55 protein-coding genes (2 of these 55 running past the window's edge) are annotated in these 56,224 nt (G+C 55.3%); 32 read left to right on the forward strand and 23 right to left on the reverse strand.

Translation table 11 applies throughout. From position 1 onward, the window contains the following. On the forward strand, positions 1–1,616 hold the 3' portion of the coding sequence (uvrA, locus tag ACRZ91_RS02520) for an excinuclease ABC subunit UvrA (RefSeq protein WP_480902371.1). Its footprint begins 1,243 nt before the window's first position; only the last 1,616 of its 2,859 coding nucleotides appear in the window; its start codon lies off the left edge, out of view; it ends in the stop codon at positions 1,614–1,616. A gap of 6 nt (positions 1,617–1,622) precedes the next feature. On the opposite strand, the gene ACRZ91_RS02525 is transcribed toward uvrA, so the two are convergent. From ACRZ91_RS02525 to ACRZ91_RS02540, 4 genes are all read right to left on the reverse strand, one after another. Further along, positions 1,623–2,015 (reverse strand): hypothetical protein, encoded by a 393-nt coding sequence (locus tag ACRZ91_RS02525; protein WP_480902373.1) that lies wholly within the window; start codon positions 2,013–2,015, stop codon positions 1,623–1,625. A gap of 108 nt (positions 2,016–2,123) precedes the next feature. Further along, entirely contained in the window at positions 2,124–2,996 is an 873-nt protein-coding gene (mmsB, locus tag ACRZ91_RS02530) for a 3-hydroxyisobutyrate dehydrogenase (RefSeq protein ID WP_480902375.1), read from the reverse strand. A gap of 3 nt (positions 2,997–2,999) precedes the next feature. Next, positions 3,000–4,040 (reverse strand): enoyl-CoA hydratase/isomerase family protein, encoded by a 1,041-nt coding sequence (locus tag ACRZ91_RS02535; protein WP_480902377.1) that lies wholly within the window; start codon positions 4,038–4,040, stop codon positions 3,000–3,002. 7 nt (positions 4,041–4,047) lie between these two features. Next, the gene (locus ACRZ91_RS02540; protein WP_480902379.1) at positions 4,048–5,190 is read right to left on the reverse strand and encodes an acyl-CoA dehydrogenase family protein; all 1,143 of its coding nucleotides are present in this window, start codon (positions 5,188–5,190) and stop codon (positions 4,048–4,050) included. A 160-nt stretch (positions 5,191–5,350) separates the two neighbouring features. Between ACRZ91_RS02540 and ACRZ91_RS02545 the strand changes: the two genes are divergently transcribed. Next, positions 5,351–6,211, forward strand: a complete 861-nt coding sequence (locus ACRZ91_RS02545) for a hypothetical protein (protein WP_480902381.1) — start codon at positions 5,351–5,353, stop codon at positions 6,209–6,211. A 2-nt stretch (positions 6,212–6,213) separates the two neighbouring features. Here the strand turns inward: ACRZ91_RS02545 and ACRZ91_RS02550 are convergent, their stop codons facing one another. Beyond that, entirely contained in the window at positions 6,214–7,329 is a 1,116-nt protein-coding gene (locus ACRZ91_RS02550; RefSeq protein WP_480651138.1) for a carboxylate-amine ligase, read from the reverse strand. A gap of 134 nt (positions 7,330–7,463) precedes the next feature. On the opposite strand from ACRZ91_RS02550, the gene ACRZ91_RS02555 reads away from it, so the two are divergent. Next, positions 7,464–8,315: a class I SAM-dependent methyltransferase gene (locus tag ACRZ91_RS02555; RefSeq protein ID WP_480902383.1), complete on the forward strand. Its 852-nt coding sequence runs from the start codon at positions 7,464–7,466 to the stop codon at positions 8,313–8,315. 71 nt (positions 8,316–8,386) lie between these two features. Beyond that, complete coding sequence (locus ACRZ91_RS02560) at positions 8,387–8,863, forward strand: fasciclin domain-containing protein (protein WP_010439833.1); 477 nt, start codon at positions 8,387–8,389, stop codon at positions 8,861–8,863. A gap of 78 nt (positions 8,864–8,941) precedes the next feature. Here the strand turns inward: ACRZ91_RS02560 and ACRZ91_RS02565 are convergent, their stop codons facing one another. Both ACRZ91_RS02565 and ACRZ91_RS02570 read right to left on the reverse strand, forming a co-directional pair. After that, positions 8,942–9,541, reverse strand: coding sequence for a L,D-transpeptidase (locus tag ACRZ91_RS02565; protein WP_170539434.1), 600 nt, complete (start codon positions 9,539–9,541; stop codon positions 8,942–8,944). A gap of 188 nt (positions 9,542–9,729) precedes the next feature. Continuing rightward, a complete protein-coding gene (locus tag ACRZ91_RS02570; protein ID WP_039535334.1) occupies positions 9,730–11,229 on the reverse strand; it encodes a CoA-acylating methylmalonate-semialdehyde dehydrogenase in 1,500 nt (499 codons plus the stop codon). Between the two features lie 104 nt (positions 11,230–11,333). Here ACRZ91_RS02570 and ACRZ91_RS02575 point away from each other — a divergent pair, with 104 nt between their 5' ends. The 3 genes from ACRZ91_RS02575 (at position 11,334) to coaD (ending at position 13,308) form a co-directional block, all read left to right on the forward strand. Continuing rightward, positions 11,334–12,236 carry a LysR family transcriptional regulator gene (locus ACRZ91_RS02575; RefSeq protein ID WP_010439839.1) on the forward strand — a complete coding sequence of 301 codons (903 nt, stop codon included), beginning with the start codon at positions 11,334–11,336 and terminating at the stop codon, positions 12,234–12,236. A gap of 60 nt (positions 12,237–12,296) precedes the next feature. Next, positions 12,297–12,734: a CBS domain-containing protein gene (locus ACRZ91_RS02580; RefSeq protein WP_010439840.1), complete on the forward strand. Its 438-nt coding sequence runs from the start codon at positions 12,297–12,299 to the stop codon at positions 12,732–12,734. Between the two features lie 82 nt (positions 12,735–12,816). Further along, a complete protein-coding gene (coaD, locus tag ACRZ91_RS02585) occupies positions 12,817–13,308 on the forward strand; it encodes a pantetheine-phosphate adenylyltransferase (RefSeq protein WP_480902387.1) in 492 nt (163 codons plus the stop codon). Here the strand turns inward: coaD and gap (ACRZ91_RS02590) are convergent. The 3 genes from gap (ACRZ91_RS02590) to gap (ACRZ91_RS02600) form a co-directional block, all read right to left on the reverse strand. Next, the gene (gene gap, locus ACRZ91_RS02590; RefSeq protein ID WP_480902389.1) at positions 13,300–14,304 is read right to left on the reverse strand and encodes a type I glyceraldehyde-3-phosphate dehydrogenase; all 1,005 of its coding nucleotides are present in this window, start codon (positions 14,302–14,304) and stop codon (positions 13,300–13,302) included. The genes coaD and gap (ACRZ91_RS02590) overlap by 9 nt on opposite strands. An 81-nt stretch (positions 14,305–14,385) precedes the next feature. Further along, complete coding sequence (locus ACRZ91_RS02595) at positions 14,386–14,529, reverse strand: hypothetical protein (RefSeq protein WP_010439846.1); 144 nt, start codon at positions 14,527–14,529, stop codon at positions 14,386–14,388. Positions 14,530–14,602: 73 nt separating this feature from the next. After that, positions 14,603–15,604, reverse strand: a complete 1,002-nt coding sequence (gene gap / locus ACRZ91_RS02600; protein WP_480902393.1) for a type I glyceraldehyde-3-phosphate dehydrogenase — start codon at positions 15,602–15,604, stop codon at positions 14,603–14,605. A 180-nt stretch (positions 15,605–15,784) separates the two neighbouring features. On the opposite strand from gap (ACRZ91_RS02600), the gene ACRZ91_RS02605 reads away from it, so the two are divergent. After that, on the forward strand, positions 15,785–16,756 hold the full coding sequence (locus tag ACRZ91_RS02605) for a DUF808 domain-containing protein (RefSeq protein ID WP_170770707.1): 972 nt from the start codon (positions 15,785–15,787) through the stop codon (positions 16,754–16,756). A 17-nt stretch (positions 16,757–16,773) separates the two neighbouring features. Next, a complete protein-coding gene (locus ACRZ91_RS02610) occupies positions 16,774–17,184 on the forward strand; it encodes a hypothetical protein (RefSeq protein ID WP_480902396.1) in 411 nt (136 codons plus the stop codon). A gap of 54 nt (positions 17,185–17,238) precedes the next feature. On the opposite strand, the gene tkt is transcribed toward ACRZ91_RS02610, so the two are convergent. After that, positions 17,239–19,263: a transketolase gene (tkt, locus tag ACRZ91_RS02615; RefSeq protein WP_480902398.1), complete on the reverse strand. Its 2,025-nt coding sequence runs from the start codon at positions 19,261–19,263 to the stop codon at positions 17,239–17,241. Positions 19,264–19,498: 235 nt separating this feature from the next. Between tkt and ACRZ91_RS02620 the strand changes: the two genes are divergently transcribed. From ACRZ91_RS02620 to ACRZ91_RS02630, 3 genes are read left to right on the forward strand one after another with little or no spacing between them, the layout of a single operon-like run. Continuing rightward, a complete protein-coding gene (locus ACRZ91_RS02620; RefSeq protein ID WP_480902400.1) occupies positions 19,499–20,332 on the forward strand; it encodes a hypothetical protein in 834 nt (277 codons plus the stop codon). Beyond that, positions 20,332–20,724 (forward strand): cell division protein ZapA, encoded by a 393-nt coding sequence (locus tag ACRZ91_RS02625; protein WP_170469928.1) that lies wholly within the window; start codon positions 20,332–20,334, stop codon positions 20,722–20,724. Before ACRZ91_RS02620 ends, ACRZ91_RS02625 begins: the two co-directional genes overlap by 1 nt. Then, positions 20,724–21,074, forward strand: coding sequence for an MliC family protein (locus ACRZ91_RS02630; protein WP_480902402.1), 351 nt, complete (start codon positions 20,724–20,726; stop codon positions 21,072–21,074). Before ACRZ91_RS02625 ends, ACRZ91_RS02630 begins: the two co-directional genes overlap by 1 nt. Before the next feature lies 1 nt (position 21,075). Here the strand turns inward: ACRZ91_RS02630 and grxD are convergent, their stop codons facing one another. The 5 genes from grxD to ACRZ91_RS02655 all read right to left on the reverse strand — a co-directional run bounded on the left by grxD (position 21,076) and on the right by ACRZ91_RS02655 (position 27,831). Beyond that, the gene (gene grxD / locus ACRZ91_RS02635; RefSeq protein ID WP_170539459.1) at positions 21,076–21,438 is read right to left on the reverse strand and encodes a Grx4 family monothiol glutaredoxin; all 363 of its coding nucleotides are present in this window, start codon (positions 21,436–21,438) and stop codon (positions 21,076–21,078) included. A 249-nt stretch (positions 21,439–21,687) separates the two neighbouring features. Continuing rightward, a complete protein-coding gene (locus tag ACRZ91_RS02640) occupies positions 21,688–21,924 on the reverse strand; it encodes a BolA family protein (RefSeq protein WP_010439863.1) in 237 nt (78 codons plus the stop codon). 142 nt (positions 21,925–22,066) lie between these two features. Further along, positions 22,067–24,226: a phosphoribosylformylglycinamidine synthase subunit PurL gene (purL, locus tag ACRZ91_RS02645; protein WP_170469940.1), complete on the reverse strand. Its 2,160-nt coding sequence runs from the start codon at positions 24,224–24,226 to the stop codon at positions 22,067–22,069. A 190-nt stretch (positions 24,227–24,416) separates the two neighbouring features. Continuing rightward, positions 24,417–26,654, reverse strand: coding sequence for a mechanosensitive ion channel domain-containing protein (locus ACRZ91_RS02650; protein WP_480902405.1), 2,238 nt, complete (start codon positions 26,652–26,654; stop codon positions 24,417–24,419). A gap of 268 nt (positions 26,655–26,922) precedes the next feature. Then, the gene (locus ACRZ91_RS02655; RefSeq protein WP_170469946.1) at positions 26,923–27,831 is read right to left on the reverse strand and encodes a LysR family transcriptional regulator; all 909 of its coding nucleotides are present in this window, start codon (positions 27,829–27,831) and stop codon (positions 26,923–26,925) included. Positions 27,832–28,000: 169 nt separating this feature from the next. On the opposite strand from ACRZ91_RS02655, the gene ACRZ91_RS02660 reads away from it, so the two are divergent. The 10 genes from ACRZ91_RS02660 to ACRZ91_RS02705 all read left to right on the forward strand — a co-directional run bounded on the left by ACRZ91_RS02660 (position 28,001) and on the right by ACRZ91_RS02705 (position 39,417). Continuing rightward, positions 28,001–31,420 carry an indolepyruvate ferredoxin oxidoreductase family protein gene (locus ACRZ91_RS02660; RefSeq protein ID WP_480902409.1) on the forward strand — a complete coding sequence of 1,140 codons (3,420 nt, stop codon included), beginning with the start codon at positions 28,001–28,003 and terminating at the stop codon, positions 31,418–31,420. 78 nt (positions 31,421–31,498) lie between these two features. Continuing rightward, complete coding sequence (locus tag ACRZ91_RS02665; protein WP_480902411.1) at positions 31,499–32,377, forward strand: lysophospholipid acyltransferase family protein; 879 nt, start codon at positions 31,499–31,501, stop codon at positions 32,375–32,377. 8 nt (positions 32,378–32,385) lie between these two features. Further along, the gene (locus ACRZ91_RS02670; RefSeq protein ID WP_480902413.1) at positions 32,386–33,195 is read left to right on the forward strand and encodes a glutamate racemase; all 810 of its coding nucleotides are present in this window, start codon (positions 32,386–32,388) and stop codon (positions 33,193–33,195) included. Between the two features lie 94 nt (positions 33,196–33,289). After that, a complete protein-coding gene (gene argC, locus ACRZ91_RS02675; protein WP_170778733.1) occupies positions 33,290–34,318 on the forward strand; it encodes an N-acetyl-gamma-glutamyl-phosphate reductase in 1,029 nt (342 codons plus the stop codon). Between the two features lie 7 nt (positions 34,319–34,325). After that, positions 34,326–34,772 carry a cytochrome c maturation protein CcmE gene (gene ccmE, locus ACRZ91_RS02680; protein ID WP_480902415.1) on the forward strand — a complete coding sequence of 149 codons (447 nt, stop codon included), beginning with the start codon at positions 34,326–34,328 and terminating at the stop codon, positions 34,770–34,772. Positions 34,773–34,895: 123 nt separating this feature from the next. After that, complete coding sequence (locus ACRZ91_RS02685; protein WP_480902417.1) at positions 34,896–35,507, forward strand: holin-associated N-acetylmuramidase; 612 nt, start codon at positions 34,896–34,898, stop codon at positions 35,505–35,507. Beyond that, positions 35,498–36,076 carry a holin family protein gene (locus ACRZ91_RS02690; RefSeq protein WP_480902420.1) on the forward strand — a complete coding sequence of 193 codons (579 nt, stop codon included), beginning with the start codon at positions 35,498–35,500 and terminating at the stop codon, positions 36,074–36,076. The genes ACRZ91_RS02685 and ACRZ91_RS02690 overlap by 10 nt, the downstream gene beginning before the upstream one ends. A 74-nt stretch (positions 36,077–36,150) precedes the next feature. After that, entirely contained in the window at positions 36,151–38,115 is a 1,965-nt protein-coding gene (locus ACRZ91_RS02695) for a heme lyase CcmF/NrfE family subunit (RefSeq protein WP_170540399.1), read from the forward strand. Continuing rightward, complete coding sequence (locus tag ACRZ91_RS02700) at positions 38,112–38,567, forward strand: cytochrome c-type biogenesis protein (RefSeq protein WP_170539483.1); 456 nt, start codon at positions 38,112–38,114, stop codon at positions 38,565–38,567. Before ACRZ91_RS02695 ends, ACRZ91_RS02700 begins: the two co-directional genes overlap by 4 nt. Before the next feature lie 73 nt (positions 38,568–38,640). Next, a complete protein-coding gene (locus tag ACRZ91_RS02705; protein WP_170469967.1) occupies positions 38,641–39,417 on the forward strand; it encodes an enoyl-CoA hydratase-related protein in 777 nt (258 codons plus the stop codon). Positions 39,418–39,425: 8 nt separating this feature from the next. On the opposite strand, the gene bmt is transcribed toward ACRZ91_RS02705, so the two are convergent. Together bmt and ACRZ91_RS02715 are read right to left on the reverse strand one after the other, a co-directional pair. Continuing rightward, positions 39,426–40,439, reverse strand: coding sequence for a betaine--homocysteine S-methyltransferase (bmt, locus tag ACRZ91_RS02710; RefSeq protein ID WP_170539486.1), 1,014 nt, complete (start codon positions 40,437–40,439; stop codon positions 39,426–39,428). Positions 40,440–40,561: 122 nt separating this feature from the next. After that, a complete protein-coding gene (locus ACRZ91_RS02715) occupies positions 40,562–40,882 on the reverse strand; it encodes a DUF1476 domain-containing protein (RefSeq protein WP_170469973.1) in 321 nt (106 codons plus the stop codon). A gap of 187 nt (positions 40,883–41,069) precedes the next feature. On the opposite strand from ACRZ91_RS02715, the gene purC reads away from it, so the two are divergent. The 6 genes from purC (at position 41,070) to ACRZ91_RS02745 (ending at position 49,315) form a co-directional block, all read left to right on the forward strand. Continuing rightward, positions 41,070–41,825 (forward strand): phosphoribosylaminoimidazolesuccinocarboxamide synthase, encoded by a 756-nt coding sequence (purC, locus tag ACRZ91_RS02720; protein ID WP_010439911.1) that lies wholly within the window; start codon positions 41,070–41,072, stop codon positions 41,823–41,825. A 100-nt stretch (positions 41,826–41,925) separates the two neighbouring features. Further along, positions 41,926–42,156 carry a phosphoribosylformylglycinamidine synthase subunit PurS gene (purS, locus tag ACRZ91_RS02725; protein WP_010439914.1) on the forward strand — a complete coding sequence of 77 codons (231 nt, stop codon included), beginning with the start codon at positions 41,926–41,928 and terminating at the stop codon, positions 42,154–42,156. 26 nt (positions 42,157–42,182) lie between these two features. Further along, complete coding sequence (gene purQ, locus ACRZ91_RS02730) at positions 42,183–42,851, forward strand: phosphoribosylformylglycinamidine synthase subunit PurQ (RefSeq protein WP_170770741.1); 669 nt, start codon at positions 42,183–42,185, stop codon at positions 42,849–42,851. Positions 42,852–42,947: 96 nt separating this feature from the next. Further along, positions 42,948–44,666, forward strand: coding sequence for a sensor histidine kinase (locus tag ACRZ91_RS02735; protein ID WP_085977573.1), 1,719 nt, complete (start codon positions 42,948–42,950; stop codon positions 44,664–44,666). Between the two features lie 11 nt (positions 44,667–44,677). Then, positions 44,678–46,012, forward strand: coding sequence for a sigma-54-dependent transcriptional regulator (locus ACRZ91_RS02740; protein ID WP_010439922.1), 1,335 nt, complete (start codon positions 44,678–44,680; stop codon positions 46,010–46,012). 510 nt (positions 46,013–46,522) lie between these two features. Beyond that, the gene (locus tag ACRZ91_RS02745) at positions 46,523–49,315 is read left to right on the forward strand and encodes an Rne/Rng family ribonuclease (protein ID WP_480902425.1); all 2,793 of its coding nucleotides are present in this window, start codon (positions 46,523–46,525) and stop codon (positions 49,313–49,315) included. 55 nt (positions 49,316–49,370) lie between these two features. Here ACRZ91_RS02745 and ACRZ91_RS02750 read toward each other — a convergent pair whose 3' ends face one another. Further along, a complete protein-coding gene (locus ACRZ91_RS02750) occupies positions 49,371–49,604 on the reverse strand; it encodes a sulfurtransferase TusA family protein (RefSeq protein WP_170469979.1) in 234 nt (77 codons plus the stop codon). A gap of 105 nt (positions 49,605–49,709) precedes the next feature. On the opposite strand from ACRZ91_RS02750, the gene ACRZ91_RS02755 reads away from it, so the two are divergent. From ACRZ91_RS02755 to ACRZ91_RS02770, 4 genes are all read left to right on the forward strand, one after another. After that, positions 49,710–50,462, forward strand: coding sequence for a cytochrome c biogenesis CcdA family protein (locus tag ACRZ91_RS02755; protein ID WP_010439928.1), 753 nt, complete (start codon positions 49,710–49,712; stop codon positions 50,460–50,462). An 87-nt stretch (positions 50,463–50,549) separates the two neighbouring features. After that, entirely contained in the window at positions 50,550–51,761 is a 1,212-nt protein-coding gene (locus ACRZ91_RS02760; protein WP_480902427.1) for a hypothetical protein, read from the forward strand. Continuing rightward, entirely contained in the window at positions 51,758–53,107 is a 1,350-nt protein-coding gene (locus ACRZ91_RS02765) for a cytochrome P450 (protein WP_480902430.1), read from the forward strand. Before ACRZ91_RS02760 ends, ACRZ91_RS02765 begins: the two co-directional genes overlap by 4 nt. Before the next feature lie 72 nt (positions 53,108–53,179). Then, positions 53,180–54,061, forward strand: a complete 882-nt coding sequence (locus ACRZ91_RS02770; protein ID WP_170770755.1) for a fructose bisphosphate aldolase — start codon at positions 53,180–53,182, stop codon at positions 54,059–54,061. Positions 54,062–54,073: 12 nt separating this feature from the next. Here ACRZ91_RS02770 and ACRZ91_RS02775 read toward each other — a convergent pair whose 3' ends face one another. The 4 genes in view from ACRZ91_RS02775 to fumC are tightly spaced (at most 59 nt apart) and all read right to left on the reverse strand, a layout consistent with a single transcriptional unit that may run on beyond the window. Next, on the reverse strand, positions 54,074–54,676 hold the full coding sequence (locus ACRZ91_RS02775; RefSeq protein ID WP_480902433.1) for a DNA-3-methyladenine glycosylase I: 603 nt from the start codon (positions 54,674–54,676) through the stop codon (positions 54,074–54,076). Between the two features lie 59 nt (positions 54,677–54,735). Then, a complete protein-coding gene (locus ACRZ91_RS02780) occupies positions 54,736–54,957 on the reverse strand; it encodes a ribbon-helix-helix domain-containing protein (RefSeq protein WP_010439936.1) in 222 nt (73 codons plus the stop codon). Then, positions 54,954–55,130 (reverse strand): DUF4169 family protein, encoded by a 177-nt coding sequence (locus ACRZ91_RS02785; RefSeq protein WP_480902436.1) that lies wholly within the window; start codon positions 55,128–55,130, stop codon positions 54,954–54,956. Before ACRZ91_RS02785 ends, ACRZ91_RS02780 begins: the two co-directional genes overlap by 4 nt. Beyond that, positions 55,130–56,224, reverse strand: the 3' portion of a protein-coding gene (gene fumC / locus ACRZ91_RS02790) for a class II fumarate hydratase (RefSeq protein ID WP_480902438.1). 300 nt of this gene lie beyond the right edge of the window; the window shows 1,095 of its 1,395 coding nt (coding positions 301–1,395); its start codon lies off the right edge, out of view; its stop codon occupies positions 55,130–55,132. The genes ACRZ91_RS02785 and fumC overlap by 1 nt, the downstream gene beginning before the upstream one ends.

A 56,224-nucleotide genomic window follows, 5' to 3' on the forward strand; every position in this document is an offset into this window, starting at 1 on the left:
GATATCGTCTGCGCGCAGAAGCGCTGGCTGTAAAAATAGCAGGGCTGCATGTGGGGCAGGTGGTCCAGATGTCGATCCGAGAGGCATTGGCCTGGATTGAGGATGCGCCGAACCATCTGACTGCACAAAAGAACGAAATCGCTCGGGCCATTCTGAAGGAAATCCGCGAACGGCTCGGCTTTTTGAATAATGTGGGTTTGGAATATCTTACACTGTCACGTTCAAGTGGCACTTTGTCCGGTGGCGAGAGCCAGCGCATTCGTTTGGCCAGCCAAATCGGATCGGGCCTGACCGGGGTATTGTATGTACTTGATGAACCTTCGATCGGTCTGCATCAACGCGACAATGACCGGCTGTTGGGGACACTCAAGAACCTGCGCGATCAGGGAAACACCGTTATCGTCGTAGAGCACGACGAAGAGGCCATTCGCGAGGCTGACTATGTCTTCGATATTGGACCCGGGGCTGGTGTTCACGGTGGGCAGGTCGTCAGCCATGGCACGCCCGAACACATAGCTGGTGATGCGGCTTCGATTACCGGTCAGTACCTGTCTGGGACGCGTGAAATTGCGGTACCTGCAGAGAGGCGAAAAGGTAAGAAGCAGAAGGTGAGCGTGGTCAAGGCCACCGGAAACAACCTGAAAAATGTCACGGCAGACTTTCCGCTGGGCAAGTTCGTCTGTGTTACTGGGGTCTCAGGAGGCGGTAAATCCACCCTGACGATTGAGACTTTATTCAAAACCGCCTCGATGCGGCTGAATGGTGCGCGTCAGACACCGGCGCCTTGCGAGACGATTAAAGGTCTAGAGCATTTGGATAAGGTGATTGATATCGATCAGCGTCCGATAGGGCGGACTCCACGTTCAAATCCAGCGACTTACACCGGGGCCTTCACCCCGATCCGCGACTGGTTTGCGGGCCTGCCCGAGGCCAAGGCGCGTGGCTACAAACCCGGTCGCTTCAGCTTCAATGTTAAAGGTGGACGCTGCGAGGCCTGTCAGGGTGACGGTGTGATCAAGATCGAGATGCACTTCCTGCCCGATGTCTATGTGACTTGTGAAACCTGTAAGGGCGCGCGCTATAATCGTGAGACGCTTGAGATCAAATTCAAGGGTAAGTCCATCGCGGATGTGCTTGATATGACTGTCGAAGATGCGCAGGAGTTCTTTAAGGCCGTGCCTTCGATCAGAGACAAGATGGATGCCCTTGCGCGCGTCGGGCTGGGCTATATTAAGGTCGGTCAGCAAGCAACAACGCTGTCTGGTGGTGAAGCGCAGCGCGTGAAGCTGTCGAAAGAGCTCAGCAAACGTTCGACCGGGCGAACACTATATATCCTTGATGAGCCGACAACCGGTCTTCACTTCGAAGATGTTCGTAAGCTCCTAGAAGTGCTGCACGAACTGGTGGATCAGGGAAATACGGTTGTGGTGATCGAACACAATCTGGATGTGGTGAAAACCGCCGACTGGATTATCGACATCGGTCCAGAAGGAGGCGACGGAGGCGGCCAGATCGTGGCAGAGGGCACACCTGAAGATGTCGCGGAATGCGAAAGCAGTCATACCGGACGCTACCTAAAACCGATGCTCAATACTGAACGTGTGGCCGCTGAATAGCGAACTCTAGTAGAGGATATCGGCAACTGCGCCGATGAGGTTCAACACTTTGCGCGTGTCCGGGTCGATTGAATAGACATAGTCACCGGCACGCACATAGTTGCCACCGCGCCGCAATCCATAGCGATAAGGGTCGTCAATCCAGATGTAATCGTCAAGCCGATCACCCTTTCGGTAGAGCTTTTTGGCCTGCCCGGGTGGCACGCAAGGCACAGCCTTTTTCGCAAGCCCCGGAGGGCAATGGCCAGCATTGCTACGCACCACACCAAATTGCGGAGCGACTCGTTCGACTTGCAACTTGGACTTGTTCTTACCTTTACCATTGCCATTCCCGGCCAACGCTACGGCTGGGCTCAGCGCAATCAGGGCGACCATTGAAAGGCCGGTCAGAATTTTCATCGAGGCGCACTCCGGCGTGGGTGTTTGTATTTGCTTGTACAATACCCAATCACGTAGGAGCGCGCCTCCTTGTATTCCAGCCCTGTGCGGTTTTCCGCTGCCAGAGTGTTAGCTTCGGCTGCGCGTCTCGAACCGTGGCAACATGGCGCTGAAATCGCGACCTAAGCCATTTTCGTGTTCGACAAACTGTTCATAAATCTTCGTTGCGATTTCTCCCATGGGAGTATCGGCATCAGCGCTTTCTGCAGCCTGTTGGCTGAGGCGTAGATCTTTCAGCATCAGCTCGGCGGCAAAGCCAGGGATATAATCATTGTCAGAAGGGCTTTCGGGGCCAACACCCGGCGCAGGGCAATATGCATTCATCGTCCAACTGTAGCCAGAAGAAGTACTAACCACATCAAACATTTTTTGGCGGTCCAACCCTAGCTTGTCAGCCAGTGCAAATGCCTCGCAGGTGGCAATCATGGTGACGCCGAGGATCATGTTGTTGCAGATTTTGGCGGCTTGACCAGCGCCCGCCTCGCCGCAATGAACCGCTTTCTGGCCCATGATTTCAAACAACGGGGCGGCTTTGGCAAAAGACGCGTCAGAACCACCAGCCATAAAGGTCAGCGTGCCGGCTGCGGCGCCGCCAATTCCACCTGAAACCGGTGCATCCACCGAGAGCAGACCGGCGTCTGTGGCTTGCTGGGCTACGACGCGGGCGCTGTCGACATCTACGGTCGAACAGTCGATCAGAACCGCACCGTTCTGCATCGCAGGAATAACCTCATTGGCCACGGTGCGCAGTATCTGGCCATTGGGAAGCATGGTGATGACCGCCTCTGCGCCAGAAACGGCTTGGCCCCCTGACGCGGCCATCGTCACACCATCGATCGATATGTCTGCCATGTCATGGCCGACCACTTCATGACCGGCCGCTGCCAAATTGGCTGCCATTGGGGCGCCCATGTTGCCCAGTCCAATGAATGCGATTTTCATCCCTTACTCCTCTGAAAAGGTCAGCGCCTTCTCACCTAATGGTTGCAACATATTCGAGACTGCTGCCGCAGGTACGTTCATATCTGCAAATTGCCAGTTTGGATTGCGATCCTTGTCTATAATCTGTGCACGAATGCCTTCCAGAAAATCTCCGTGTTCCATCGCGCGATAGGTAAAGCGATACTCCATCTCCAATGCCTTGCGCAGGGTCAAATTCGGTCCGCGCAACCGATGCAGCATTTCGATGCAACAGGCCATCGAAATCGGAGCATTTCGTTTGAGGCCATTGAGAACTTTCGACGAGAATTCCTGGCCGTCGCTACGCAGGATGTTCAGGATATCGGTCAGGCTTTCTCCGCCGAAAAACGCGTCGATCTGTGGTTGGAGCTCGGCCAGTTTGCCTTTCGGGAGAGTTTCAGTGTGCTCTTCAACAAATTCTGCACGACCGGAAGCTTCCAGCATTTCGATAAGGCCCGCCCAGCGGTCTTGCGGAATGAAATGATCCGCGAAGCCAGCAAAGATTGCGTCATCGGGGCCCATTCGGTAGCCGGTTAATCCCAAATACTCGCCTAGACGCCCTGGCGCCAGCGCCAACATCAGTGTTCCGCCCACATCAGGGACCAGACCGATCGAACACTCCGGCATTGCAATTTGCGAGCTTTCACCAACAACGCGATGACTGCCATGGCAGCCGATGCCAACACCGCCGCCCATGGTGAAGCCTTGCAGAAAGCTGATCACAGGTTTGGGGTATTCAAAGATTATGGCATTCATCCGATATTCGTCGCGCCAGAAGGTACGGCCGTAATCGTAATCGCCATTGGTGCCAGTTGCGTATAGCTCTGCAATATCGCCACCGGCACAAAAAGCCTTTTCACCCTCGGCGTCAAAAATGATCAAATCGACTGCATCATCCTCACGCCAACTCCGGAGAGCGGTGTCGATGGCCATGCACATCTCATAGCTAAGTGCATTCAGGGCCTTTGGGCGAGTTAACGTGATGCGCCCGGCGCGCCCTACAGTACGTATGTCGATGTCAGCCATTGGACCCTCAGCCGTTCGCCAGCATTTGCCGTGCAACGATGACGCGCATAATCTCGTTGGTGCCTTCAAGTATCTGGTGCACGCGCAGATCGCGCACAAGCTTTTCGATGCCATAGTCGGCCAGATAACCGTAGCCGCCATGCAATTGCAGGCACTGGTCAACCACCTTCGATCCGGTCTCGGTGACGAACTTCTTGGCCATGGCGCAGAATTTGGTGGCATCAGGCGCACCTTGATCCAGTTTCCACGCAGCTTGCCGTAGGAAGGTGCGGGCGGCCTGCAATTCGATCTCCATATCGGCGAGGCGGAACTGCAGCGCTTGGAACTGATCGATGGATTGGCCGAATGCTTTGCGCTCGGACATGTATTGCAGCGTCAAATCCAATCCATTCTGCGCTGCACCTAATGAGCATGAAGCGATGTTCAGGCGTCCGCCATCCAACCCCATCATGGCGTATTTGAATCCGTCGCCTTCTGCACCGACCAAGTTTCCCGCGGGGATCTTACAGTCATCAAACTGGACCTGCGCGGTGGGTTGGCTTTTCCAGCCCATTTTCTGCTCCAGAGCGCCAAAGCTAAGGCCGGGGGTCCCGTCTTCGACATAGACTGTCGAAATTCCCTTGGGACCATCCTCACCCGTGCGGACCATGCAGACATAGGCATCCGAATAACCGCCGCCCGAGATGAAAGCCTTAGAGCCGTTCAGGGTGTATCCCTCGTTCGTGCGTTCCGCCCGGGTTTTCAAAGCGGCTGCGTCTGAGCCGGAACCAGGTTCCGTCAGGCAATAGCTGAGCACCGTCTCAAGGCTGAGAATGTCAGGCATGATGCGCGATTTCAGATCATCACTGGCAAAGCTGTCCAGCATTTTGGCGCACATGTTGTGGATCGACAGGAAAGCCGCGACCGAGGGGCATGCCATCGACAGGGCTTCGAACACCAGCGTCGCATCAAGGCGGCTCAGGCCTGATCCGCCACCTTCTTCCGAGACGTAGAGGGCGCCAAATCCAAGTTCGCCGATCTTGGGCCAAAGATCTTTCGGGATCGTGCCGTCAGCTTCCCATTGGCGCGCGAATGGGGCGATATGTTCCTGGCCAAAGGCATAGGCCATATCAAAAATGGCCGTCTGTTCTTCGGTCAACGCGAAATCCATGGCGGTGGTCCCTGTATACTGCAGAATTGAACAAGCGTTTTATTCTTCAATCCTTACAGAAATTTTTCAACGGCGGCAAACGCTGCGGACGGGTTTGGGAGAATTACTTGCCTGCGCTATACTGAGGAAATTCAAAAGATCGATTTTATGGAGTATTCTGATGCCGTCTCACAAAATGGCCGTGATCGCCATTCACGGAATGGGAAGCCAATACAGACCCCAAGGGCAACCTGCATCGACAACCCCAACATTTTCGAAAGGACTGAAGCGGCGCGTCGCGAACCGGATCGGAGCCGATATGAGCCATGTGATCTGGCATGAGGTTGTTTGGGCTCAAATCCTGCAGGGGCGGCAGAAAGATTATCTGCGCAGGATCAACCGTAGTTTGGGCTATGACAAGCTGCGCGAGTTTGTTGTGTGTAACTTGTCCGATGCTGCCTCGTATCGCCCGACGCCGGATGACGGTGACAAAATCTATGATGCGATCCACAAGAAAATCGAGAATGTGATGGGTGTGGTCAAACATCAGGTAGGCCATGACGGCCCCGTCCTGATACTGGCCCATTCACTGGGTGGGCACATAATGTCCAACTATATCTACGACATGCAGAGGCATCTGCGGCAGGGTGGATCACCGGTTCATCCGACACATGTAGAAAACATGAAAACAGTCGCGGGGATCGTGACCTTCGGATGCAATATTCCGATCTTCTTGTTCGCGTATCCCGAGAATGAGATATTCCCGATTATGGCTCCTAATCGCGAGCTTCCACCCGCGCTCCGGTTTACGACATGGTGGCACAACTACTATGATCGTCACGATGTTCTTGGGTTTCCGTTGGGCAAAAGCGCGCCGAGCTATGCGCAGCTGGCACAAAGCAGAGCCTTGAAAGACAAACCAATCAATGCGGGCAAAATATTTACGTCTTGGAACCCGTTCTCGCACAACGGATATTGGACAGACCGGGACCTGTACGAGCCGGTGGCTGAACGGATTAAGGATATACTGGCCGCAGTCTGAAACTACAAATCAGCGTGAAACTCTTCGATCAGATGGCTAACCACGGCTTTCCCCGGATCATCTCCGCGCGCGACAGCCTCGGCATGGACGCGACGTTGGCGGGTTGAAGAAGTGCCTGTCTCGGCAATGTGCCTTAGACGTGCAATCTCGGTCATCGTGCCGAGCGCTTCCGTATCTTCAGCCAGCATACCCATGAGTTCACCCATCAGTTCGGCCATCGGCTTGATCGAGCGATCCCCGAAATCAATCAGCCCTTCGCCAACGCCATAGCGTTGCGCTCGCCAGCGATTTTCGCCGATCAGGAACTTGTCATATTGCCGCCAACGTAGATTGCGCGCTTTCAGACGGCATAACATCCGGGTCAAGGCTTGCGCCAAAGCCGCCAAAGACAATGTGTGTTCCAGCCGGGGCTGGACATCCATGATCCGGGTTTCGAGCGTTGGAAAACGATGCGAAGGGCGCAGGTCCCACCAGATTTTTGAGGTATCTTCGATCACCCCGAGTTCGACCAAAACTCCGGTTGTACGTTCATATTCGCCCCAACTACTGAATACCGGAGGTAAACCGGTTCTGGGCAAGTTATCGAATACGGTCAACCGATAGGAGGATAGGCCCGTATCCTCGCCGTTCCAGTAAGGTGACGAAGTAGACAAAGCCAGGAGATGCGGCAGAAAGTAAGACAGCTGTGGCATCAGATCGGCGCGCAGGGCCTGGTTTTCGATCCCCACATGCACGTGCATCCCGCAGATCAGCATTCGGCGTGCAACGCCGCCAAGAGCGTGCTGCAATGCGTCATAGCGCTCTCTTCTTGTATGATGCTGATCTTTCCAGTTTGCGAATGGATGGCAGGAAACCGCGATTGGTGCCATATTGTATTCAGCCGCGCGCTTTGAGACACAGGACCGCAACCGCTTTAGGTCTTCTCGGGCGGATTTGATGGTGGCGTGCGGGCGGGTTCCGACTTCAATCTGGCATTGCAGAAATTCGGGGCTGACCTGACCTTCGAAATCACTTTGACAAGCTTCGATCAACGCGGTCGGGGCATGCGCAAGCTGCATGCTGTCGCGATCAACCAGCAGATACTCTTCCTCGATGCCTAACGTGAATTCCTGCTGCATGGCGGTCCTCGTCGTTCAATTCCAATCAGTGAATACGGAATTTTCTCTTTTGCCAAGGGTTTGGCTCAAGGGTTCTTGCAGAGGTGCCGCGAGCAAAGGTAAGGAAAGGCGCAACGTAGAATGGAGCCATCCTCGTGAAACCCAGAAAATTTCCACAGATCAACGCTGCTCTGGACGAGTTAGGAGTGAAGCTGATCGACAAGGTCACGGAACAGGATGAACGGGCGCGGCTTGAAGCCTTTGAGCGGGCAGGGGGGCTGACCCGCCCTGCATATGCCCTTTCACCGGGGATGGAAGAGTTCGATATCACACAGTTGGTGGACGCGTACACGCGACACGCCGACGATCTTGCGGCGCTAAAAGATCCTGCGCGCAATCAGACAGGTTATGTAACCAACAATGGGTATTATGATAGCCCGGATGCGGATGCGCTTTATCTGATGATCCGCCGCTTTCAGCCAAAACGCCTGATCGAGGTCGGCTGCGGAAACTCAACCCGCGTGACGCGCCAAGCGATAATCGACGGAGGCTTGGATACGACCATCACCGCAATTGATCCGTATCCGCGTGCCGATATCGCTCATGTCGTCGATCAGTTCGAACAAAAGCGACTGGAAGAGGTCGATCCCGCAATATTCGAACAGCTTGAAGCCGGAGACGTTCTTTTCATCGATTCAAGCCACGTGGTTCGGATAAGCAATGACGTGGCTCATTTATTCTGTCGGATCATTCCGGCGCTGAAACCGGGCGTTGTCATCCACGTCCACGATGTTTTTCTGCCTTACGAATATCCTAAGCGGTTCTTCTATGATTGTCCGGGTTGGGGCGAGCAATACATGCTGCACGCCTTGCTGCAATCTGGCTTCTATTCAATGCTTTGGCCCGGATATTATTTGCAACAGGAACGCCCCGACGCGGTGGAGGCATTACCGTTTCTGAAAGACGGTCGCGCGCAGAGCATATGGGTGCAGCTCAAAGAAAAATGATCAACATGTGATCCGGTTTGCGAAAAGGCCCGTAATCCTCTGCATAACAAGCTGGAGAGGAGTTAACAGCCATGTTCCGTCGCACATTCATGGGCGCTGCCGCCGCATTTGCACTTGCACTACCCGTCAAAGCACAGGCCGCAGATATCGTCGATACGGCAGTCGCCGCCGGGTCGTTCAACACTCTGGTTGCTGCCGTTCAGGCCGCTGGTTTGGTTGATACGTTGAAAGGCGATGGTCCATTCACTGTGTTTGCACCCACAGACGAGGCTTTTGCCGCTCTGCCCGAAGGCACGGTTGAAACTCTTCTTCTACCAGAAAACAAAGACCAGTTGGTAGCGATCCTGACCTATCATGTTGTGCCAGCCAAAGTGATGTCTGGTGACATCGCTGGGAAACGAGCAAAGGTTCTGACCGTACAAGGCGATCGTCTAAGCGTGAACGCAAAGAATGGTGTGAAAGTTAACGGAGCCGAAGTTGTGCAGGCTGATATCGAAGCCAGTAACGGCGTCATTCACGTTGTAGATGAAGTGATTATCCCCGAATAAACCTACCACTTCCACAATCGTAAAAAGCCCCGTTCCTGAAGGACGGGGCTTTTTGAATTCCTGATAGAAATTTGCCGTTTAAACCAAACGTACCTGAGTGCCGACCTTCACCAGAGGATACAGCTCTTCCACATGTTGGTTATAAAGACCGATACAGCCGGACGAGCTTTGGCGTCCGATCTTGCGGGTATCGTGGGTGCCATGAACCAAATAGGCAGGCCAGCCAAGATACATAGCGCGGGTCCCCAACGGGTTCCCGGGTTCGCCACCCTCCATGCGAACCGGCAACGACGGATCGCGTTCGCGCATTGATGCAGTTGGAGTCCAGCTTGGGTTTTCCGACTTGCGCGTGACTTTGGTATATCCGCGCTTGGTGAGCTCTTCGCTCATCGGGACAGAGCTGGGATAGAGTTTATAGGTCCCATCGGGTCCCCAGTAATGCACAGCCCGGCTGGTGATATCGGCCAGCAACGCACCGACGCCCAGTTCGTCAAAGTGATCCTGCCAATTCTGCTGCGAGAATGACGACACATTGCGACGGACGGGTAATTGTGTGCTGATCGCTTCTTCATCCTGCGGGAAAGCATCGATGCTTTGGGCGCGTAGGATGGCTGGTGTCGCAATCAGAGATGCGGCGGCCAACAGGGCATGGCGACGGGTCAAGCGATTTTGTGACATGGTTGCCTCCGGAAAGATACGAACTGCTCGATTAGTTGAATCGCCGATAAAATATTGGTGATTGCCAGATTTTTCCAGAGGTGGGTCTCTGAATTTCTTGTGAAGTGTCTGAACCAGCGAGAACAGGCCCAAAACGAAAGAAGCCCGGCCTGGGTTAGGCCGGGCTTCCCGATTAATGAACTAACAGATCAGTCCATGGCTTTGAAGTTGAACTCGCCGCCTTCCTTGATACCCGACGGCCAGCGCGATGTGACGGTCTTGGTGCGCGAGTAGAACTTGAAGCTGTCCGGGCCGTGCTGGTTTAGGTCACCGAACATGGACTTCTTCCAGCCACCGAAAGTGTGATACGCAAGAGGAACCGGGATCGGCACGTTGATGCCGACCATGCCGATATTGATCCGGCTGGCGAAATCACGTGCGGTGTCGCCGTCGCGGGTGAAGATCGCGGTGCCGTTGCCGTATTCATGATCCATCGCCAGTTTCAGCGCTTCTTCATAAGAACCCGCGCGGACGGTCGACAGGACCGGGCCAAAGATCTCTTGCTTATAGATGTCCATGTCGGGCGTTACGTTGTCGAACAGGTGCGGGCCGACAAAGAAACCGTCCTCATAACCCTGCAGGCTGAAGTCACGGTTGTCGACAACCAGCTTCGCGCCTTGCTCAACACCCGAGTTGATCAGACCAAGAATTCGCTCTTTCGCGGCAGCAGTAACAACCGGACCCATGTCAACATCGTCGCCGGCTGTGTAGGGGCCGACTTTCAGCTTTTCGACACGCGGGATCAGTTTTTCGATCAGTGCGTCTGCGGTTTCTTCGCCAACCGGTACAGCGACCGAGATTGCCATGCAGCGTTCGCCAGCTGCGCCGAAGCCAGCACCGACCAGCGCATCAGCGGCCTGATCCAGATCGGCGTCAGGCATAACGATCATGTGGTTCTTGGCGCCACCGAAGCACTGCGCGCGTTTGCCGTTGGCGGTTGCACGAGCATAGATGTACTGCGCGATCGGGGTTGAACCCACGAACGACACGCCCTGAATGATCTCACTGTCGAGCAGGGTATCCACGGCCTCTTTGTCGCCGTTTACAACCTGGAACACGCCTTTGGGCAGACCAGCTTCGACAAACAGTTCAGCCAGCATCAATGGAACAGATGGGTCACGCTCAGACGGTTTCAGAACAACTGCGTTGCCGCAGGCCAGAGCAGGGCCGACATGCCACAGCGGCATCATCGCAGGGAAGTTGAACGGCATGATCGAGGCGACCACACCCAGCGGCTGACGCATCGAATACATATCGATGCCCGGGCCCGCGCTGTCGGTGAATTCACCTTTCAGCATCTGGGGCGCGCCGATGCAATATTCGATCACTTCCAGACCACGCTGCAAGTCACCCTTCGCATCGGGAATGGTCTTGCCATGTTCACGGCTGAGCGCCTCGGCCAGTTTGTCCATGTCGCGGTTCATCAAGCCAACCATCGCCATCATGACGCGCGCGCGTTTCTGCGGGTTGGTCGCGCCCCAAGCGACCTGAGCTGCGGCGGCGTCCTCAATCGCTGCGGTGGTCTCGGCAACACTTGCCATCGGGCATTGATACTGCACTTCGCCCGTTGCCGGGTTGAACACATCGTCAAAGCGGCCAGATGTACCGGCGACATGTTCGCCGTTGATGAAATGGGTCAGGTTCTGCATGGCAAATTCCTCCGGATTAGGTTGCGCGCAGAATAGACTTGCGAAAATCACCTGAACAGAGGCAATATTCCAAATCAGTTTTGCAAAAATGCAAAGGGTAGGGCATGACGCCGAATTGGGATGATTTGCGGGTTTTCCTGGCAGTTGCTCGCGACGAAAGCCTTTCAGGGGCTGGGCGGGTTCTTAAGATAGACCCCGCGACTGTCGGTCGCAGAATCGCGCGATTGGAAGCGGCTTTGGACGCTGTGTTGTTCACGAAATCACAGCAGGGCTATGTGTTGACGACTGCGGGACAGCGTCTCATGGAGCATGGGCTACAGGCAGAAGAGGCTATGCGCGCGGCGACAGGTGTCATGTCGGGTTCCGCCAAGTCGCTGAGTGGTCAGATCAGAATTGGTGCGCCGGATGGAAGTGCCAATTACCTTTTGCCGCAGGTCTGCGCCAAGATCAGCGATGCGAATCCTGACCTCGATATTCAGATTTTGGCGTTACCGCGCATTATCAACCTATCCCGGCGAGAGGCCGATATGGCGGTCACTGTCAGTGCGCCCACTGCCGGGCAATTGCTGGTTCAAAAGATATCCGATTATCGGCTGCACATGGTCGCCACGAAAGATTACCTGAATCGCCACGCTGAAATTAGATCCATTGAGGATCTGAAAGGGCACAGGATGATCGGCTATATCCCGGACATGATCTTCGATCGGGAACTTGACTACCTCAACGATATTGGTGTTGAGCGTGTCGCGCTTGCATCAAACTCGGTCTCAGTTCAGTTGCGGCAGGTGTCGCTGGGCACCGGGGTTTGTGTTGCGCATGATTTTACATTGCCGTTCCACCGGGGATTGCAAAAAATACTGACGGATCAGGTAAGTCTGACCCGGGGGTTCTATCTGGTCCGCCATCAGGGTGACCAGCGCAATGAGCGGTTGAATCGGTTTGCCGAAGCACTAACACGTGGCCTGCGGGACGAAGTAGCGCGGCTGGAAGCCGAAGCTTCACCTTGACACCTTCAGACATTCCGGCAACGCTTAGAAAACAGTACGTTATTCCGGAGGTTTTTGCAGATGCTCGTTCAGGCCATTCTCAAGTCCAAAGCTGGCAGCGGCGTAGTGACGGTCGAACCATCGGCGTCGGTCTCGCAGGCCGCCGCAATTCTGGCAGAGAATCGGATCGGTACTGTGATCGTTTCCGAAGATGGCGGACAGACGGCTTCGGGCATCCTGTCCGAACGTGATATCGTGCGCGAGCTGGCGGCCAGTGGTAGCGGGTGTCTGGACAAGCCGGTCAGTACCTACATGACCAAGAAGCTTGTAACAGCCAGCCAGCAGGACTCGGTCGAATCCATCCTTTCACAAATGACGGAAGGTCGATTTCGCCATATGCCTGTTCTGGAAGAGGGCAAACTGGTCGGAATCGTAACGCTGGGCGATGCGGTCAAGGCGCAACTGGCTGAACTTGCTATGGAAAAAGACGCGCTTGAAGGCATGATCATGGGCCACTGAACGCGGAGGCTGTTTCAGCCTCTTGCACCTGCGGCAAAGTTATGTTTGCTTGCGCAGAAATTTTGTTGCGCTGGAGAGCCCTATGCGGGTTGGATTATATCCCGGTACCTTTGACCCAATCACATTGGGCCATATCGACATCATTCGCCGTGCCGCTGCATTGGTGGATAAGCTTGTGATTGGTGTCGCTATCAACCGCGACAAGGGCCCTCTGTTTTCTTTGGAAGAACGAGTCGCGATGATCGAAGCCGAGTGTGCGCTTCTCACCGAACAGACCGGAACCGAAATCGTAGCGCACCCATTTGAAAACCTGCTGATCGATTGTGCACGAGATGCCGGGGCGCAAATCATTGTGCGCGGTCTGCGCGCGGTCGCGGATTTCGAGTATGAATTCCAGATGGTTGGCATGAACCGCGCGCTGGACGACTCAATTGAAACGGTCTTCCTAATGGCCGAGGCTCGGCATCAGGCCATTGCCTCGAAACTGGTTAAAGAAATTGCCAGGTTGAATGGGGACGTGTCGAAATTCGTCACGCCCCGCGTCAATGAAGCTCTGCGTGAGCGTTTAGGCTAGGGCACCCATCGCGGCGGCCGTGTCCAGCATTCGGTTCGAGAAGCCCCACTCATTGTCGTACCAAGCGAGTACGCGCACCAGCGTGCCGTCGGTTACTTTGGTTTCAGCCAGCGAAATAGTTGAGCTGTGTGAGTCGTGGTTGAAATCGATCGATACCAGCGGGCGATTCTCGGCTGCCAAAACGCCGGGGACTTTCGCGGCGGCTTCTACGAAGAGGGCATTGACCTCCTCTTCGGTTGTTGGGCGTGATACTTCGGCGACCAGGTCAACAACTGAGACATTGGGCGTAGGCACGCGAATGGCTTGCCCGGTCAACTTTCCGGCCAGTTGTGGCAAAACCAGACCCACTGCAGACGCCGCGCCGGTTGTCGTGGGAATCATCGACAGTGCTGCTGCGCGCGACAGGTAGGGGTCTTTCCCAGCTGTGTCATGAACCGGTTGGCTCGCCGTGTAGGCATGAACGGTTGTCATATTGCCGTGCTTGATGCCAAGCCCTGCGTCCAGTGCTGCGGCCACGGGCGACAGGCAGTTGGTGGTGCACGAGGCGTTCGAGACAACGATATCGTCAGCGGTCAGCTCATGATCGTTTACGCCAAAGACGACGGTCTTCACACCGCCATCGCCGCGGGCAGGGGCAGAAATCAATACTTTCTTTGATCCGTTTTTCAGGTGCCGCTCGGCTGCTTCACGGGTCCTGAAAACTCCAGTGCATTCCAGAACAACATCCACATCTGACCAATCCAGTGCTTCGGGATCACGCTCACTGGTCAAGCGGATTGGTCCGGCACCGACGTCCAGGCCGGAATCGCTGAGCGTTACCTGGTTGGGATAACGGCCATGCACACTGTCGAATTCAAACAGATGAGCGTTCATTTCCGGCTTTGCCAGATCGTTAATAGCGACGATTTCAACATCGGTGCGTCCGGATTCCATGACGGCTCGCAATACGCCTCGTCCGATCCGTCCAAATCCGTTTATTGCCAGCTTGAGTGTCATAATGCGCTCCGTCAGAATTTGGTCGATTGATGGTTAGCGCTAACAAAGCTAGATTGGCGCGAAAGTCAAGCAAAACCTCTGTCATCGCCAGAAGGCGAGCCAATCCAGGAAATCGTAGAGCTTCTTACCTAGGAACAGCAGGTGTTCGGTGCCGAATAGTGCAACGTCCAGCATCAGACCGCCTAGAATTAGGATTCCAAGCCAAATAGCGATTTGATTTGTCATTTCTGCGCCCTGAACGAAAATGCCCGCTCAGATAACCTGAGCGGGCATCAAGGTACAAGCGATGTGCGAAGGGTCAGTTAAGGTGGCCCATCGCAACGGCAACATCCGCCATACGCACCGAGAAGCCCCATTCGTTGTCATACCATGCCAGCACACGCACCATACGGTTGTCAACGACGCGGGTCTGGTCTGGCGCGAAGATCGAGCTCTCTTCGGTGTGGTTGAAATCGGTCGAGACCAGCGGCGCAGGCTCATAGCCCAGAACCCGCTGCATCGGGCCCTTGGCGGCTTCTTCAACGATTGCGTTAACTTCTTCTACGGTCACGTCGCGCGATGCGCGGAATGACAGGTCGACGGCCGATACATTTGGCGTTGGTACACGGATGGCTGAACCGTCCAGTCGTCCTTTGAGATTGGGCAAAACTTCACCCAGTGCTGCCGCAGCACCGGTTGTGGTCGGGATCATCGACATCGCCGCTGCGCGCGCGCGATACAGGTCGCTGTGACGACGGTCCAGAGTGGGCTGGTCGCCGGTATAAGCGTGGATCGTGGTCATGATGCCATGCTCGATACCGATGCCTTCATCCAGAACTTTGGCAAGCGGGGCAAGGCAGTTGGTCGTGCAGGAGCCGTTGGACACCATATTGTCGTTTGCAGTCAGGGTGTTGTGGTTTACGCCAAACACAATTGTCTTATTGACATTCTTACCTGGCGCCGAAAGCAGCACCTTACCAGCGCCGCGATCTAGGTGCGTCTTTGCCTTTAGCCCGTCATTGAATTTGCCAGTACATTCCAGGACGACATCGCAGCCTTCCCAGTCAAGCTCGTTCATGTCATAGGTCGAGAACATTTCCATCGGGCCACGGCCCAGATCCATGGTGTTGCCTTCGACAGACACTTCGCGCGGGAAACGGCCGTGAATGCTGTCATATTTCAGCAGATGTGCCGATGTTTCCAGCGGGCCAGTGGCGTTGACCTTGATCACTTCGATGTCGTTACGCGCCGATGCGGCGATGTGCGACAGTGTACAGCGGCCGATGCGGCCAAAACCATTGATACCGACCTTGATGGTCATCCGACGTCTCCAAACTGCGCTTGTGTTGCTGGCCATATAGCCGTGAAAACCGAATCTCAAAAGGGTAAAAATGGCATATTTTTAAGGTGTTAGCGCAAACCTGTGCCGGTTGCGCTAACGCTTGCGCTAAGGGTTGGATCAGGTAGTGTCGGCAACAGCGGATAAACAAGAGGATGCGCGATGAGTGGTCTGTTGGCCCTGTTGGATGATGTGGCAGGCATTGCAAAGGTTGCAGCGTCATCAGTGGACGATGTCGTAGCGGCGGCTGGCAAGGCCGGGGCCAAGACTGCCGGTGTAATAATCGACGACGCGGCGGTAACTCCTAAATACGTGCAGGGGTTCGCGCCGGCACGAGAATTACCCATCATCTGGCGCATCGCTCGCGGATCGGTTTTCAACAAGATTGTCTTGCTGTTGCCCGTGGCACTGCTGTTGGCGAACTTTGCGCCATGGCTGATTACGCCTTTGTTGATGATAGGCGGCTCGTATCTATGTTTTGAGGGTGCCGAGAAGATCTTTCATGTCTTATTCCCGCATGGCAGTCACGTCATCGAAGAAGACATGAAAAACCGCGACCCAGGGCATTTGGAAGAGCAGAAGGTCAAGGGGGCAATCAAGACCGATTTCATTCTGTCCGCCGAGATCATGACCATTGCATTGGCGGCTATCGAAGCGCCCAACATCTGGATGCAGGCTGCGACGCTTGCGGTGGTTGGGTTGGGTGTGACTCTGGCAGTTTACGGTTCGGTTGCGCTGATAGTGAAGATGGATGATGTCGGGTTGTATCTGGCTAAGAACGCACCGACGCCCGTAGGCCGAGGTCTTGGTCGGGGCTTGGTCAAAGCCATGCCCGGCGTGATGAAGACACTTTCAATCGTTGGAACTGCCGCGATGCTCTGGGTCGGAGGATCGATTATCATCCACGGGATGGAGGTTCTGGGCTTTGGCTGGTTGGGCCATCATATTCATGACTGGGCTTATGCGGTAGGACACGCAGTGCCTGCCCAATGGGAAAAAGCCGCCGAATGGATCGCAAAAGCGACAATGGATGGGGTGTTCGGTTTGGCTTGGGGATTTGTGTTAATACCGTTGGCGACGAAGGTCATTGCGCCGATGATCGGGAGGTTTTCAAATAAGCCTGGAGTTCACTGAATCTAAGGCGTGAGGTGATGGATCTTAGTCATTTACCAGCCTTTCGACCGGTTCAAGTCCGCACCCGGTTTAAGTTGAGGAGGCTCGCTGCCAAACGTAAAGCAGCGGCATTGGCTGCCATGAACCTTGGTGCGGAACAAATGCCCTTTGAACCGAACGCACTGTATCGGGTTCTGCATTTTCGGATCGATACGGCGGACAAAGCTGCCGAACGTGCCAAGTGGGCAGGCGGGCGAATGTTCAACCTGCTTACGGGTCAATCTGCGCACTTCATTCCGCTTTATGGAACGCATGTGCGGCAAGTTTTGTCTTGGGCAGGGCAAAACGTACCCGGAGGGATCGTGCCAGCGGAACGGTACGAACTGCGATTGGACTTTGCGAAATTGGCATATGAGGTGTTAAGGGCGAAATTGGGCCAGCCAAAATAAGAAAGGGCGGCCTAGAAAGCCGCCCTTTGTATCTACAACTGTTGAGTCGACTGCTTACAGCCCCAGCAGTTCTTTTACCTTCGCGACGGTCGCTTCAGCGGTAATGCCAAAGTGTTTGTAAAGCTCACCTGCCGGGGCCGATGCACCAAAGCTCGACATGCCAATATACCCAGCTTTGGCTTCGCGGCCACGTTCACCCAGCAACCAGCGGTCCCATCCTCCAGCGCGTACGGCGGCCTCGATGCCAACGCGGACAGCGCCGGCAGGTAGGACGCGTTTGCGATAGGATTCATCCTGTTCGGCAAACAACTCCATGCAGGGCATTGATACGACGCGGGTGCCGATGCCCTCGGCCTCCAGCATCGCTTTGGCTTCCATGGCCAGCGAGACCTCGGATCCGGTAGCGATCAGGATTGCCTGACGTTTGGCTTCTGCGTCAGCGAGCACGTATGCGCCTTGTGAGGTCAGGTTTTTACCTTTGTGCTCGGTCCGCACTGTTGGCACGCCCTGACGGGTCAGCGACAGGACCGAGGGGCTGTCTTTGAAGGTAAGTGCCAGTTCCCAAGCTTCGGCAGTCTCAACAGTGTCAGCGGGGCGGAAGACATAGGTGTTTGGCGTTGCGCGCGAAATCGCCAGATGTTCCACCGGCTGGTGGGTCGGGCCGTCTTCGCCCAGGCCAATCGAGTCATGTGTCATCACAAAGACCGTAGGCACCTTCATCAAGGCAGCCAGACGCATGGAAGGGCGGGCATAGTCAGTGAAAGCCATGAAGGTGCCGCCATAGGGGCGGATGCCCCCGTGCAGAGCCATACCGTTCATCGCAGCGGCCATGCCGTGTTCACGGATACCATAGTGGATGTAGCGGCCTTTGCGGTTTTCCGGCAGGAAAACGCCCATATCCGCCGATTTGGTATTGTTTGAACCAGTCAGGTCAGCCGAACCACCAATGGTTTCTGGCATGATCGGGTTCACCACGTTCAGAACCTTTTCGGACGACGCTCGGGTGGCCAGCTTTGGCTGCTCTTCCGACATCTGTTTCTTGAATGACCGGATGGCACCAGCCAGTTTCTTCGGCGCTTCAAACGCATAGGCACGGTTGAATTCCGCCTGCTTACGCTCGGAGATTTGCGCGAAACGCCCTTCCCATGCAGCGCGCTCGGCCGCACCACGTGTACCGATAGCTTCCCATGCGGCTTTGACCTCTGTGGGGATGACAAACGCATCATGCGGCCAGCCATAGCCGTCTTTGGCCGCCTTCAACTGATCCTGATCGGTCAGTGCGCCGTGGCCTTTCGAAGTATCCTGCGCCGCGTGGCCAAGTGCGATGTGGCTCTCGCAGGCGATCATTGTCGGCTTGTTCGACTTTTTCGCCCGCACTATGGCGTCGTCGATGGCCTTGGGGTCATGACCGTCAATCTCAAGCACATGCCAGCCCGAAGCCGCAAAACGGCGCACCTGATCGGTGCGGTCGGCGATATCAACGGTGCCGTCGATGGTGATGTTGTTGTTGTCCCAGAAGACGATCAGCTTGCTCAGTTCGTGTCGGCCAGCCAGGGTGATCGCCTCTTGGCTAACGCCTTCCATCAGGCAGCCGTCGCCCGCAATCACATAAGTGTAGTGATCAACGATCTTCTTGCCGTAATGCGCGCGCTGGATTTCCTCAGCCATGGCAAAGCCCACAGCGTTCGAGATGCCCTGACCCAGAGGGCCAGTGGTGGTTTCGACACCGTCTATCAGGAAGTTCTCGGGGTGGCCGGCTGTTTTGGCACCCAACTGGCGGAAGTTTTTGATTTCTTCCAGCGTAACGTCGCCATGACCAGTCAGGTAAAGCAGCGAATAGACCAGCATCGAACCGTGGCCCGCCGACAGGATGAACCGGTCACGATCCGGCCAATTCGGGGCAGAGGCGTCAAATTTTAGGTGCTTTTCGAACAATACAGTCGCAACATCGGCCATGCCCATTGGCATACCGGAATGGCCGGAATTGGCGGCGGCGACGGCGTCGAGGGTCAGGGTGCGGATGGCCGCAGCCTTGTCCCAGTGTTCGGGGTTGGCATTGCGCAGCGCAGTCAGGTCCACGGGCGTTATTCCTTTGGGTTACGGGCAGATTTAGCGCTGAATACCATCCGTCTGACAAAGTGCAAGCAGAACCGGGTTCTGCGCCGAACTGGCGCTTCAAGAGCGGTGTGCAAGTGATTGAAACCAAACAGTGGGTATTTTCTGTTACTTTCCGTTAGACTAGTGCAGAGAGCCGCCGCTTTTGATTCGGACAGGCGTATAGCAGAACGAACCTTGATAAAGAGGTGACAGGGGCATGAGTCAGATCGAAGAATTACAACGCCGTATCATTACTGCGATGGAGCGGATCGGCACCGGAGTCGAGGCACTGCAGGACGCTGAGCCCGCGGCCGATAATGGTGCTGCATTACGATCAGAACTTGAAGAAGAGCGGTTGGCCAATGCGCAGTTGGAAGAGCGGCTGAAATCGCTCATAGAAAGGCACGCTCTTGAGGTTGATGCACTCCGGGAGCAGGCGGGATCAGGAGAAGAAGTTGCTGCACTGCGTGATCAATTGGCCGAGGCGACCGCAAAGCTTGCAACGGTCGAGGCCGCGCGCGCAGAGTTAGCCGAGGCCAAGGCCGCTCTGGATAACAGCGACGAAGTAAATTCGCTGAAAGCCGAAATCGAAACCCTGCGATCCATGGAAAATGCCGCAGAAGAAGCCGAGTCGTTGCGGGCCGAGGTCGAGCAATTGACCCCCATCGCAGATCGCGCCGAAGAGATGGAGGCAGAGCTGTCCCGTCTGCGCGCTGAATTGGTCGATAGCGAGCGGCTGACCGAACTGAACGCCGAGCTTGAAATGCTGCGTGCAGAGCGTGCCAGCCATGGCGCGGCGATGTCGCGACTGGATGACGATTTGCAACGGTTGCGCAAGGCAAACGAACAGTTGCGTGGAACAGTGGATGAATTGCGCGCCGCTGCAGAAGAGGGCGTGACCGATGCAGACATGCTGAATCGCGCAACTGCTGCAGAGTTGGAGGCAACGCGTGCCGCAAGAGCCTCGGACGCGGCCGAAGCACACGCGGTTCTGGCCCGGCTCGAACCGTTGTTGACCCATGCCAATCTGGCTGAAGGAGAGGTTGAATAATGCCCGAGGTGACCATTCATATCGGTGGACGAGGATTTGATGTCTCGTGCCAGGACGGTGAAGAACCCTTTCTGCAGGCCGCGGCCAAGCTTTTGGATGATGAAGCACAGGTATTGTCGGACCAGATCGGACGCATGCCTGAATCGCGCATGTTGTTGATGGCCGGACTAATGTTGGCCGACAAAGCTGCAGCGCACGAAGATCGCCTGAAGCTGGCCGAAGCAAAGCTTGTGGAAGCCGAAGCCGAGTTGAATCGCCTGCGTAGTCAACCTCTGCCCGAGCCCGAGCGAATTGAAGTTGCAGTGGTGCCGCCTTCGGTAACAGACACATTGGCGGAGATGGCCGCGCGTGCAGAAGCGCTGGCTGCGGTGATCGAGGAAAGGAACGCCTGATGGGCTTTGTTCGAACGGCAGCAGGGGCCGCGGTATTGTCTTTGTACGCTACGGCAGGTTTGGCCGAGATCGATATACTGTCTGTGACATTTAACTGCGAGAGCAACACGCAGGTGCCAGTGTCCTATTTCAACGCCGCAGATGGATCGGGTGCTGCCGCGATGCTGATTGAGGATCAGTTAATTGCGCTGAAACAGGTTCAAAGCGGATCAGGTATTCGCTACGAATCTGTAGACGGGGCAGGGACATACACCCTTCGATCCAAAGGCTGGGAAGCTACGATCAGCCATCAGGCCCAAGGCAGCACAGCCCCCGAACGTGTCTTGTTCAAGGACTGCTCTAGCCGGTGAATTAGGCGTTTGCTTCACGGATTTTGTCGGCTGCATCTTTGTCGTAGCCGACATTGTTTTCTTCAAACAAAGTATCCAGCTCTCCCGAAAGGGTCATCTCGGTGATGATGTCGCAGCCGCCGACAAACTCGCCTTTGACGAAAAGCTGGGGCACAGTTGGCCAGTCTGAATAATCCTTGATGCCCTGACGGACAGAGTCGTCCGCCAAAACATTCACGTCGGTATATTCGACACCCATGTAGTTCAATACACCAGCGACGCGCGACGAGAACCCGCACTGCGGCATCTCTTTGGTACCTTTCATATACAGCACCACGTCATTGGCTTTGACGGTTTCGTCGATCTGGGTTTTCACGTCGGTCATTTGGTGTTTCCTTTGCTCTTCGGCATTATTGCTTTGGCGTAGTCTTGAGGATTCTTCGGAATATGGGTCTGCGCCGAGCTAATTGCACCGTCATGTGAATTGTAGGAGGAATGCAGGAGGTGTTCTCCCTGTCCAGGTGGCGATCCTCGTCTTGTATTACGTCCCGCCTTTGAATGGTTCCAAGCTATGAGCGCGATCAACACAACAAAGACGGTGAATGTAAATGAGATTACAATCGCGTGCTCCATATTACTCCGGTACTTTCGTGGTCAGCGCCAGCGCGTGCAACTCTCCATCCGGGCCATCCATCTTGCCTTTCAACGCGGCATAAACAGCACGTTGTTGCTGAACGCGGTTCTTACCGCGAAAGCTTTCATCCACGACCATGGCAGACATGTGCACGCCATCGCTGCCACCAACCTGGATTTCCGCATCTGGAAAGCTCTCGCGTAGCAGAGTTTCAATTTCGTGGGCGCTCATCGGCATGTAGGTTTACTCCTGAAGGTCTTTCCCAAGATGTAGAGCGATGAGACGGGGCGTGCAAGATGGGGCCGGTTCCGTTCAACAACAATTCCTGCGCGCCGACACGCGCAAGAAATCTGTTTGATCGCACCAGAACAGAGATTGACTAGGCAACGGCTTCGGCAAAGCTGCTGCGGAACGTATCCGCCAGCTCGGCAAGCGAGACTTCGGAGCTGCCGATTTTGACACTATCCCCACTGAAACGTCCGACTGACACTAGGGGAACACCGGCCTGACCAGCTGCGATCATCAATGCTTCGGCCTGATCAAAGTTACAGGCGACCAGATAGCGCGCCTGATCTTCTCCGAACAGGAACTCGGTCGAGGCATCGTCGAGGCAGACGCCGACACCAGCAGCCTCGGCTAGTTCAAAAGCGGCTAGGGCAAGGCCACCGTCACCCAGATCGGTGCAGGCTTTGATCATTTCACGATTGGCGCGAATGAACTCTCCGTTGCGCTGTTCAGCGTCCAGATCGACATGTGGGGCGTCCCCGTCTTCGCGGTTGAAGACTTCGGCCAGCAGGGCCGACTGGCCCAGATGGCCTTGGGTTTCGCCGATAACCAGAGCGACATGGCCTTCACGAACCTCGTTGCCGATGATTTCATCGGCAGTTTGCAGCAGGCCCACGGCCCCAATCGTGGGAGTTGGCAGGATCGCCTGCCCATCAGTCTCGTTATATAGCGACACGTTGCCGGAAACGATGGGCATGTCCAAGGCTCCGACTGCGGCTCCGATACCTTGGATTGCCCCTACAAACTGGCCCATGATCTCAGGCTTTTCGGGATTGCCGAAATTCAGATTGTCAGTGGTGGCCAGCGGCTTGGCGCCCACGGCAGTCAGGTTGCGGTAGGCTTCGGCTACGGCCTGTTTGCCGCCCTCAACAGGGTTTGCGCGGACATAGCGCGGGGTCACGTCGCTGGTGAACGCCAGCACCTTGTCAGTACCGTGCACGCGCACCATCCCAGCACCCAGGCCAGGCGTGCGGGAGCTGTCGGCCATGACCATGGTGTCATACTGTTCGTACACCCATTGCTTGCCTGCGTAGTTCGGCGAAGAGAGCAGGGCGCGAAGGCCATCAACAGGGTCGATCTGGGGCACATCTGTCAGCTCTTCCGCGTTGGGCGTTGGTTCCCATGGGCGGTCGTACTCGGGTGCCGTTGAAGACAGTTTGGAAAGGACGAGGTCTGCTTTGACTTCGCCGTTGTGCATGATCAGGAACCGGTCTTCGGCGATCGTTTCACCAACTATGGCAAAATCCAGATCCCATTTCTCGAAAACCGCACGGGCTTCGGCTTCAAGCTCAGGTTTGAGGACCATCAGCATCCGCTCCTGAGACTCAGACAACATCATTTCGTACGCGGTCATGTTCTCTTCGCGCTGAGGGACATTCTCCAGATCAAGGCGAACGCCGAGGCCACCCTTGTCTCCCATCTCAACGGCCGAACAGGTCAGCCCCGCTGCGCCCATATCCTGAATGGAGATCACGGCGCCGGTCTGCATCAGTTCCAGCGTGGCTTCCATCAAGCGTTTCTCAGTGAAGGGGTCGCCGACCTGAACAGTCGGGCGTTTTTCTTCGATGGTGTCGTCGAATTCCGCCGAAGCCATAGTCGCACCGCCCACACCATCGCGTCCGGTTTTAGCGCCTAGATAAACAACAGGCATACCGACACCCGAGGCCGCCGAATAGAAAATCTTGTCACTGTCGGCCAGACCTGCGGCAAAGGCGTTCACAAGGCAGTTGCCGTTATAGGCTGGATGGAACCGAACTTCGCCACCAACGCAAGGCACACCGAAGCAGTTACCGTAGCCGCCGATGCCTTCAACCACGCCATTTACAAGCTGACGGGTTTTGTGGTGGCCGGGCTCACCAAAGGACAGCGCATTCATTGAGGCGATGGGGCGCGCGCCCATGGTAAAGACATCCCGCAAAATACCACCAACGCCGGTCGCGGCACCCTGATAGGGCTCAATGTAGGAGGGGTGGTTGTGGCTTTCCATTTTGAACACCACGGCCTGACCGTCTCCAATATCAACCACGCCAGCGTTCTCACCAGGGCCGCAGATAACTTGTGGGCCGGAGGTGGGCAGTGTGCGTAGCCATTTCTTCGAGGACTTATATGAACAATGCTCGTTCCACATAGCCGAGAAAATGCCAAGTTCGGTGAATGTTGGCTCGCGCCCGATGATCTCGAGGATCATGTCGTATTCCTCGGGCTTGAGCCCGTGTGCAGCAATCAGATCCGGGGTGATGGCGGGCTCTTGCATCTTCTGTCCTGTGTCCATAGTGGCCGAGATTGCGGGCCTTTTAGGGCAAGGGCGCTTCCGTGGGAAGGGTCAAGTCACCGCAGGGCCATTTAGAAAAGAAAATGCGGAACCGACAATGCCGCCGATTCCGCACATCTGGAGGTTGGCTTATAGATTGGCGCTGTAAAATCCCAGCGCCAATCCTACCGATTTAGGCCGGGTTCTGACCTTTGTTGACGGCATCAGCTGCAGCTGCACCGGCGGCTGCTTTTTGTTCTTCAGTCATATTCTCGCTGCCAGGTATCGCAACGCGCACCTCTCGGCGGGCGAAGTCGATGCCATTGGCGTTGAACTCTGCTTTCACGCGATTAAAGATTTCCTTCCGCAGCGTGAACTGCTTGCCAGGCTTGGCCATGAACTTGCCTCGGATGATCATACCGACATCATCAAAGTCGAACACACCCTGAGATTTGAACGGCTGCAGGAACCCATCTTTATGAGTTTCGTCCTGCATCATCTCGGCACCGATCTTCTTGAAGATCTTTTTGACCTTATTGGGATCGGTATCGAAAGGCACAGTGAACTTGAGCTTCATGATGACCCAGTCGCGGCTGAAATTGGTCAGCTTTTGAATCTCGCCATATGGGATCGTGTGAACGGGCCCGCGATGGTGGCGCAATTGCATGGATCGGATCGAGATCTTTTCGACCGTTCCCATCGTACCGCCGACATCGACATATTCGCCGACACGGAAGGCGTCATCGATCAGGAAGAAAATACCACCTACGATATCGGCCACCAGTTTTTGCGCGCCAAATCCAATAGCCAGACCCAGAACACCAGCACCGGCTAGTAGTGGTGTAATGTTGATCCCAAGCGCACTCAACGCCAGCAGGCCGAAGATGACGCAGATTGTGACCTGTGCAGTGATCCGCAGCAAAGGCAGAACCGTTGCCAGTCGCGAACCACCAGCACCGCCACCTTCGCCGCCAGCTTCTTCATCCAGCTCTTCCGCAGCAGTTTGTTCTTTCGCCAGACGACGATTGATCCAGAGCGAGACAATCTCGTTCAAGATGTAGCCGACTGCGATTATCAGCAGGAACTGGATGACCGCGCCACCGACTTCTGCTCCGATGCCAGCTGATGCGACATGGCGAAGGTCAAGTTGCCAGGCACGCGAAATCATCAGGACCACGAACAGTCCCGCAATAACCCGCCCAATCCGGATATAACTGCGCTTGGCCGACCGATAGGCGCGTTCCGCCAAAGGTCCTTCACCTGATAGCGGCGGCTGCAGATGGCGGACCAATCCACGTATCAAAGTATCGAGCGCTGGTGCGATCAGCAGCCAGAACATAGTGGTGAAATGCGCCCCGGTTCCAATCACGCGCAAGATTGCCGGATTACGCTGTGCTACGAGGAATTCAACGAGCAACCAGATCACCACCGACACGCCAATGGCGAAGTAGGGGTAATAATGCGCGACCTCCTCATCAAACTTGGTGCGATCCGGGTCTGTGCCCAGCATCATCTGCGACAGTCCTTCGCGTGCAGTCCAGGCGATTATACCGATATAGATGTGGATTGCCGCATTCAGCCAAAAGCCGATGCGCGTCTCGTTTGGAGTAATTCCGTTGAGCGCATTGAAGCGGACAACAAACAGCGTGAATCCGATCAGGATCAGAAGGCCAATCAGATTTCTGTGCAGGTATTTAGCCCAGTGGTCATCAATATTCACCAATCGGTATTGAGGTTTTTGCGGCGCGAGTACAAATCGCGAAACAGCCGCCCCAAGACGTGGGACCCAAATCAAGAAGAATACGAATGGCGCGGCAAACGTGATTTGTTCGGGGGTTAGTAATGCGCGACCAAGCGCGCGGATAACCACGTAAAATACGATGAGACCGGCAATTTCGCGGCAAAACCGGCGGAATAGGTACTGCACGGCTCCCCAAAGGTCAGCTTCATCTCCGACTTCGGATGCCTTTGACCAGCGACGGGTTAGTATGCTGAACAGCTTTTCTGCTACATATCCAACCAGTAGGACCGATAGCACTAGCCCGATCAGGGTAAAGACTCCGGTTTCGTTGAATTTATCCGCAAAATTGCTGAACGATTTTATTTGCGCACTGACAATATTGGGAACTGTCGATAGAACTTGCGTCCAGGAGGTAACCATTTCCGCCCAGATCTCGTTCAGTTCAGTCAGCGGATCTTCGTGACCTTCCTTCTCTGCGGCATGTTTTTCGGCAACTGCATCAAGGCGTTCAAGCAAGATCGCCCGTACCTGGTCATCAGACATACGCGCAACCAGATCATCGACTTGCTCAGGCGTTAGATCCTGGGGGATCGTAACCGTAGAAGTTGTGCTTGTGTCTTGTGCGTGCAGCGGCACCGCCAGAAACAAGACTGAAATCATCGCCAACAATAGGCGCAATGAATGGAACATGAATTAGCCCTCGAACACGATTTTAAGTGTTTTTTCGGGATCATAGGCTCGCATAGTCAATTTTCCCAGTGCTTTCCTGAGAATTGCCGAACATAAGGCCAAAAAAAAGGCCGAGCACTAAGCTCGGCCGTAGTCCAACAGGGAGGTATGAAGATGATGAGCGTTACAGCATCATCGCCTTCAATTGCTCATTTAGGGATCAGTTTGTTAACGATCAAGGTTTAATAGGAGATAAGATCGTCATGCCCGCTATGTCCTGAGTGCATGGCTAGAGTTTCCCCATCTGCCTCAGATGTTTGCGGTGGGCTATGATTTCGTCCTGCACGAAATCCCGAAAGGCAGCGATCCGCTTGGAATGGCGAAGCTCTTCGGGATAAGCGAGGTAAACCGGTACATCAGCAGTTTCAATGTCCGAAAGGATCGGAACCAGATCGGGAAAGTCCTCGGTCACGTAGTCGGGCAGGACACCAATTCCAAGATCGTGGAGTACACCTTGCAGAACACCAAAATAGTTGTTCACGGTTAATAACGATCCAGGATTATAGGTCATTAGGTGCTTTACCATCGAAGCGCCGGCCCCGACCTGAGGCGCAGATGGTGTCTGGCAGATCAATCTGTGCTTGGTGATTTCTTCGAGTGACTCAGGTTTTCCGCCGTGGCTGTCCAGATAGGCTTTGGTGGCATAGAGCATCATTTGCACTGTCATCAGGCGCTTGCGCACCAAATCCGCCTGACTGGGCTCTTTCATGCGGATGGCGACGTCTGCTTCGCGCATCGGCAGGTCAAGAACGCGTTCTTCCAACATCAGATCAATATTGAGATCGGGATATCTTTCGTAAAGCTTTGGCAGTCGAGGTGCGAGCCAGAGCGTGCCGAAACCAAACGTGGTGGTAACACGCAAAACACCGAACACCTCGTCCTCGCTGTCCCGAATTCTTGCAGCCGCAGTGTCCAGACGTTTGGACATTGCCGAAGTCGCGTCGAACAGCAATTCGCCTTGTTCAGTTAGAATCAGGCCACGGGCATGGCGGTGGAATAAGGTCGCATCCAGTGATTCTTCGAGAGCGCGAATTTGACGGCTCACAGCAGATTGAGACAAATTGAGCTTGTCCCCTGCATGTGTGAGGCTGCCTGCATCCGCAACCGCGTGAAATATTCTGAGCTTGTCCCAATCCATCGCCGCAACTTTCGTTATCTTTCGGCAGCCCTATATGAAACACGTAACAAATTCCACATTCAAACCGGGAAATCGTTACGGCAAAGGAGAAAATTACTATACAGGTCAGTAATTGTGACCTAAAATAACTAAAGATACAGCACACTAATCCGACGAGGGGAGACGTCAGATGAGTCAGCCGAAGATCACGTTAAATGATCGGTTTGATCTATCCAAAAGCCCGGTTCTTTTGAACGGAACGCAGGCGTTGGTGCGTCTGATGTTAATGCAGAAAGAACGTGACCGCGCGACGGGGTTTAATACTGCGGGTCTGGTTACGGGATATCGAGGATCACCCCTCGGGGCTGTCGATTTGCAGATGTCGCGCGCTGAAAAGCAATTGGCCGAAAGCGATGTGACGTTTCAATACGGTCTGAATGAAGATCTTGCCGCCACCGCATTGTGGGGCAGTCAGCAAGCCGGGTTACGTGGCGACGGCAAGTTCGATGGTGTATTTGGCCTTTGGTATGGCAAAGGCCCTGGGGTCGACCGGTCCGGAGATGTGATGCGTCATGCCAACATGGCCGGTACTGCGCAACAAGGCGGTGTCTTGATGGCCATGGGCGACGACCATACGGGCGAAAGCTCGACCGTTCTGCATCAGTCTGAATGGTCTTTGGTCGATATGTATATGCCAGTCGTCAGTCCGGCCGGAGTTCAGGAAATCCTGGATTACGGCGTCTACGGATTTGCGCTGAGCCGATTTGCCGGGGTTTGGGTCGGGTTGAAAACGATGAAGGACACGATCGAGGTCACTTCGGTCGTGGATGGTAGCCCCGATCGGATGCAGATAACTATCCCACAGTTCGATATGCCCGAAGGAGGGCTGAACATTCGGCTGGGAGACACGCCGCATCTACAGGAAGCGCGGGTCATTGACTATAAACGTTTTGCGGCTGAGACGTTCTCGCATGCGAACAAACTGGACAAACGGGTCTGGGGAAAACCCGGTGCCAAGATCGGGTTTGTTGCCGCGGGCAAGAACTGGCTTGATCTGATGCACTCAATGTCACTGCTGAACATTGATGCGGACGAAGCAGGGCGACTTGGTATTACAACTTACAAGATCGGACAGACGTTCCCTCTGGATATGAGGGGTTTCCACGATTGGGCGGAAGGTCTCGACCTGATTGTGATCGTCGAGGAAAAGCGCAAGCTGATTGAGGTTCAGGTCAAGGAGGCGATCTTCGACGATCGGCGTGGTCGTCGTGTTTACGGCTGGTACAAAGGCGGGGCAGGGACGTTGCACCGCGAAGAGCTGTTCCCGACCCGAGGGGCGCTTGATCCAATCATGATCGCTGAAAAACTTGGGCAGATTTTGGTTGAGGAAGGCCATGATACCGATGGCGTTCGCGCAGGCCTTGCAAAACTGGACGAGGCGCGCCGCGCTGATAATGCTCAGGAAATCGCAGCAAGATTGCCCTATTTTTGTTCAGGATGCCCGCATAATAGCTCGACCAAGTTGCCGGAAGGCAGCCGTGCCTATGCCGGGATTGGCTGTCATTACATGGTGCAATGGATGGATCGCGAGACCACCGGATTCACCCAGATGGGCGGTGAAGGGGCGAACTGGATTGGCGAGGCTCCGTTCTCGACCACCAAGCACGTTTTTCAGAATCTTGGCGACGGAACCTATAATCACTCGGGCGTGCAAGCGATCCGCGCCGCGCTGGCGGCTGGCACCAATATAACCTTCAAAATTCTATACAACGATGCCGTCGCAATGACTGGTGGGCAAGAGAACGAAGGTGGTCTGAGTGCTGAGCGTATCGTTGCTGAGGTCAGCGCGATGGGTGTCAGCAACGTTGCCGTCGTATATGACGAAAAAGAAGATGTGAACTTCGGGGCGCTACCCTCGGGCGTCGAGACCTTTGAGCGTGCCAAACTGATGCAGGTTCAGGAAAAGTTCCGCGAAATCGAGGGCGTATCAGTCATTGTTTATGTACAGACCTGCGCTGCCGAAAAGCGTAGGCGGCGCAAGCGGGGCACGTTCCCGGACCCGGACAAGCGCGTGTTCATCAATACTGATATCTGTGAAGGTTGCGGAGACTGCGGTGTCCAGTCGAACTGTGTCTCAATTGTCCCGAAAGAAACCGAGCTCGGGCGCAAACGTGCGATTGATCAATCCAGCTGCAACAAGGACTTCTCATGCTTGAATGGGTTCTGCCCTTCCTTCGTGACGGTAGAAGGCGCGAAAATCCGCAAAGAAGCCACCACTGAGCTTGATTTACCTGACCTGCCGGAACCTGAGCTGCCGCAGATCGATGGAACCCATAATGTCGTAATCACGGGTGTTGGCGGCACAGGCGTCGTCACGATAGGTGCGGTACTGGCACAGGCTGCACAGATCGACGGTAAAGGGGCAGGCATGATGGAGATGGCAGGCCTCGCACAAAAGGGCGGTGCCGTTCATATCCATTGCCGGCTTGCAAACCGACCGGAAGACATTAGCGCGATCCGTGTCGCCACTGGTGAAGCGCACGCGCTGATCGGCGGTGATCTGGTGGTCTCGGCAGGGGCAAAAACGCTGGGTCTAACGCAGACTGGTCGTACCGGGGCAGTTGTGAACAGCCATGAGATCATTACCGGTGATTTCACTCGAGATACCGAGTTTACCATTCCAAGCGATCAACTGCAGCTTGCCCTGCAAGCACGGCTAAAAGATAGGGTCGCACTGTTCGATGCAACCGATCTGGCCCGCGCGGTGATGGGGGATTCGATCTATTCCAACATGATGGTCTTTGGCGCCACATGGCAGCGTGGCCTGCTACCGATCAGCCATCAGGCGATCATGGAAGCGATTGAACTGAACGGTGCGGCGGTCGAACGCAACAAACGTGCCTTCGAAGTTGGCCGCTGGGCTGTGACCCATCCCGAAGAGGTCAACAAAATCCTAAGCCCGAACGTGGCCGAATTACCTAAATCGTTGGATCAGGTGATCGATTTCCGCGCGGCACATCTAATCGACTATCAGAGCAAGCGATTGGCCAAACGCTATCGTAATCTGGTCGAAAGCGTCGATGATCAGAAGGTCCGAGAAGCAATCGCCAAAGGCTACCATAAGCTCTTGTCCTATAAGGATGAATATGAGGTGGCACGGTTGCTGCTCGACAGTCGCCAGAAGGCAGAGGCCGAGTTTGACGGCGACTTCAAGATGACCTTCCATCTTGCACCGCCAACTTTGGGCACAAAGGGCGATAATGGACGTCCGGCCAAGAAAGCCTTTGGCGAGTGGTTTCTTGGCCCTCTGAATGTGCTTGCAAAACTGAAAGGTCTGCGTGGCACTCCTCTGGATTTGTTCGGCTACACGGCGGAGCGCAAAATGGAGCGTGCTTTGATCCGTCAGTATGAAAAGGATTTGAAAGAGGTTCTGCCCAAGCTGACACCCGAAACTAGCAATGCAATTACGGCGCTTGCCGCTCTGCCTTTGGAGATTCGTGGATTTGGTCCGGTTCTGGTCGCGAATGAGGCCAAGGCCGCGAAACGGCGCGAAGAATTACTGGCTGTTATCCGCAATGGCGGGCCTCAAATGCAAGCTGCGGCAGAGTGAGGCTTTACAATCCTGTCATAAAATCTAGGCAAATTGGTTACCTCGTCATATTTAGTCGGTAGCAAACCGGAGTAGCCAATGCCGCCGCATCATCACGTCGCTCGTGACATATCCTACGCTCATTCCGCAGAAACGCGGGGTGGGCGTATGGTGATCAAGTTGATGGAAAACACAACGGGCCGCCTGCGTCTTATCCGTCGCGCAGATGGCTACGATCGGGAAGTCGCACAGGGACGTGATTTCTGGTCGGTGATGGTGGAACGCTATGGGCTGACATTGGATGTGGTCGGTGGCGCGTTATCGAAAATTCCTAAAGATGGCCCGCTGATTTTGATTGCGAACCATCCATACGGCATTCTGGACGGGCTGATGATGGGTCATATCCTGTCTCAGACGCGCGGAGATTTTCGTATTCTTGCCAACCATGTCTTCCGCAAAGCTGAAGATTTGGATCGGATCGTCCTGCCAATCTCTTTTGATGCTACCAAAGAGGCGATGCGGTTAAACCTTGAGACCCGCAAGACTGCTCTGAGCTATTTAAGCGACGGCGGCGCAATCGGAATATTTCCGGGTGGCACCGTCAGCACGGCTGCGAAGCCATTTGCGTATCCGATGGACCCGGGGTGGCGCGGATTTACCGCTCGGATGGTGGCCAAATCTGATGCGACTGTTGTGCCGGTTTTTTTTGATGGACACACCTCGCGATTGTTCCAGATTGCTAGCCATCTGCACAACACGTTGCGCATGGGTCTTCTAATCAAAGAGTTCAAGAAACGTGTTGATACTCCAGTGCGCGTGGTTGTTGGAGACCCCATCGGGCGCGACATTCTGGACCCATTGGGCAAGGATACGCGCAAGATGATGGATTTCCTGCGCAAAGCGACGTATGAGCTGTCTCCAGAGCCATTAAAGTCTTATGACTACGGCTATGAATTTGAGGAACGGCATCGCGCCTGAAGGGGCAAATGGCAGTAGGTATCTTTGATTCCGGGTTGGGCGGTCTAACTGTCCTGAACGCCGCGCAGAAACATCTGCCGGACGTGGATTTCCTGTATTTTGCGGACAGCGCTCATGCGCCTTACGGCGTTCGCGATGCTGAAGACATCTACAACCTGACCCGCACTGCCGTTCATGATCTTTGGGATCGCGGCTGCAATCTGGTGATTCTGGCCTGCAACACAGCCAGTGCTGCCGCTTTGCGCCGGATGCAGGAGGCGGGTGTGCCCGATGGTAAGCGGGTACTGGGCGTGTTCGTTCCTTTGATCGAAGCGCTGACCGAGCGGCAATGGGGTGACAATTCACCTCCGCGCGAGGTCGAAGTGCAACATGTCGCGCTGTTTGCGACACCGGCGACTGTGTCTAGCAGGGCGTTTCAGAGAGAACTGGCGTTTCGGGCGATTGGCGTGGATGTAGAGGCGCAGGCCTGTGGTGGTGTGGTCGACGCCATTGAGGATGGCGATATGATTTTGGCCGAAGCCTTGGTGCGCAGTCATGTTGACGCTCTGAAACGCAAGATGCCGGAACCGCAAGCGGCTATTCTGGGCTGCACCCATTATCCGTTGATGGCGGAAGCGTTTCAGAATGCATTAGGCCCTGATGTGAAGGTCTATAGCCAAGGAGACTTGGTGGCTGAAAGCCTTGCGGACTACTTGAAACGTCACCCAAACATGCTCGGCGAAGGTTCGGGTGGGTTCTTGACCACCGGCAAGCCCAGCACAGTGTCGGATCGCGCAACGCAATTCCTCCGACGACAAATCACCTTTGAAGCCGCCTGATTTTGGTCAAGGACGGCGCTTTTCTGATTTTGTAATTCGTTGACCGTCGCATCGGCGGTCACCCCATGTGACACATGAATGAAAGAGGTCTGACATGACCCATAAAATCGCAATTCTAGGTGCTTCCGGCTATACCGGTGCGGAACTGGTACGGCTGATCGCCGGGCACCCGAATATGGAGATCAAGGCTCTGGCCGCCGAGCGCAAGGCCGGGCAGACAATGGCGCAAGTGTTCCCGCATCTGCGGCATATGGATTTACCAGTGCTTTGCAAGATTTCCGAGATCGATTTTTCCCAGATCGACCTGTGCTTTTGTGCCCTGCCGCATAAGACCAGCCAGGAAGTCATCCGTGATCTACCCAACACATTGAAAATCGTTGACCTTTCGGCTGATTTCCGGCTTCGGGACGGAGACGAATATCAGAAATGGTACGGCAACCCGCACGCCGCGTTGGGACATCAGGAAGAAGCCGTTTATGGCCTAACTGAATTCTATCGTGATGATATCAGTTCTGCGCGGCTCGTCGCTGGCACAGGTTGTAACGCAGCGACCGGGCAATATGTGCTGCGGCCATTGATATCGGCGGGCGTGATTGATCTGGATGACATCATTCTGGACCTGAAATGCGCAGTTTCAGGCGCAGGTCGGGCACTGAAAGAAAACCTTCTGCACGCAGAGCTCAGCGAAGGAGCAAATGCCTATGCAGTTGGTGGGACACACCGGCATCTGGGTGAGTTCGATCAGGAGTTTTCTGAGCTTGCAGGTCGGACCGTTCATATTCAATTCACTCCACATCTGATCCCGGCCAATCGGGGCATTCTGGCGACCTCTTACGTGAAGGGCGATCCGCAGAGCGTCTATGAGACTTTGCAATCGGCCTATGAGGATGAGCCGTTCGTCGAGGTGCTGCCCTTCGGAGAAACACCTTCAACCCACCATGTACGGGGGTCGAACTTTTGCCATATCGGTGTCGTTGGTGATCGGATCGAACGCCGCGCAATCGTTGTGGCAGCATTGGATAACCTGACAAAAGGTAGCAGCGGGCAAGCCTTGCAGAACGCCAACCTGATGTTAGGTGAGGATGAAACCCAAGGGCTGATGATGGCCCCTCTGTTCCCGTGAGGACGGTATGAAAACGCTCAAGAAACGTCGTCGAATACAGATCATTGTGCTAGCCGCGGTGGCCCTTGCCTTATCGACGGCGTTGATTGGGGTGGCCATGAAAGATGGCATCAACTTCTTCCGTTCACCCAGTCAAGTGATCGCCGAGCCGCCTAAGCCGTCCGAAGTGTTCCGCATCGGTGGGCTTGTCGAAGGGGGCTCGATCATACGTGGGCAGGGTGAAACTGTGTATTTCGTCGTCACCGATGGCGGTGAAAGCGTCAAAGTCGCTTTCACGGGCGTCCTGCCCGATCTGTTTTCAGAAAATCAAGGTATGGTCGGTACAGGTAGCTATGTGAACGGTGTCTTCGAAGCCACTGAAATCCTTGCGAAACACGATGAAACCTATATGCCGAAAGAGGTTGTGGACGCATTGAAAGAGCAAGGTGTTTACAAAGAAGCCGGTGACAGCTGATCAGTTCCAAAGCATTGAAATCTTGAGGGCGTTGCGTGCAAGAAACACGCAGCGCCCTTTGTTCTATCGTCGGATTAACTTATTTGCCAGACCGTTTGCCTGACCACAGCAAAGGGGGCGGGCATGAGGACGGTTCGACAGATCGCAGATGAAATCGTGGTGCGGGAAGGTGGCTTTGTCGACGATCCCGACGATCCCGGTGGGGCGACAAAATTTGGTGTGACGATCCACACAATGCAGCGTTTGGGTCTTGATCTGGATCGCGACGGTGCTGTGACACATCGGGATGTGAAAGCTCTGACCAGGGCACAGGCCGTAGACATCTTTGTCGACCACTATTTTGAAAGGCCTCGCCTTGAGTTGCTACCCTTGGCTGTACAGGCCTCGGTGTTTGACATGTACGTCAATGCGGGTTCGCAGGCAGTTAGAATATTGCAAAACCTGCTGTGCCAAATGGGGTTTGAGGTCGCGGTTGATGGCGTGATTGGCCCCCAAACTGCGCGCGCAACAGATGCTGCTGCCAAACCAAAACCACAGGCCCTAACAGATGCCTATGGCGTCGCACGGCGTAACTATTATTTTCGGTTAGCAGATCGGAGGGTTTCACTGCGTAAATATGCCCGAACCCGGACCGGGGGCAAAGGCGGTTGGATCAAGCGCGCTGAAGAGTTTTTGTCTCCTCAGTATCACCTGACGGATGCAGACTTTCAGAGGAGGATTTCAGGATGGGTTTGATCTCTGGCCTTTTAGCCCTGTTGTTCGGTGGAGGCCGCAATGCGGTTCGTGAAACTACCGAGATATTTCGAGAAAATGCTGAAAGCGAGGCGCAGCGGACCACAGCGTTACGCAGTGCGGCGATGGCACAGTTCGGGGCCGAGTTCCAAGTTCCCAGAAAAGGGGGGTTTGATCGATTCATGGACGGGCTGAATCGTCTGCCGCGCCCTGCTTTGGCGTTGGGCACCTTGTGCCTGTTCCTTGCCGCTATGATCGACCCGCTCTGGTTCGCGGCGCGCATGCAGAGCATTGCACTGGTGCCGGAACCGCTGTGGTGGCTGTTGGGTGTGATCGTGTCATTCTACTTTGGCGCAAGGCATCAGATCAAAGCGCAGGATTTTCAGCGCGAGATCAATCAAACGGTGCTGCGAGCGCCAGAAGTATTGGCCAACATAGCGAAAATCCGTGAACTTCGCGAGGACAGTCCCGGCATCGCGGATACCCGGTCGGACGCGGCCCTGACCGAAGCAGTAATACAGGCCGATTTCAACCCTGCACTAGAAGATTGGCGACGGCTGCGCGCAGCCTGAGGCGCGACACTATGTGCGGTGATACTTGACGAATGTTAATGGCACATGCCGACCTGCCGCAGTATAAGCGCGTCATGATTACAGAGCTTGGCCATTTCGCACTGATCCTAGCCTTCCTGGTCGCCATTGTTCAGACTGTGGTGCCTCAGGTCGGGGCTGCCAAACGTTGGAACGGATGGATGGTTTTCGCAGAACCTGCGGCCATCGCTCAGTTTTTGCTGACCGCGTTTTCCTTTGGAGCACTGGTCTGGGCTTTCGTGGCGTCCGACTTTTCGTTGCGGATTGTGGTTGAGAACAGCCATTCCGCCAAGCCGATGCTGTACAAGATCAGTGGGACTTGGGGAAACCACGAGGGCTCGATGCTGCTATGGGTCCTTATCGTCACAATTTTCGGGGCAATGGCTGCGATCTTTGGCGGCGGATTGCCCCCGACGCTCAAAGCACGGGTTCTGTCGGTGCAGTCGGCCATCGCTGTTGCGTTTTTTGCGTTCATTCTGTTCACATCTAACCCGTTTGATCGCTTGCCAGTTCCACCTTTCGACGGTCGTGACCTGAACCCACTTTTGCAGGACCCGGGCCTAGCGTTTCACCCACCGTTTCTTTATCTGGGTTATGTCGGCCTGAGCATGGCCTTCAGCTTTGCTGTCGCGGCCCTGATCGAAGGCCGCGTGGACGCGGCATGGGGCCGTTGGGTGCGACCTTGGACGCTTGCAGCGTGGATTTTCCTGACCATTGGTATCGCACTGGGGTCTTGGTGGGCCTACTACGAATTGGGTTGGGGTGGTTTCTGGTTCTGGGATCCGGTCGAAAATGCCAGCTTTATGCCATGGCTGCTGGCCGCAGCGCTGCTGCATTCGGCCATCGTTGTCGAAAAGCGCGAGGCGCTAAAAAGCTGGACTATTTTGCTGGCGATCATCGCCTTCGGGTTCTCGCTGATCGGGACTTTTATCGTGCGCTCGGGGCTTTTGACCTCGGTCCATGCCTTCGCAAATGATCCCGAACGGGGGGTATTCATCCTGTTCATTCTGGTGATTTTCATCGGCGGCGCACTGACCCTGTTTGCGGCCCGTGCGCAGGCGATGGAAGCAAAGGGAGTGTTCGGGATGGTCAGCCGGGAAAGCGCGCTGATTCTGAACAATATCCTGCTGGCAGTCAGTTGTTTCGTCGTGTTCTTTGGTACGCTGTGGCCCATGGTGGCTGAGATGGCATTTGACCGGAAACTCTCGGTCGGAGCGCCATTCTTTAATGCGGCCTTCACACCATTCATGATTGCCCTAGGGATCGTGCTGCCTGTTGGCGCTATGCTGCCCTGGAAGCGGGGCAGGTTAGGTCGCGCGGCGTGGTCTCTGCGCTATGCATTCATTCTTGCTGTAGCGTTGGCGATACTGGTCTGGGTGATGCAGACAGGGCGCAGTGCTTTAGGGCCTGTTGGTCTTTTCCTTGGCGCTTGGATTACGTTCGGCGCTCTTGTCGATCTTTGGAGCCGAACAGGCCGCAAAGGCAACCTTGCACGCCTGTTCCGCCTTCCGGGTGCTGATTGGGGTAAAGCCGTCGCCCATACTGGCTTGGGTGTCACAATGTTTGCGATCGCGGGGCTGACAGCGTGGGAAGTCGAAGATATTCGAGTCGCCCAACCCGGTCAGCCATACGAAGTTGGGCAGTTCACGTTGACATTGCAGGATGTGCGCCGGGTCCAGGGACCGAACTATTTCTCGACGATGGCGGATGTGAGGGTGGAACAGGATGGGCGTTTTGTCACGACGCTTAACCCCGAAAAGCGTGACTACCCTGTGGCCCGCATGCCGACGACAGAAGCCGCAATTGACTATCGGTTCCTGCGTGATCTTTATGTTGTGATCGGTGATCAACAGGCGGATGGCGGCTGGGTGATGCGAACCTACATCAAACCTCTCGCCAACTGGATTTGGGGCGGATGTATCTTAATGGCTCTGGGTGGTGCACTCAGCCTGTCGGACCGCCGTTTCCGGGTCGCAGCTGGCGCGCGTAAGACGCCTGCAGGTGGGGTGCCGGCCGAATGAAACGTTTACTTTTGATACTGCTACTGATCGCGTCACCGGTCTTGGCTGTTCAGCCGGACGAAGTTCTGGACGACCCGGCGCTTGAAGCGCGGGCGAGGGATATCAGCACGGGCTTGCGCTGTCTGGTCTGTCGGAACGAAAGCATTGATGAAAGTAATGCCGAGCTTGCGCGTGATTTGCGCATTCTGCTGCGGGAACGTCTTGTTGCGGGCGATACGGACCAAGAGGCAGTCGAATTTATCGTTGATCGCTATGGCGAATACGTTCTTCTGAAACCAACCACGACCGGAGCCAATCTGATGCTTTGGTTGGCAGGCCCGATCATGTTGCTGATCGCGGCGGGCATGGGCTGGAGCTTTTTGCGGAAGCGTTCGCGGCACCAACAAGCGGCGCATTCTGATGCGCTGACCGATGAAGAACAGGAACGCTTGCGCCAAATCTTGGAAGACTGACGCGCGGTTCTGCTTTTCCTTTTTCCACATTTGCGTCAGGGTTTTGCGAAACACTGCGCAGGTGAGGTTGTACATGGAATACGAAGCGGTCCTTCTGGATATTACCGATGATTTGGCGGTTTTGACATTGAATCGACCAGACAAGATGAATGCGCTGACGACGCAGATGCGGGCCGAGATCACCTATGCGATGAAAGAAGCGGCTCGCCATGCCAGGGCAATTGTTTTGACAGGGGCCGGGCCTGCGTTCTGTTCTGGCCAGGATCTAGGGGACGCGTCGAGCACAGGAAAGATCGATCTCGAAAGAGCATTACGGGATGAATATGAGCCTATGCTCGAGGCGGTTTACGACTGCCCGGTGCCAACGATCGCGGCCGTTAACGGGGCGGCAGCAGGGGCAGGGGCGAATCTTGCACTCTGTGCCGATGTCGTAATCGCAACCGAGAGCGCCTATTTCCTGCAGGCCTTTGCTCGGATCGGATTGCTGCCTGATGCTGGCGGAACTTGGTTCATGCCGCGTCAGATGGGATTTGCCAAAGCGATGGGGGCTGCTTTGTTTGCAGACAAGATCAGCGCGCGTCAGGCGGACGACTGGGGGTTGATCTGGGAAGCAGTCTCTGACGATCAGTTCGACGCGCATTGGCGCGAACGGGCCGCCTATCTGGCTAATGGCCCAACTGCCGGGTTCCGGGCAATCAAACAGGCGATCCGGGGGACCTACGATAGAACATTGCCGAAACAGCTTGCCGCCGAGGCGCACCTGCAAGGCGAATGCGGTAGAACCCGTGACTTTGCCGAAGGTGTGGTGGCATTTCTGGAAAAGCGCCCCCCGAAATTCGAGGGGCGCTGAGAGATCATTCAGGCGCGGCGGCGACGTCGTGTGCGTCGTTCAGGCACCGCCTCGTCGCCGGTGCCATCTGAGGCCGAGGTAAACGGACCAAGCGCCGATGTAATCTGATCCAGGGTCGGGCGATCTCCGCGTTGGCCGCTATCCAATGCTTCCCGCATCTTGCGCAGATGCGCAGGCATGGTGCCGCAGCACCCGCCAATAATTGTCGCACCTGCATCTCGGGCCATGGCGGCGTATTGGCCCATCAGTTCGGGCGTTCCGTCGTAGTGGATATGTCCGTCCACGTATTTCGGAATGCCCGCGTTTCCCTTGGAAATCAGCGGACGTTCGCTGCCCTGAGCAGCGAAACCAAGCACCGTACGCAAAATGTCGGACGCACCCGTACCGCAATTGGCCCCAAAGGCCACAGGGGGATTGGGTAGGGTTTCGACAATCATCGCCAGATCAGAGGATGTAACACCCATCATGGTCCGGCCCGCGGTGTCAAAGCTCATTGTGCCGCACCAAGGCATGTCGGCCAGAGCAAAGGCCTCGGCTGCGGCGCGGAACTCTTCTGGGGCGCTGATGGTCTCAAGCCACAGAACGTCTGCGCCTCCGGCTTTCAACGCCTCTGCCTGCTCATGAAACATCTCGACGGCTTCAGCATGCGAAAGGCTGCCAACGGGCTCCATGATTTCACCGGTCGGGCCAACAGAACCTGCCACAACAATTGGGCGGCCTGCATTGTCTGCAACTTCACGACCCAGCTCTGCCCCGATACGGTTCAATTCGGTCACACGGTTCTGGGCATCATGCAGTTTCAGACGTGCTGAGGTTCCGCCGAATGTGTTGGTGAGAAACAGATCGCTACCGGCATCGACCGAGCCCTGATACAGCGCGCGAATCTTGTCGGGAGCATCGACGTTCCACAACTCAGGTGCATCACCAGATTGCAGGCCCATGTTGAACAGGTTCGTGCCCGTCGCACCATCCGCAAGAATGACGTCGACGGTTTCAAGTAGAGTGCTGAGCGCGTTTGTCATTGAGGTATTCCAAGAATAAGGCCGTGGCCCGTCAAAATATGAGACGCCCCGTGTCTCATGACCGGGGCGTCAAATCAAATTCATAAAACTCATGAAGATCATGAGTTTTGCATTTTACGCAATCAATCTTCGGCTTCCGCCATAACCTGTTCTTTGGCTTCAACCAGCAGTTCCGCCATTTTCGCACGAATCTTGGCCTCGTCTGCAAGATCGCCAAGATAGCCTTTAACCGCCTCGACGACATCGTCCTCGCTGACATTCTGCAGATCGGTATGGACCAGTTCCTGGCCATATTTCCGAGCTTGCTCTACGGTTTCGCCCTTCAGTGCCGATGCCCAGACAGCCATAAACCGGTTACGGCGCATCCGCGCGATGAACTGCATCTTTTCGTCATGAGCGAATTTGCTTTCAAATGCGGCTTCGCGTTCGTCGAATGTGGTCATTGGTTGGGGACCCCTTGGCTTGAATTCTCTTTCCTGATGATATGACTATACGACGCCTCGGGCGCAAGGTATTTGCGCTGCGTCAAAGCCTCTCGGGGTCGCGAACTTGCGGGAAGGCGGGGCTTGCACTATGAGGGCGCCAACGTAAGGGGACTCATTCCCTTTCCCCAGCCTGGAAAGGTCGCTCATGGCGCGTCGCAAGAAGATTTACGAAGGTAAAGCCAAAATTCTGTATGAAGGCCCGGAACCGGGAACCATCGTGCAGTATTTTAAGGACGACGCCACTGCTTTCAACGCCGAGAAAAAAGATGTCATCGACGGCAAGGGTGTTCTGAACAATCGTCTGAGTGAATTCTTCATGACTGGTCTGGCCCAGATCGGGGTGCCAACGCACTTCATCCGCCGTCTTAACATGCGCGAACAACTGGTGCGGAATTGCGAGATCGTGCCGCTGGAAGTCATCGTGCGCAACTATGCCGCCGGAACGATGTCCAAACGTCTTGGTATCGCCGAGGGGACTCAGCTGCCGCGCCCGATTGTTGAATACTGCTACAAGGACGATGCGCTGGGTGATCCGCTGGTGACTGAAGAGCACATCGCGGCATTCGGCTGGGCTAGCCAGCAGGACATGGACGATATCCTGAGCCTTGCACTGCGTGTGAATGATTTCATGAGCGGTGTAATGCTGGCTGTCGGCATTCGACTGGTCGATTTCAAGATTGAGATCGGGCGCGTGTTCGAAGGTGATTTCCAACGCCTGATCATTGCGGACGAGATCAGCCCCGACAGTTGCCGTCTTTGGGATATCGAAACCGGTCAGAAGTTGGACAAGGATGTGTTCCGCCGCGACTTGGGCAGCCTGACGGATGCCTATTCGGAAGTCGCCCGTCGTCTTGGTGTTCTGCCCAAAAGTAATGTGACCAAGCCAACGCTGATCAACTGATCCTGCCCCGGACGGGCAGGGTTGTCCGACACGCCCAAGCGGGGTATCCCGCGCGCAACGAAACGGATCGGAGAGCGGTCCACCAGTGGAGTTTTCGAAAATGAAGGCACGTGTGCATGTGATGCTCAAGAACGGGGTTCTGGACCCGCAGGGTGAGGCTGTGCGTCACGCATTGGGTGCGATGGGTTTTGATCAGGTCGAAGGTGTCCGTCAGGGCAAAGTGATCGATTTGGAACTGGCCGACGGCGCGACCGAAGCGGACGTAACTAAAATGTGCGAAAAGCTGTTGGCCAACACGGTCATCGAACGCTTCGAGATCGAACTGCTCTGAGTTTTTCCGACCTAGGAGGGTCCGCCATGCGCGCAGCCGTCATCGTTTTCCCCGGTTCCAACTGCGATCGCGATCTCGCGGTCGCCTTCGAACAGGCCGGTTTTTCCGTCGATATGGTCTGGCACAAGGATGCCGCGCTGCCCGAGGGTATCGATATCGTCGGTGTACCGGGTGGATTTTCCTACGGCGACTATCTGCGCTGCGGCGCGATTGCGGCGCAGTCACCGATTTGCAAAGCGCTGGCTTCGCATACCGAGCGTGGTGGTTACGCCGTCGGTATCTGCAACGGGTTTCAAGTTCTGACCGAAACTGGAATTCTGCCCGGCGCACTGCTGCGAAATGCCGGTCTGAAATACATTTGCAAAACTATCGGACTAAAAGTCGAAACCAGCAACAGTGCATTTACCGAAGGGTATAATGCCGGTGATGTGATCGATATCCCGATTGCCCATCATGATGGTAACTATTTCGCCGACGACGCGACCATTTCTGAACTTAAGGATCAGGATCGCATTGCCTTCACTTACGCCGAGAATCCCAACGGTTCGCGCGACGATATTGCGGGCATTTTATCACACAACCGCCGCGTGTTAGGCATGATGCCCCACCCCGAGCGGGCGGCGGATTCAGGCCACGGAGGCACTGATGGAACGGCGCTCTTCCGCGCATTGGCCGGGGTGCTGGCGCCAGCGTGACTTGAGGTCATCAGTCGGGACGCGTAGCGTCAGAACATGACTGTCCAAGATCAATCAGACCGCAACGGGTTCCTGAACCGACTGCGTGGCTCGCCAATGGGCTGGCGGTTGCGTCTTGCTGTGTTCTTGCTGCTGCTTGTAACGGTCGCCACAGTCTGGATTACCAACAGTCTTCTGACCAGCCGTTTCACAGAATCCACCCGCAACCGGGCCGAACTGCGTCTGGCGCTGTATTCCGGTAACTTGCTCAGTGAATTGCGTCGCAATTCCATCGTTCCGCAACTTCTTTCCAGAGACCCAACGCTGATCTCGGCCTTGCAGTCCAGTGACTATACGCTGTCGACTCAGCGGCTGATCTCTTTTGTAGAAGAAATCGGAGCGGCGTCGCTGGTTCTGTTGGACGGAGATGGGCTTACGGTGGCGGCAACCGATCGCAATCGATTGGGTGAGGGGCATCGTAGCTCTCCCTACTTCATTGATGCGATGCGATCGAATGCTACGATATTCTCGGTCATCCCGCGCGAGGCTGGGGGATACAGCTTTGTTTATTCACGCAGAATTGAAGCCAATGCCGAGATACTCGGGGTAATTGTGGTCGAGGTCGATTTGCAGAAATTCGAGCGCGCCTGGGCCGGGATTTCTGATGCCGTGATGGTGACAGACAGCACCGGTGCGATCATTCTGTCGACTGAACCACAATGGCGTGGCCTGGAAGAAGGAAGCGCTATTCTGCGCCAGCCCCCTCAAAGTGCCATTCAACGTGCGATCCGCGCGACGGCCGACTGGAATGCGCTGCCGCCGGATGCTTACTTGCAAGGCGAAGCTGTGATGCGAATGGAAACTCGCATACCGTTCCGTGGTTGGCAGATGACATCGTTCACCACCTATTCGTCAATCCGGGAACGTGTGAACAGCGTCCTCGCGCTTGAAATCATGGCATTTGCGATTCTTCTGGCGCTGACCTTCTATGCGCTCAGTCGCAGGGCCACCTCGCGCATGACTTTGTTCCAGCGAGAGTCGGCGGAGCTTCGCGCATTGAACGCCAGGCTGCAGCGGGAAATCGCTGAGCGAGAAAGGGTTGAAAAGACGCTGGAAGTTGCCGAGCAAACGCTTGCTCAAAGCTCGAAGCTGGCGGCTCTGGGTGAGATGTCGGCAGCGGTGAGCCACGAGTTGAACCAGCCGCTGGCCGCTATGAAAACCTATCTGGCAGGCGCGCGTTTGCTGTTGCGTCGGAACCGACCCGAAGAAGCGCTGGCCAGTTTTGGTCGCATTGATGGTTTGATTGAACGGATGGGTGCGATCACGCGCCAGTTAAAGTCGTATGCCCGCAAGGGCGCGGATGCGTTTTCGCCTGTAAATCTAGGCGAAGCGCTAGCATCGAGCCTGTCGATGATGGAGCCGCAGCTCCGTCAAAGGCACGTTAAGATAACCCAGATTTTACCCGAAGTCCCTGTTATAGTGATGGGGGATCGGATGCGGATTGAACAGGTTATGGTCAATCTCTTGCGCAATGCGCTGGATGCCACCAAATCTGTCGCTGAACCTGATGTCGAGATTATCCTGGCTGCAGGAGATACCGCTGTACTGACCGTACGTGATAATGGCCACGGAATCGAAGATATCGAAAACCTGTTTGAGCCGTTTTATACGACCAAACGCCCCGGAGACGGTGTTGGTCTGGGGCTTGCCATCTCGTCCGGGATCGTGAACGACCATGGCGGACGTTTGACCGCACGAAACGGCCAACAGGGCGGCGCGGTGTTTGAGATGCAATTGCCCATTCTGGGAAGCGACGGCCTTGAGGCCGCGGAATAAAGGAAGTGACTATGGCACAGGCCATGAAAATCGCCATCGTGGATGATGAACAGGACATGCGCCAGTCGATTAGCCAGTGGCTGGCTCTGTCGGGGTATGACACGGAAACCTTCGCCAGCGCCGAAGATGCGCTCAAGGTGCTTGGTCCGGAATATCCGGGGATCGTGATCTCTGACATCAAAATGCCGGGCATGGATGGCATTCAGCTTTTGAAGAAATTGATGGGCGCGGATAGCACATTACCGGTGATAATGATCACGGGTCACGGCGATGTTCCAATGGCCGTCGAAGCCATGCGGGTGGGTGCTTTTGATTTTCTTGAGAAACCGTTCAATCCTGACAAGATGTCTGAACTGGCCAAGAGGGCCAGCAACGCACGACGTTTGACACTGGACAACCGGGCGCTGCGCCGCGAATTGTCGGGTGGCACTCAGATCATGAACAAGCTGATTGGTGCCAGCCCCGTCATGGAACGCTTGCGCGAGGATATTCTTGATCTGGGGCAGGCCGATGGTCACGTTCTGATCGATGGTGAAACGGGGACCGGGAAGACTTTGGTGGCGCATGCCTTGCACGCTGTCGGGAGCCGGGCGGGCAAAAAGTTTGTTCTGGTTTCTTGTGCCGCGTTGGAGGAGGAAGCGCTGTCGAAGCGCTTGTTTGGCCCGATGCTGCCAGAGGATACTCAGTTGCCTGCTATCGAAGAAGCACGAGGCGGGACATTGGTTTTGGAGGATGTCGAAGCGCTGAGCGATACGCTGCAGGCGCGTTTGCTGAGTGTTATGAACGAACAGGGGACGCCTGCGGAAACGCGGATCGTTGCGATCTCGAATCTGCAGGAGGCCGGCAAGACATCCGAGGATGTTTTGCGGCCTGACCTGTTCTACCGGCTTGCAGCCTTGCGCATCACGATGCCGCCGCTGCGTCAGCGCGGCGAGGATATCTTGACTCTGTTTACGCGTTTGAGCGAACAGTTTGCCGAGGAATATGGTTGCGATGCACCCCAGGTCAGCGCACAAGAAGCGGCGCAGCTATTGCAAGCCCCTTGGCCAGGGAATGTTCGTCAGTTGATCAATATTGCCGAGCGCGCAGTGCTTCAATCGCGACGCGGGTCAGGGACCATTGCGTCGCTGCTGATGTCCGATCATGAAGAGATGCAGCCCGTAATGACCACCGAGGGCAAGCCGCTAAAGGAATATGTCGAAGCTTTCGAACGAATGCTGATCGACAATACGATGCGCCGTCATAAGGGATCGATCGCATCCGTGATGGAAGAGCTTTGCCTGCCGCGCCGAACTTTGAATGAAAAGATGGCAAAGTATGGGTTGCAGCGCTCGGATTACCTGTAGGCCGGAGGGGGGGGCAACCCCCTCTTGAGCCTTGGGCTCAATTCACCCACGAGAAATTTTCAGCCAGATGAAGAGATCCTGTGCTGTGATCTGCGGGTGTTATTCAGTTTGCCCATTGTCTTTTCTACAGGACTGCTTTTATTGTGTTCGGACGGGCCGGGCGATTTGACGCCCAGAAGTCCCGAATCATTGAGTTTCGCTGCTGATCTGCTGCTGAGGATCATTTCCACGCAGTTCAGCAGGCCGATTGTGCCCCAACCGGGGCAACTGAGTACCTGAACCCGTTCTGGCGGGTGAAAGGAATAATGGGCAGGCCGCGGCCCTATCCCGCGCCTGTCGGAGAAGAACCGCGATGACGCGCGCGCAACGATTGAGTATACGGGCAGGGGGCCACAGTGCCGCACCCTGCCGCGCGCCGTCTGAAATCGCCCGTACAAGACACCTCCCCAAAAGCGCCTGTCCGCCTGGACGGGTCAGGACAACGCGTTTGGCGCGGTGCACCAAGGACACATGGCTAAGAAAATGCTTATCGATGCCACCCACGCGGAGGAAACCCGCGTTGTGGTGGTCGATGGAAACAAGGTTGAGGAATTTGACTTTGAATCCGAAAACAAACGCCAGCTTGCTGGCAACATCTATCTTGCAAAAGTAACGAGGGTTGAGCCGTCGCTTCAGGCGGCTTTTGTGGATTATGGCGGGAACCGGCACGGGTTTCTGGCGTTTTCTGAGATTCATCCGGATTATTATCAAATCCCAGTCGCCGACCGCGAAGCGCTGATGGAAGAAGAGCGCGCTTATGCCGAAGCCATGAGGGCGCGGGATGAGGCGGAGGAATCCAAACCCAAAAAACGTCGCTCGCGCTCACGCAGCAAGGCGGCAGATGTGAAAACGGATGACCCGGTCGAAACCCTCGAAGTTTCGTCCGAACCCACCGGTATGGAAACCATCGATCTGGGAGATGAAACTGAGGAGACCGATCTATCGGTTCCCGAGGGGACTTCGCCCATGGAAACGGTTGCTGAGACCCCTGTAGAGGAACCGGCCGACGAAGCAGTTGACCAGCCGGAAGAGACCGCGATTGAGCAGGTTGCCGAGCAAGAGGCACCCAGCACGGAAGGTACCTCTGAGGAGCAATCCGAAGCTGTAGCGGAGGATGTCACAGAAGGAGCATCCGAAGAGACTGCCGAGGATGCGGCTCAAGAAGAGGCCGTTGAGGGCTCTGTTGACACGGAGACCTCGGAGGAGGCTGATCAAGATGTGGACGAGAGCGAGGAGGCCAAGGCGCCGGACGCTGCCTCGAAAGACGACTCGATCGAATCCGTAGCGGATGAGGATGATAGCGAGGATATCCGTCCTCCGCGTAAACCGCGCCCACGCCGGTACAAGATTCAGGAAGTCATCAAGGTGCGCCAGGTTTTGCTGGTGCAGGTGGTCAAAGAAGAACGTGGCAACAAGGGTGCGGCGCTGACCACATATCTTTCGTTGGCTGGTCGTTATTGCGTGCTGATGCCAAACACGGCGCGCGGTGGAGGGATCAGCCGCAAGATCACCAACGCGGCTGACCGGAAGAAATTGAAGGACATCGCCTCGGAGATCGACGTACCAACAGGTGCGGGTCTGATCGTGCGCACGGCAGGGGCCAAGCGCACCAAGTCAGAGATCAAGCGCGACTATGAATACTTGCAACGTATGTGGGAGCAGATCCGCGAACTGACACTGCAATCCATCGCGCCGGCAAAGATTTACGAAGAAGGCGATCTGATCAAACGATCGATCCGCGATCTTTATAATCGTGATATCGATGAAGTTCTGGTTGAAGGTGAGGGCGGGTATCGCATCGCCAAAGACTTCATGAAGATGATCATGCCGTCCCACGCCAAAAACGTGAAACGGTATGAGGATGCGCTGCCGCTGTTCGCGCGTTATCAAGTGGAGAGCTATCTGGCGGGGATGTTCAACCCGACGGTTCAGTTGAAATCGGGTGGCTACATCGTTATCGGCGTGACCGAAGCCCTGGTGGCAATCGACGTGAACTCGGGTCGGGCGACCAAAGAAGGCTCGATCGAGGAAACTGCGCTGAAAACGAACCTAGAGGCCGCAGAAGAGGTGGCACGCCAATTGCGTCTGCGCGATCTTGCAGGCCTAATCGTCATCGATTTCATTGATATGGACGAGCGTAAGAACAACTCGGCTGTTGAAAAACGCTTGAAGGATAAGCTGAAAACAGATCGCGCCCGTATTCAGGTGGGCCGGATTTCGGGCTTTGGTCTGCTTGAGATGAGCCGCCAACGTCTGCGGCCCGGTATGCTTGAAGCGACGACACAGCCGTGCCCATCTTGCCATGGCACCGGTCTGATCCGATCGGATGACAATATGGCGCTGTCGATCTTGCGCCAGATCGAAGAAGAAGGCACTCGCCGCCGTTCGCGCGAGGTTCTGGTGAGGTGTCCGGTCAGCATCGCCAACTTCCTGATGAACCAGAAACGTGAACATATCGCTCAGATCGAGGCGCGGTATGGTTTGTCGGTGCGCATCGAAGGGGATGTGCATCTGGTTAGCCCTGATTTCTCGATGGAGAAGTTCAAAACCGCCAGCCGCGTTGTTCCCGAGGCTACTGCCCCGGTGGTATCGGTGGATGCGTCCCTGATGGATTTGGTCGACGCCAGCGAAGAGGAAGAAAGCGAAGAAGAAGTCACAGTACAGAACGAGGAAGAGGCCAAGCCCAAGCGCAAGCGTCGTCGGCGTCGGCGCAAAAAGAACGCGGGCGGTTCGGAGGCGTCTGATAGTGATACTGACGAAACTGAGGCCGAGAATAACGCTGAGGCGGCTGAACGGGCTGAAACTGTTGAGACCGTGCAGGCCGAGGCTGAACCGGTTAATGAGGAAGCGGCTGAGAAACCAGCCAAGCCCAAGAAGCGTCGGGCGCCGCGTCGCCGGAAAAAGGATGCAGATGCTGACACCGATGCCAACGAAACTCAGCCTGCCACAGATGACACGGCGGCTGAACAGGCGAGCGAACCAGTTGCCTCCACAGTTGAGGTTTCCGACGCCGAACCAGAGCAAACCCCAGAAACCCAGAACCCCGGGGAAGCACCCGAACCTGAGGTTGCCGAGGCTCAGCCAGTAGAAGCTTCTGAACAGGCTGAACCGGTGGCCATAGAGGCCGAGGAACAGCCAATAGAGATTGAACCTGACGTTGTTGAGACTGAGACCCCGGAGCCTGTCTTGGAGGTTGTGACGGAAGAACCTGAACCTGCGCCAGCCAAGCCAAAGCGGCGCGGGTGGTGGTCACTCGGGCAATAATGAAAAGGCGGGCTCATTGGCCCGCCTTTTTCTTTAATACTATCGTGAAGAGTCGCTAGTCGGATTTTCGGATCAAATAGATCTGATGACCATCTACACTGTCTTGTGAAATGAGCGTGTGACCCGCCTCAGTACAGAAATGCGGCACGTCGATTATCGCCGCCGGATCATCAGCAAGCAGGCGCAGGACGCCACCTGCAGGCAAGGATTTAAGCCTTTTTCGGGCCTTGAGGACGGGAAGAGGGCATAACAATCCCAGCGCATCTAATGTATCTGTCTCATCTGTCATTTGGTTGAGATATTTCCAACAAGTGGCACTGTCCAGCGTGCAACCACGAGGATGTGACCGAATGGCCCCGTGACGAAACCCACTTGATACCATATGTGCTGATCCATGTTCGGAATTGAGATCATCGATGCAGGTCTTTTACCTGCCATGTTTGTCGCCTTGCTCGGCGGGCTGATCAGCTTTTTGTCGCCCTGCGTGTTGCCGATTGTGCCCCCCTATCTAGCGTATATGAGCGGCGTGACCATTCACGAGATGCAGGACGAGGCGCGTGCGCGGCGCAAGGCGACCCTGTCGGCGCTTTTCTTTGTTCTGGGTCTGTCGACGGTATTTCTTCTGCTGGGCTTCACAGCATCGGCCTTTGGGGCGTTCGTACTCCAGAATCAGGTGCTTTTTGCTAAATTGTCAGGCGCGGTGGTGATTGTTTTTGGCCTGCACTTTCTGAATGTGTTCCGTATCCCTCTGTTAGATCGCGAAGCGCGCGTTGATGCGGGAGAATCCGGTGGTTCCGTATTCGGGGCCTATATTCTGGGCCTGGCGTTTGCTTTTGGCTGGACGCCCTGCATCGGTCCTCAACTGGGGGCAATCTTATCGTTGGCCGCGTCAGAGGCGTCTGTCGCACGCGGCACGTTGTTACTAGGTGTTTATGCTGCAGGGCTGGGTATTCCGTTTCTTTTGGCCGCAATGTTCCTGAACCGTTCCATGGCCGTTATGAACCGTATCAAACCTCATATGGGTACGATCGAAAAGGTGATGGGTGGGTTGCTATTGTTCGTCGGTATCATGTTGATCACTGGGCTGTTCACGGAATTCAGCTGGTGGCTGCTTGAAACATTTCCAGCTTTGGCGAATTTTGGTTAACCCTCTGGCGCTAAACGTGGATGGTTAAACGGCGGGTCTTACCTTGACCTTGCCGCTGCGCTAATCTGCGGATCAGAGGGCCGGGTCATGAGCAGTCAACAAACCCAACCACAGGTGCGCAAGCGCCGGGTGTTTTATATACCCGGCTATGATCCGATTCCCCCACGCCGCTATCGCGAACTCTATCGAAGAGAGAGCCGTTCCCAGGCCGCGATATCTGGCTACGAGATCGATGTGATCGGCAAAACCGATGGTGGAGCCTATGGTTGGCGCGTTCTTTCACATCAAGACGGTGTATCTGTTGAGACCGAGATCGAGGTTTTGGTTTGGGCTGATATCGTTAAGGACAGCATGGCGCGCTCGATACTGGCGACGTATTTTCAGATGGTACAAACCGCCTGGATCTACATATCCACGGGAACGCTTTGGCGCCTTATGCAATTGCGTAAGGGTCCGGTTATCGCCGCACTATATCCGGTAGGAATGTTATTGGCTCAACTTGCGCTGGCTCTGCTGATTGGGTGGGGTGTTGCCGTTGGGTTAGGCACGTTCATGTGGTGGTGGTCTGTGCTGCCTGCTGCTATGGCCATTTACGCTCTGATGCGCTGGTTTCGAGCGATCGACAACCGATTGTTCGCCTATTACCTGATGCATGACTATGCGCATTCCGCACGTTTAAAAGGTGCATATTCACCTGAGCTGACAACGCGGCTTGACCAGTTTTCAGATCAGATTTCGCAGGCCCTCGGATCTGACGTTGATGAGGTTTTGGTGGTCGGCCATAGCTCTGGGGCTCATCTTGGCGTGACAGCCCTGGCTGAGGTTCTAAGGAGGCAGGGCAAGATCGGCGGGCCGGCCTTGTCATTCCTGTCATTGGGGCAGGTCGTGCCGATGGTTTCCTTTTTGCCAAAGGCCCGCGCATTGCGGACCGATCTGCAATATCTCTCGGGTAGCGAGGGACTGGCTTGGGTCGATGTTTCAGCACCCGGAGACGGCTGCGCCTTCGCTTTGTGTGATCCAGTGGCGGTTAGCGGAGTATCGCTACCCAACAAATGCTGGCCGCTGGTACTGTCTGCAGCGTTCACTCAAACTCTTTCACCCAAGCGCTGGAAAAAGCTCAGGTGGCGGTTCTTTCGGCTGCATTTCCAGTATCTGTGCGCGTTCGATAGGCCCAATGATTACGACTACTTCAAAATAACCGCGGGCCCGCAAACGCTGGGAGAAAGGTTTGCTAACCGAACACCTTCGCGTTCACGCATTGAACGCGCCATTTCGAAACACACTACGGTGGCGGCATGAGGCCACCTAAACCTGCTTCACGACCCGACAAGGTTTCACTCTGGCGGTATATGCGTTTGTTTCGACAAGACCTTCTGTCGGCACAACCTCAACGTTTGTATCGGGCCTGGATGGCTGAGTTTCGGACGCCTTTCTTTCGATCGTTCCTGATCAACCAACCGGAACTGATCCGCACTGTGTTGAAAGATCGACCCGATGTGTTTCCCAAATCAAGCCGCATCAGCGAAGGTTTGCGCCCGCTGCTGGGGCAGTCCGTGTTTCTGACCAATGGGGCGGTCTGGAAGCAGCAGCGCAGGATCATCGATCCTGCGTTTGAAGGTGGCCGATTGAAAGACACATTTCCTGCGATGGTAGATGCGGCGCAAGCTTGCGTCGACAGGCTTGGGGTGCGCATTGGGCAGGACGTGGAATGTGAAGAGATCACCAGCCACGTGGCCGCAGATGTCATATTTAGAACCCTGTTCTCGGTTCCGATTGAGCATGAGGTAGCTGCGCAGGTTTTTGAAAAGTTCAGGATCTATCAGCGCGAACAACCTTTGTTGAACCTGGCAGCCTTTGTACCGCTTCCCAGATGGGCCCCCCGGTTACATTCGCGCAAGACGCGTCAGACCGCCCGACAAATACGCGCTCTGATCAGCCAACTAACACTTGATCGGGCAGCAGCAATCAAGAACGGAACGGCACCTGATGATCTGGCCACAAAGATCATGACGACTAACGATCCAGAGACAGGCAAATGTTTTGACGCGCAAGACATGGTCGATCAGGTCGCTATTTTCTTTCTCGCGGGGCATGAAACCAGTGCATCGGCGTTGGCATGGGCCCTGTATCTACTGGCCTTGTATCCCGATTGGCAGGATAAGCTGGCAGAAGAGGCACAAGCGCTGGATACACCCGAGTTCTCGGCCATGTCCCACCTACGACTTAGCCGCGACGTATTTCGTGAGGCGCTGCGCCTGTATCCGCCTGTTCCAATGATGGTGCGTGAAGCCTCCTGTCCCGAAAAATTCCGTGACAGAGATATCCCGCAAAAATCTCAGATCGTGGTCAGCCCCTGGCATTTACATCGCCACGAACGCTTATGGGACAGACCAGACGAATTTGATCCCGGGCGATGGGCAACAGAGAACGGAAAGGCCTGTCAGCGCGACGCCTACATCCCATTTTCTGCCGGCTCACGGGTTTGCACAGGTGCGGGGTTTGCCATGGTTGAGGGTCCACTCATACTGTCGATGCTGCTACGTCGATATCACTTCGAAACAATCGAAGGCAATACGCCCGTACCGGTCGCACATCTGACCGTCAGATCAAAGGATGGGATTTGGTTGCGCCTAGTTGAGCGCTAACAAACTACCATCGTTCGTCGGCTTGCTGTATGCGGTTGGAAAATGCGGAATCATATTGAACGGGAATGAGTTATGTCGAAAGCAGAACAGCGCGCGCAGATGTCCGAAGGCGCAGGATTTATTGCAGCCCTGGATCAAAGCGGCGGTTCAACCCCGAAAGCACTGGCTTTGTATGGCGTTGATGCCTCTGGGTATAACTCGGACGAAGAGATGTTCGGAGAGATCCAGAAGATGCGCGCCCGGATCATACTGGCAGAAGATTTCACAAAGGAGAAAGTGATTGGGGCGATCCTGTTCGAACGAACGCTGGGTGAAGAAATCGAAGGCAAGAAGGTCGCAGATTACCTGTGGTCGGTCAAAAACATCGTGCCATTTCTGAAGATCGACAAAGGGCTTGAGGATCAAGCCAATGGCGTTCAAATGATGAAGCCTATCCCGGGGCTAGTAGAAACCCTGTCCAAAGCGGATGGCGTTTTCGGAACCAAGGAACGCTCGGTCATCCACGAAGCCAATGCGCAGGGCATCGCGGATGTTGTTGCACAGCAATTTGAAGTGGCCCGGGTCGTTACAGACGCAGGCATGGTGCCGATTGTCGAGCCCGAAGTGAACATCCATTCGGAAACCAAAGCCGAGGCCGAAGACATCTTGAAATCAGAAATCCTGAAGAACCTCGATCAATTGGCCGAGGGGCAGGAGGTGATGCTGAAGCTGACCATTCCAAGTCAGGCCAACTTGTATGACGAGGTAGCCGACCACCCACGTGTCCTGCGCGTGGTTGCGCTGTCGGGTGGATATTCGACCGAGCAGGCTTGTGACCTGCTCGGCAAGAACGGCAAGATGATCGCGTCTTTCTCTCGCGCGCTGACTGAAGGCTTGTCCAAGCAACAATCCGATGCGGATTTCAATGCAGCGCTCGGAAGCAATATTGACAATATCTACCGCGCCTCGATCTGATCGCAGGAGATTTTATTCTGGCTTGATGAAATCGCGGCGCATTTGTGTCGCTTTTTCGCGCATGGCGCATCCAACTGCGTGATCATTAATCAACCCCATGGCCTGCATGAAGGCAAACACGGTCGTAGGACCGACGAATTTCCAGCCGCGTTTTTTCAGATCTTTCGACATCGCAATGGATTCTGCCGAAGTGGATGCGCTTTGCGGGGCAGGTGGCGTCTCAGGCTCGTACCTCCAGACATACGCTGCCAATGATCCTTCAGCTGCGATTAGGTCCTGCACGCGACCGGCGTTATTGATCACGGCTTCGATCTTGCCGCGGTGACGTACAATGCCTTTGTCGTCCAGAAGACGATTGATATCTGCATCAGAAAACTCTGCTATCTTGTTGAAATCAAAGTTTCTAAATGCTGCTCTGAAATTCTCGCGTTTTGACAGAATGGTGCGCCAGCTCAGGCCCGACTGAAAGCTTTCAAGGCATAGTTTTTCAAACAACCGTCTGTCGTCGGAAACGGGATATCCCCATTCGTTGTCATGATAGTCGAAGAATTCAGGGGCGGCATTGCACCACGCGCACCGAGGTTTTCCATCTGGGCCCGTTGCCAAATCGCTCATGAATGTACCCTTTTTGTTCCCCGCGAGGATAAGCGACGAGATTGGCTGAAATCAAGCAATCATTCAGTTTGACGATACCAATTTAGAATGAACACGCGAATGGCCGAAGCTAGCCCGGTTTCAGGATCACGTTCTGCATCAATATTTGCCGCCAGAACATTGATTGGAATATCTTTTTTCCGCGCAATGTCACGGAATGCCTGCCAGAATTCATCCTCAAGCGATACGGATGTTCGATGACCTTGCAAGGTCAGAGAGCGTTTGACAGGCCGCCCGCTCATTCGTCGACCTTGTGACCGTCGAGGTCGTGGCGCTGGCGCATTTTCTCCAGCCTTACCAAAGTTTTCTCGGATTTGGTCTGTCCGTGTTTCGCAGCGTTTGCATCTGCACGGGCCTTCTTTTCGGCCCGCGCTTTCTCTTTTCGATACCGGTTCAGGTTGACCGGCTTGCCCATCAGTTCTTGGGCCCGATCATCTTCTCAGGGCGGACAACTGCGTCGAAGGTTTCTTCATCGACAAAGCCCAGTGCAATCGCTTCTTCCTTGAGCGTCGTGCCATTCTTGTGCGCCGTCTTGGCGACGGTCGTGGCGTTGTCATACCCGATGGTGGGGGCCAGAGCGGTCACCAGCATCAACGACTCTTTCATCAGTTTATCGATGCGCGGTTCATTGGCTTTGATGCCTAGTAGCATCCGTTCGGTAAAGCTGTCGGTCGCATCACCCAATAGTTGGATGGATTGCAACAGGTTATACGACATCATCGGGTTATAGACATTCAGTTGGAAATGTCCTTGCGAGCCAGCAAACTTCATTGCTGCGTCATTGCCCATCACGTGCGCGGCCACCTGTGTCAACGCTTCGGCCTGGGTCGGATTGACCTTACCGGGCATGATGGACGAGCCGGGTTCATTCTCGGGCAGGATAAGTTCGCCTAGCCCCGAGCGGGGACCCGAACCTAACAGACGGATATCATTTGCGATTTTATAGCAGGATCCGGCGATCGTGGCCAAAGCGCCGGACAAGAAGACCATGGCGTCATGAGCGGCCAACGCTTCGAATTTGTTTGGTGCAGTAACGAAGGGAAGGCCGGTGATTTCGGCCATATTCCTAGCGACAGCCTCGTCCCAACCGTCATGCGTATTCAATCCAGTACCAACGGCGGTGCCACCTTGTGCCAGTTCATAAATGCCAGGCATCGAGGCTTCGACCCGCGCAATGCCCTGACGAATCTGATGCGCGTAACCGCCGAATTCCTGTTCCAGTGTCAGCGGGGTGGCGTCCTGTGTGTGGGTGCGACCGATCTTGATGATCCCGGCGAACTCTTTCGCCTTGGCCTCCAGCGCAGACGCAAACTTCTCGAGCCCAGGCATCAGCACATCTCGCACACTCATTGCGGTGGCGATGTGCATAGCAGTAGGAAAGGTATCGTTCGAGGACTGACCCATGTTGCAATGATCGTTCGGATGCACTGGCTCTTTCGAGCCGACCACGCCACCCAGAATCTCGATCGCGCGGTTTGCAATGACCTCGTTCGAGTTCATGTTGGATTG

It is taken from the genome of Ruegeria sp. O11, from assembly GCF_056535285.1.

What these genes read in the sequence shown, in the direction of transcription:
- ACRZ91_RS02525 (WP_480902373.1), bottom strand. Translation starts at nt 2,015, where the DNA reads ATGAAAATTCTGACCGGCCTTTCAATGGTCGCCCTGATTGCGCTGAGC.
- ACRZ91_RS02565 (WP_170539434.1), bottom strand. Translation starts at nt 9,541, where the DNA reads ATGTCACAAAATCGCTTGACCCGTCGCCATGCCCTGTTGGCCGCCGCA.
- ACRZ91_RS02690 (WP_480902420.1), top strand. Translation starts at nt 35,498, where the DNA reads ATGGGTTTGATCTCTGGCCTTTTAGCCCTGTTGTTCGGTGGAGGCCGC.
- ACRZ91_RS02695 (WP_170540399.1), top strand. Translation starts at nt 36,151, where the DNA reads ATGATTACAGAGCTTGGCCATTTCGCACTGATCCTAGCCTTCCTGGTC.
- bmt (WP_170539486.1), bottom strand. Translation starts at nt 40,439, where the DNA reads ATGACAAACGCGCTCAGCACTCTACTTGAAACCGTCGACGTCATTCTT.
- ACRZ91_RS02685 (WP_480902417.1), top strand. Translation starts at nt 34,896, where the DNA reads ATGAGGACGGTTCGACAGATCGCAGATGAAATCGTGGTGCGGGAAGGT.
- mmsB (WP_480902375.1), bottom strand. Translation starts at nt 2,996, where the DNA reads ATGAAAATCGCATTCATTGGACTGGGCAACATGGGCGCCCCAATGGCA.
- ACRZ91_RS02640 (WP_010439863.1), bottom strand. Translation starts at nt 21,924, where the DNA reads ATGCCGATGAGCGCCCACGAAATTGAAACTCTGCTACGCGAGAGCTTT.
- ACRZ91_RS02785 (WP_480902436.1), bottom strand. Translation starts at nt 55,130, where the DNA reads ATGGGCAAGCCGGTCAACCTGAACCGGTATCGAAAAGAGAAAGCGCGG.
- ACRZ91_RS02580 (WP_010439840.1), top strand. Translation starts at nt 12,297, where the DNA reads ATGCTCGTTCAGGCCATTCTCAAGTCCAAAGCTGGCAGCGGCGTAGTG.
- ACRZ91_RS02705 (WP_170469967.1), top strand. Translation starts at nt 38,641, where the DNA reads ATGGAATACGAAGCGGTCCTTCTGGATATTACCGATGATTTGGCGGTT.
- purQ (WP_170770741.1), top strand. Translation starts at nt 42,183, where the DNA reads ATGCGCGCAGCCGTCATCGTTTTCCCCGGTTCCAACTGCGATCGCGAT.
- ACRZ91_RS02550 (WP_480651138.1), bottom strand. Translation starts at nt 7,329, where the DNA reads ATGCAGCAGGAATTCACGTTAGGCATCGAGGAAGAGTATCTGCTGGTT.
- purC (WP_010439911.1), top strand. Translation starts at nt 41,070, where the DNA reads ATGGCGCGTCGCAAGAAGATTTACGAAGGTAAAGCCAAAATTCTGTAT.
- ACRZ91_RS02780 (WP_010439936.1), bottom strand. Translation starts at nt 54,957, where the DNA reads ATGAGCGGGCGGCCTGTCAAACGCTCTCTGACCTTGCAAGGTCATCGA.
- ACRZ91_RS02650 (WP_480902405.1), bottom strand. Translation starts at nt 26,654, where the DNA reads ATGTTCCATTCATTGCGCCTATTGTTGGCGATGATTTCAGTCTTGTTT.
- ACRZ91_RS02575 (WP_010439839.1), top strand. Translation starts at nt 11,334, where the DNA reads ATGACGCCGAATTGGGATGATTTGCGGGTTTTCCTGGCAGTTGCTCGC.
- ACRZ91_RS02655 (WP_170469946.1), bottom strand. Translation starts at nt 27,831, where the DNA reads ATGGATTGGGACAAGCTCAGAATATTTCACGCGGTTGCGGATGCAGGC.
- ACRZ91_RS02535 (WP_480902377.1), bottom strand. Translation starts at nt 4,040, where the DNA reads ATGGCTGACATCGACATACGTACTGTAGGGCGCGCCGGGCGCATCACG.
- ACRZ91_RS02715 (WP_170469973.1), bottom strand. Translation starts at nt 40,882, where the DNA reads ATGACCACATTCGACGAACGCGAAGCCGCATTTGAAAGCAAATTCGCT.
- ccmE (WP_480902415.1), top strand. Translation starts at nt 34,326, where the DNA reads ATGAAAACGCTCAAGAAACGTCGTCGAATACAGATCATTGTGCTAGCC.
- ACRZ91_RS02595 (WP_010439846.1), bottom strand. Translation starts at nt 14,529, where the DNA reads ATGACAAATCAAATCGCTATTTGGCTTGGAATCCTAATTCTAGGCGGT.
- ACRZ91_RS02620 (WP_480902400.1), top strand. Translation starts at nt 19,499, where the DNA reads ATGAGTCAGATCGAAGAATTACAACGCCGTATCATTACTGCGATGGAG.
- ACRZ91_RS02770 (WP_170770755.1), top strand. Translation starts at nt 53,180, where the DNA reads ATGTCGAAAGCAGAACAGCGCGCGCAGATGTCCGAAGGCGCAGGATTT.
- argC (WP_170778733.1), top strand. Translation starts at nt 33,290, where the DNA reads ATGACCCATAAAATCGCAATTCTAGGTGCTTCCGGCTATACCGGTGCG.
- ACRZ91_RS02545 (WP_480902381.1), top strand. Translation starts at nt 5,351, where the DNA reads ATGCCGTCTCACAAAATGGCCGTGATCGCCATTCACGGAATGGGAAGC.
- purL (WP_170469940.1), bottom strand. Translation starts at nt 24,226, where the DNA reads ATGCAAGAGCCCGCCATCACCCCGGATCTGATTGCTGCACACGGGCTC.
- purS (WP_010439914.1), top strand. Translation starts at nt 41,926, where the DNA reads ATGAAGGCACGTGTGCATGTGATGCTCAAGAACGGGGTTCTGGACCCG.
- ACRZ91_RS02755 (WP_010439928.1), top strand. Translation starts at nt 49,710, where the DNA reads ATGTTCGGAATTGAGATCATCGATGCAGGTCTTTTACCTGCCATGTTT.
- ACRZ91_RS02740 (WP_010439922.1), top strand. Translation starts at nt 44,678, where the DNA reads ATGGCACAGGCCATGAAAATCGCCATCGTGGATGATGAACAGGACATG.
- ACRZ91_RS02660 (WP_480902409.1), top strand. Translation starts at nt 28,001, where the DNA reads ATGAGTCAGCCGAAGATCACGTTAAATGATCGGTTTGATCTATCCAAA.
- coaD (WP_480902387.1), top strand. Translation starts at nt 12,817, where the DNA reads ATGCGGGTTGGATTATATCCCGGTACCTTTGACCCAATCACATTGGGC.
- ACRZ91_RS02625 (WP_170469928.1), top strand. Translation starts at nt 20,332, where the DNA reads ATGCCCGAGGTGACCATTCATATCGGTGGACGAGGATTTGATGTCTCG.
- ACRZ91_RS02610 (WP_480902396.1), top strand. Translation starts at nt 16,774, where the DNA reads ATGGATCTTAGTCATTTACCAGCCTTTCGACCGGTTCAAGTCCGCACC.
- ACRZ91_RS02540 (WP_480902379.1), bottom strand. Translation starts at nt 5,190, where the DNA reads ATGGATTTCGCGTTGACCGAAGAACAGACGGCCATTTTTGATATGGCC.
- ACRZ91_RS02560 (WP_010439833.1), top strand. Translation starts at nt 8,387, where the DNA reads ATGTTCCGTCGCACATTCATGGGCGCTGCCGCCGCATTTGCACTTGCA.
- ACRZ91_RS02665 (WP_480902411.1), top strand. Translation starts at nt 31,499, where the DNA reads ATGCCGCCGCATCATCACGTCGCTCGTGACATATCCTACGCTCATTCC.
- grxD (WP_170539459.1), bottom strand. Translation starts at nt 21,438, where the DNA reads ATGACCGACGTGAAAACCCAGATCGACGAAACCGTCAAAGCCAATGAC.
- ACRZ91_RS02630 (WP_480902402.1), top strand. Translation starts at nt 20,724, where the DNA reads ATGGGCTTTGTTCGAACGGCAGCAGGGGCCGCGGTATTGTCTTTGTAC.
- ACRZ91_RS02750 (WP_170469979.1), bottom strand. Translation starts at nt 49,604, where the DNA reads ATGACAGATGAGACAGATACATTAGATGCGCTGGGATTGTTATGCCCT.
- ACRZ91_RS02735 (WP_085977573.1), top strand. Translation starts at nt 42,948, where the DNA reads ATGGGCTGGCGGTTGCGTCTTGCTGTGTTCTTGCTGCTGCTTGTAACG.
- ACRZ91_RS02765 (WP_480902430.1), top strand. Translation starts at nt 51,758, where the DNA reads ATGAGGCCACCTAAACCTGCTTCACGACCCGACAAGGTTTCACTCTGG.
- ACRZ91_RS02570 (WP_039535334.1), bottom strand. Translation starts at nt 11,229, where the DNA reads ATGCAGAACCTGACCCATTTCATCAACGGCGAACATGTCGCCGGTACA.
- ACRZ91_RS02775 (WP_480902433.1), bottom strand. Translation starts at nt 54,676, where the DNA reads ATGAGCGATTTGGCAACGGGCCCAGATGGAAAACCTCGGTGCGCGTGG.
- gap (WP_480902393.1), bottom strand. Translation starts at nt 15,604, where the DNA reads ATGACCATCAAGGTCGGTATCAATGGTTTTGGCCGCATCGGCCGCTGT.
- ACRZ91_RS02745 (WP_480902425.1), top strand. Translation starts at nt 46,523, where the DNA reads ATGGCTAAGAAAATGCTTATCGATGCCACCCACGCGGAGGAAACCCGC.
- gap (WP_480902389.1), bottom strand. Translation starts at nt 14,304, where the DNA reads ATGACACTCAAGCTGGCAATAAACGGATTTGGACGGATCGGACGAGGC.
- ACRZ91_RS02700 (WP_170539483.1), top strand. Translation starts at nt 38,112, where the DNA reads ATGAAACGTTTACTTTTGATACTGCTACTGATCGCGTCACCGGTCTTG.
- ACRZ91_RS02760 (WP_480902427.1), top strand. Translation starts at nt 50,550, where the DNA reads ATGAGCAGTCAACAAACCCAACCACAGGTGCGCAAGCGCCGGGTGTTT.
- ACRZ91_RS02670 (WP_480902413.1), top strand. Translation starts at nt 32,386, where the DNA reads ATGGCAGTAGGTATCTTTGATTCCGGGTTGGGCGGTCTAACTGTCCTG.
- ACRZ91_RS02605 (WP_170770707.1), top strand. Translation starts at nt 15,785, where the DNA reads ATGAGTGGTCTGTTGGCCCTGTTGGATGATGTGGCAGGCATTGCAAAG.